Below are 54,369 nucleotides of genomic sequence, written 5' to 3'. Positions count from 1 at the left end.
GGTCGAAGGTTTTCACATAGCGCTTGGCGTTTTTCGCTCCGTTGACCATCCGGTTCTTGCTGATCACCGCGCTCGCGAATTCGAGAAAGGTTTTGCGAAACACTCCCTGTGCCCGGTCCGCCCGCAACACCGCCGGATTTTGGCGTGCGCCCGCGAGGAACGCATCGGCCTGCTGCGCGTTCAGTCCGGCCGTCTGCAGATCGCTACGAATCCCGGACAGGAAACCGGACCAGCTCCCGCCGCACGCGGCTTGGGCCAATCCGGGAGAGAGCATGGGTGAACAAGCGAGGATCAGGGTGAGCAGAGCTTTACGCATGAGAGCCTCCGGGTTGCGCGGTCACCCTCGACGCTATCTTGCGCGGCCCAAGGCGACAACCCGATGCGGCGACCCTGCAAGCCGTTGCAATTTCAGCACTCTTTGCAGCTGCAGAATCGGATCGTCTGAATGGGTAACTTGCTTTTTACATTGAGGTGATCAGCATGGATCACGGGGAAGCTGTTGGAGGATGTCATGGAATTCCTGCCCAAGGAGGTCCTTGAAGGACTGCGCGCCGCGCAGAAACGCGATGCGGCGAAAAAGGCACGCCTGCGTGTTCTCGCGGGCGGTCAGATCTGGCCGGTGCTGCGCCGGGTGCCGGGTGGCTTCGCGTTGGATGCCGACGAGGTCTCGCATCTGCGCGGCCATGTCGATCTCTATGACGGCCCCAAGCACGTCGCGACCTGCCTGATCGTGGCCTCGGAAATTCAAGGAAACGAGCTGATCTGCACGGTGAAGCGCGAAACGCCCGTCAGCGATCGCGCGGCGCTCGATTTCGCACAGGAAGGGCCGACGCTGTCGGGCTACCTGACGAAGATCTGAGCGCGACCGAGATTTCAAAGGAAAGGGCCGGAAAACCGGCCCTTTTTCATTGTAGATCAGAGAAAGCGGCCTGCAGGCGATCGACCGCTTCGCGCACCCGCGCCCGCGGCGTGGCGAGGTTAAATCGCAGGAAGGTCTCGCCGCCTACCCCGAACGTCGCCCCGAAATTCACCGCGATCTTCGCGTCCTTCAGAACACGCGACTTGTATTCCTCAGCCTCCATTCCGGTGCCGGAGAAATCGACCCAAGCGAGATAGGTCGCTTCGAGCGGCATCGACTTCAGACCCGGAATCTCGGCGACTCCCTGATCGAAAATCCGGCGGTTCTCGTCGAGATAGGCGTTCAGCTCATCGACCCACGCCGCCCCCTCGGGGCTGTAAGCCGCCGTCGCCATCGCGATGCCGAAACTGTTGGGCGAGATCCCCAAAGCGGCCATCCGCAACGCGAATCGGGCGCGCAGATCCGGGTCCGAGATGATCACGTTGCCCGTATGCGTGCCCGCGATGTTGAAGGTCTTCGTGGTGGCCGTCATCATCACCAGCGGCAGATCGGGCGCGGCCTTCGCCATCGGGATATGGGTTTCGCCCGGCATCACGATGTCATGGTGAATCTCGTCCGAGACCAACACCAGCCCGTGGCGCTTCGCAAATGCCGCCGTGGCTTCGAGTTCGGCGCGGGTCCAGACGCGGCCGCCGGGATTGTGCGGCGAGCAGAGGACGAGCATCTTCTCAGCCCCCGTCATCAACCCGTCCCAGGCGTCGAAATCCATCTCGTAGCGGCCATCGACCAGTTTCAGCGGGCATTCGCGCACCTCGCGCCCGGCCGCACGGATGACCCGCGCGAAGGCGTGGTAGACCGGCGTCATCAGAACGACCGCATCGCCCGGGTCGGTATAGGCGTCGACGCAGAGCGCCGTGCCGTTGACCAGACCGTGGGTCGTGAAAATCCAGTCCGGCTCGATCTCCCAGCCGTGGCGCTCACGCATCCACCACTGGATCGCGGCGCGGTACTCGTCATCGCCGCCCCAGTAACCGTAGATACCCTGCGCGACCATATCCTCGAGCGCGCGCTGCACGCAGGTGGGCGGGCGGAAATCCATATCCGCGACCCACATCGCGATCCCGTCTTCCGGCGAAACCCCGTAATACTTTTCCATCCCGTCCCATTTCTGCGAATGGGTGCCTACGCGGTCGATGATTTCGTCGAAGTCGGGTTTGCTCATCTGGGCCTCTCATTGGTCGGATCGGGCGCATCTGAGCAAAAGCAAAGCCGGGTTACAAACGGCGTTTTGTCACTGGCACAATCACCGCTGCCATTGCACAGACGCATTGCTTCGCCTAAATCCCTGCCCATGACGCTACGACCGATCCTGATCCATCCCGATCCGCGCCTGAAAAAGGTCTGCGAGCCGGTGCCCGAAGTTAACGACGAGATCCGCAAGCTCGCCGATGACATGCTCGCGACCATGTATGACGCGCCCGGCATCGGCTTGGCCGGGCCACAGGTCGGCGTGATGAAGCGGATCTTCGTGATGGATTGCGTGAAGGACAAGGAAGCGGCCCCCGAGCCGATGGTCCTGATCAATCCCGAGATCAGCTGGACCTCGGAAGAGACCAATGTCTACGAGGAAGGTTGCCTGTCGATCCCGGATCAATATGCCGAGGTGACGCGCCCCTCCGAGGTGCGGATGAAGTGGCTCGGCCTCGACGGGCAGAGCCATGAGGAACAGTTCGACGCGCTCTGGGCGACCTGCGCGCAGCACGAGTTCGACCACCTCAACGGCAAGCTGTTCATCGACTATCTCGGTCCGATGAAGCGCAAGATGATCACCCGCAAGATGGAGAAGCTCAAGCGCGAGCGCGCCCGTGCGGGCGCGGCCAAGGATCCGATCCTCTGATGGCTTCGCGCGCCTTCATCCCCTATGACGACCGCCGCCTGCATCGCCCCGCCGAGCCGGTCGAGACGATCACCGAGACCGTTCGGATGATCTGGGACGACATGATCGAGACGATGGATGCGATGCCCGGTGTCGGGCTTGCAGCGCCCCAGATCGGGATCATGATGCGCCTCGCCGTGGTCGATGCATCCGACAAGCGCGGTCAGGCCGTGCGGATGGCGAATCCGGAAGTGCTTCATGCGTCGGTGCAGATGCGCAAGCATGAAGAGGCCTCGCCGAACCTGCCGGGCATCTCCGCCCCGATCGAGCGGCCCCGCGCGGTCACGGTGCGCTTCCTCAATGAGAACGGCGAGATGGAAGACCGTGATTTCGTGGGCCTCTGGGCGACGAGCGTCCAGCACCAGATCGATCATCTCAACGGCAAGATGTATGTCGATCATCTCTCGCCCCTGCGCCGCAAGATGCTGGTGCAGAAGTCGAAGAAACTCGCGAAAGGCTAAGCGATGCGCGTCATCTTCATGGGAACGCCGGAGTTCTCCGTCCCCGTTCTGGAGGCGCTGGCCGGCGCGCATGAGGTTGTCGCCGTCTATAGCCAGCCGCCCCGCCCCGCCGGACGCGGCAAGAAAGAGCGCCCCTCGCCGGTCCATGCCAAGGCTGAGGAGCTGGGGATCGAGGTGCGCACCCCGCGGAACTTCAAAGCCCCTGAGGACCGCGACGCCTTCGCCGCGCTGAACGCCGACATCGCGGTCGTGGTGGCCTACGGGCTGATCCTGCCGCAGGCGATCTTGGATGCGCCCGCGAAGGGCTGCCTGAATATCCACGCCTCGCTTTTGCCGCGCTGGCGCGGGGCGGCCCCGATCCACCGCGCGATCATGGCGGGCGACAGCCAGACCGGCATCTGCATCATGCAGATGGAGGCCGGGCTCGATACCGGGCCGGTTCTGCTGCGCGAAGCGACCGAGATCGGCGCGACCGAGACCACCGGCGAGCTGCATGACCGGCTGAGCGCGATGGGCGCGCGGCTGATCCTCGATGCGCTGTCCGAGATCGACTCGCTGATCCTTCAGCCGCAGCCCGAGGATGGCGTGACCTATGCCGCGAAGATCGACAAGGCGGAGGCGCAGGTCGATTGGACGCGCCCGGCCGACGAGGTGATCCGCCATATCAACGGTCTCTCCCCCTTCCCCGGCGCCTGGACCGAGATCGCAGGTGAACGGATCAAGCTGCTGCGCGCCGCCCCGGCAGAGGGAAGCGGCGCGCCGGGCGAGATCCTCGACGGCTTTACCATCGCCTGCGGTACGGGCGCGCTGGAAATCCTCGAAGCCCAACGCCCGGGCAAGCGCCCGATGTCGGGCGCCGACGTATTGCGCGGCCTGCGCCTGCCTGCACGCTTAGGCTGAGCGCAACAGCCTTCCCAAATCGCGGAAGTTGCGGCAAACTTGTGGAAAAATCACAAGGAGCAGTCGATGACCCCCTATTTGATGGAATTCGCCTGATGGGCGTGCTGTTCGGCTTTCTCGCGACGGCGAGCAGTCGTATCGTCGGGATAAGCTTCGCGCTCGCGGTCTGGCTCATTTCACGGCCCGGAGGCTGGGCCGTGCTCGTGGTGCTGACATTGCTCGCCTTGCGCGTGTTTCCCGGTAACCAAGTTTAAGTTCAGAAGGTCGAGGCCCAAATGCTTTTCCCGAATTCCCTAACCGGCAGCGATATCGTGATGATCGCCGTCGCGGTGCTGCTGATCCTGTCGGTCTTCCTCGGCGTGCGGATCGTGCCGCAATCCGAGAAGCACGTCGTGGAGCGCTTCGGGCGGCTGCGCGCGGTGCTCGGCCCCGGCATCAACTTCATCGTGCCGTTCCTCGACCGGGTGCCGCACAAGATCTCGATCCTCGAGCGCCAGCTGCCCAACGCGATGCAGGACGCGATCACCGCCGACAACGTGCTGGTGAAAGTCGAAACCTCGGTCTTCTACCGGATCACCGAACCGGAAAAGACCGTCTACCGCATCCGCGATGTTGATGCCGCGATCGCGACGACGGTAGCGGGGATCGTGCGCTCCGAGATCGGGGTGATCGAGCTCGACGAGGTACAGTCGAACCGCGCCCGCCTGATCGAGAAGGTCCGCGAACAGGTCGCCGTGATGGTGGACGATTGGGGGATCGAGGTGACCCGCGCCGAGATTCTCGACGTCAATCTCGACGAGGCGACCCGCGCCGCGATGCTGCAACAGCTCAATGCAGAACGCGCGCGCCGGGCGCAGGTGACCGAGGCCGAGGGTAAGAAGCGCGCGGTCGAACTCGCCGCCGAAGCCCAGCTGTTCCAGGCGCAGAAAGAGGCCGAGGCGCGCCGCGTCTCAGCCGATGCCGAAGCCTATGCCACGGAGGTCGTTGCCGAAGCCATCGCGAAGAACGGCTTGGAGGCCGCGCAATATCAGGTCGCGCTGAAACAGGTCGATGCGTTGGCTCAAGTTGCCAAGGGCGAAGGCAAGCAGACCGTGATCCTGCCTGCCGCAGCCCTCGAGGCCTTCACCGACGCCTTCCAGCTTCTGAGGAAAGCGTGATGGACCTCTGGCAACTTCCGTGGGTCTGGGTTCTGGCCGGTCTGGTGCTGGGCGGGGCCGAGATGATCATCCCCGGCTTCATCTTCCTTGGCTTCTCGATCGGGGCGGTAATCACCGGCGGGCTGATCTGGATCGGCATCGTCGGAAAGTCGGTGCCGATCACGCTGATCACCTTCGCGGTTCTGTCGATCATCGCATGGCTCGCGCTGCGCAAACTGATGGGCGTGCGGCGCGGTCAGGTGAAACAATGGCATGACGATATTAACGAGAACTGAAGACATGTGACGAAACCGCTGCCGGCGGGTTCTCGCGCATCGCGGGAACTGGACGCGGGCCATCGATGTTCTCTCGCCAATACAGAGAGATGAACATCGACAGGAGATCATCATGTCTGACACGCATAATCACGAACGCTCGGGTCTGGGCGGCATCTATTTCGTTCTGGGCGCGGTCGTCGTCGCCCTCGGCATCGTTCTTTGGCTCATGATGTCGCCCGGGGACGAAAGCGCCAGCACCGCGCCCACGGAGAGCGATGCGAGCGCCACCTCGGTCACGATCGAGAACAACGACAACGCAGCCCCGGCGGACTCGTCGAGCGCCGACGCCTCGGGCGATGCGGCGGCCAGCGGCAGCAGCACCGACACGAGCGGCGCCTCGGCTGAGGCCACCACGCAGAGCGGCGGTTCTAACTGATTCCGGCCCTCGTAGATCACGTGCAAGTGAAGCGGCGTCCTGCGGGGCGCCGTTTCATTTTGCGCCATGCTCCGCCTATCTGATGACGGGAGGAGGAACGCAGGTCAGAGCCTCGCGTTTCCTTTACCGAGGGATCAAAGCGAAGAGGCAAGCAAGAATGGCCAAGGATTCGAACCGACAGAGCAGTCTCGGCGGCGTGATACTCACCCTCGTCGCTCTGGCTGCAGCGCTGGGTGTCGTGGTCTGGCTCGTTGCCGATACGCCGATCGACGGGGGGGACGACGTCGCCACCGATCCGCCGAGCGAGCAGCAGATATCCGACCCGAATGCCGCACAGGTCAACGTGGCGCCCGACTCGAAGACGAGCGGCCCGGCGACAGGTGGCGACGGTCAGTAAGAGACGCTAATCAGCCCTGCAGTTCTTTGAGGATCGCTTCCGCCGCAGCCCGCGGATCGGGCGCGCGGTGGATCGGACGGCCGACGACGATATGGTCGGCACCTGCGCCCACGGCAGCCGCCGGGGTCGCGATCCGCTTCTGATCGCCAAGATCGGCCCCGGTCGGACGCACACCCGGCGTCACGATCAGACGGCCCTCCGCCTCGGGCAGCGCGCGGATCATCGCGGCTTCCTGCGGCGAGGCGATCACGCCATCCGCACCAGCCTCGAACGCGCGCCCCGCACGTTCCGCCACGAGATCGCTGATGGCGCCGTCCTTGATCAGCGCACCGTTCAGGTCCTCGCGGTCGAGCGAGGTCAGGATCGTCACGGCGAGAATTTTCAAATCGGTGCCCGCGGCGCCTTCCTTGGCGGCCTTCACCACATAGGGGTCGCCATGCACGGTCAGGAAATCGAGGTCGAACTGCGCCAGCCCGCGCACGGCATTCTCGACAGTCGCGCCGATGTCGAACAGCTTCATATCGAGGAAGATGCGCTTGCCCTGATCCTGCTTTAGCTCGCTGGCCAGCGCGAGGCCGCCGCCGGTGAGCATCCCCAGACCGATCTTGTAGAAGGACACCGAGTCGCCCAGCTGGTTCGCCAGCACGAGGCCTTCATAGGCGCTCGGCACGTCGAGGGCGACGATGAGACGGTCGTCGGCGGGCAGGGTCATGTCGGTCATCGCGGGGCGCTCCTTTTCAAGATCGCCCCCTGATGCGGATCAATCACCGCTACGTCAAGCCGTTCGCGGGATCACAGCCCGCCGATGCCACGACGCTGCGCTTCGCGGGTCAGCGCGCGGGCAAGCTGGCGATGCGGAATATTCGGGCTGGCTTCGACGCGAACAGGCACCCGCAGCGGCTGCGCGATTCCGGGGGTGAAGAATTCGACGACCGCCTCGAAACGGCGCTGCGCGGCGTTGTAAATCAGGCGCGCGATGCGCGTGGCGCTGGCATGATGCATCCTCGGAGCCTCCTGTGTGGGTGTCCCTGCGTAAACGCTAAACCTTGCGTTTTGGTTTCCTTCTGCGGCGAAATGGTCGCCGAAAAGCTCTTGAACCGGGATGCGCCACATCCCATTTTTCATAACGAGACCCGGTCAGGACGGCGCCTATTCAGGGCCAGACACATCCCGGGGGCTTTAAAAAAGGAGAATGCCGATGAACATGGAGAAGTTCACGGAGCGGTCTCGCGGTTTCCTTCAGGCCGCGCAGACGATCGCGATGCGCGAGGGTCATCAACGTGTGGTGCCCGAGCATCTTCTGAAGGCTTTGATGGATGACGATCAGGGGCTGTCGGCCAACCTGATCAAGCGCGCCGGCGGCGAACCTGCCCGCGTGCTCGAAGCCGTCGATCTGGCAGTGTCGAAACTGCCGAAAGTGTCGGGCGGCGACGGGCAGGTCTATGTCGAGCAGAGCCTCGTGCGCGTGCTCGACGAGGCTGAGAAGATCGCCAAGAAAGCAGGCGACAGCTTCGTCCCGGTGGAGCGGGTTCTGATGGCTCTGGCCATGGTGAACACGCGCGCCAAGGATGCGCTCGATGCGGGCGCTGTGACGGCGCAAAAGCTCAACGCCGCGATCAACGATCTGCGCAAGGGCCGCACTGCGGATTCGGCCTCGGCCGAAGAAGGCTATGAAGCGCTCAAGAAATACGCGCGCGATCTGACCGAGGCCGCCGAGCAAGGCAAGATCGACCCGATCATCGGTCGTGATGACGAGATTCGGCGCACCATGCAGGTGCTGAGCCGTCGGACGAAGAACAACCCGGTTCTCATCGGCGAACCCGGCGTGGGTAAGACCGCGATCGCGGAGGGCCTCGCGCTGCGCATCATCGACGGTGACGTGCCGGAGAGCTTGCGCGACAAGCGGCTGCTCGCGCTCGACATGGGCGCGCTGATCGCCGGTGCGAAATATCGCGGCGAGTTCGAAGAGCGTCTGAAAGCGATCCTCAAGGAAATCGAGGCCGCTGCGGGCGAGATCATCCTCTTCATCGACGAGATGCACACGCTCGTCGGCGCCGGGAAATCCGACGGCGCGATGGATGCGGCGAACCTGATCAAGCCGGCGCTGGCCCGTGGTGAGCTGCACTGCGTGGGCGCCACGACGCTCGACGAGTATCGCAAATATGTCGAGAAGGACGCGGCTTTGGCCCGGCGTTTCCAGCCCGTGATGGTGGAAGAGCCGACGGTCGAGGACACGATCTCGATCCTGCGCGGCATCAAGGAGAAATACGAACTCCACCACGGGGTGAAAATCTCCGACTCGGCGCTGGTCTCGGCGGCGACGCTCTCGCATCGCTATATCACCGACCGCTTCCTGCCCGACAAGGCGATCGACCTCGTGGACGAGGCCGCCTCGCGTCTGCGCATGGAAGTGGACAGCAAGCCCGAGGAGCTCGATGCGCTCGACCGTCAGATCCTGCAGATGCAGATCGAAGCGGAAGCGCTGAAGAAAGAGGACGACACCGCGTCGAAGGACCGTCTCGAGAAGCTCGAGAAGGAACTGGCCGATCTGCAGGATCGCGCTTCGGAAATGACTGCCAAGTGGCAGGCCGAGCGGGACAAGCTGGAATCGGGCCGGAGCCTGAAAGAGCAACTCGACAAGGCCCGGGCCGAGCTCGATCAAGCCAAGCGCGAAGGCAATCTCGCCCGCGCCGGTGAGCTCAGCTACGGCATCATCCCGAGCCTCGAGAAGCAACTCGCCGCAGCCGATGAGGCCGAAGGCGAGGAGCTGATGGTCGAGGAATCGGTGCGTCCCGAGCAGATCGCCGAAGTGGTCGAACGCTGGACCGGTATCCCGACCTCGAAGATGCTGGAGGGCGAGCGCGAGAAGCTGCTGAAGATGGAAGACGAGCTGCACAAGCGCGTCGTCGGTCAGGATGCAGCGATCACCGCCGTGTCGAACGCCGTGCGCCGTGCGCGGGCTGGGCTGAATGACGAGAACCGTCCGCTGGGTTCGTTCCTCTTCCTCGGCCCGACCGGCGTGGGTAAGACCGAGCTGACCAAGGCCGTCGCGAATTACCTGTTCGACGACGATCAGGCGATGGTGCGGATCGACATGTCCGAGTTCATGGAGAAACACTCCGTAGCCCGGCTGATCGGTGCCCCTCCGGGCTATGTCGGCTATGACGAGGGTGGCGTTCTGACCGAAGCGGTCCGGCGGCGTCCCTATCAGGTCGTGCTGTTCGACGAGGTCGAGAAGGCGCACCCGGACGTGTTCAACGTGCTGCTGCAGGTGCTCGACGATGGTGTGCTGACCGATGGGCAGGGCCGCACGGTCGATTTCAAGCAGACGCTGATCGTGCTGACCTCGAACCTCGGCTCGCAGGCGCTCAGCCAGCTGCCGGAAGGCACGGATGCGGGCGAGGCCAAGCGTCAGGTGATGGATGCGGTGCGGGCGCATTTCCGCCCCGAATTCCTGAACCGTCTCGACGAGATGGTGATCTTCGATCGCCTGAACCGCGAGAACATGGACGGGATCGTGGAAATCCAGCTCAAGCGGCTGGAGACGCGTCTGGCGCAGCGCAAGATCACGCTGGATCTGGACGAGTCGGCCCACAAGTGGCTCGCCGATGCAGGCTACGACCCGGTCTATGGCGCACGTCCGCTGAAGCGGGTGATCCAACGCGCGTTGCAGGACCCGCTGGCCGAGGCGATCCTTGGCGGCGAGATCATGGATGGTGCGACGGTCGAAGTCACGGCGGGCCCGAACGGCCTGATCGTCGGCGGCCATGCGGCGCCTCTGGGTGGCACGAAGCCTGCCGATGGCGTGCCGCTGCACTAAGGCCAGCTGAATACCGATTGAGAGGGGCGGAGCGATCCGCCCCTTTTTCGTCAGCGTCAGGGGCGCTGCCCCTCTTGGCTACGCCAATTCACCCCGGGATATTTCCGCCAAGAGGAAGAGAGAGTATCTAAGGGGTGTTTCCCGGATCGAGTCCCCATGCCTGCCCTTTGCCGCGATTGCCTGAAGAGTTTTGACGAGGCGCCGAAGCGTTGCCCCGCCTGCGGCAAGGCGCGGATCGTGGCGCATCCGGAGCTGTTCGACCTGCCCATCGCGCATATCGATTGCGACAGCTTCTATGCCTCGGTCGAGAAGCGCGACAATCCCGAACTGTCTTCGCAGGCGGTGATCGTGGGCGGTGGCACGCGCGGGGTGGTGACGACCTGCTGCTACATCGCGCGAATCTCGGGCGTGCGCTCGGCCATGCCGATGTTTCAGGCCCGCAAACTGTGCCCGGACGCAGTGATCATCAAACCGCGGATGGAGCATTACGCCAATGTCTCGCGCGAGATCCGGGCGAAGATGGTCGAGCTGACGCCGCTGATCGAGCCGCTCTCGCTCGACGAGGCGTTCCTCGATCTGGGCGGGACGGAGCGGCTGCATCATGCGCCCCCGGCCCTCCTGATGGCGCGGCTCGCGCGCGAGATCGAGACGGAGATCGGGGTCACGGCCTCGGTCGGTCTCTCGCATAACAAGTTTCTCGCCAAGATCGCCTCGGACCTCGACAAGCCGCGCGGATTTTCGGTGATCGGGCGCGGCGATACGGAAGAGTTTCTCCGCGACAAGCCGGTGTCGATCCTCTGGGGCGTGGGGGCGGCGACGCGCTCGGCCCTTGGGCGCGCGGGCATCCGCACGCTCGCCGATATCCGCCGCGCGGGGCTGTCGCGGATGGAGGACCGTTTCGGCGCATCGGGGCGGCGGCTCTTTGAGTTGGCCAGCGGTCTCGATGCGCGGCGGGTCTCTCCAGACTCGCCGATGAAATCGGTCTCGAACGAGACCACCTTCAACACCGACATCGCCGATCGCGAGGCGCTGATGGGCAAGCTATGGCATCTGGCCGAGAAGGTCTCGGCCCGGATGAAGGCGCGCGATCTGGCGGGGCGGACGGTGACGCTGAAGCTGAAGAAGGCCGATTTCGCGACCGTGACCCGGCAGACCCGGCTGGAGGAGCCGAGCCAATTGGCCGACACGCTTTATCGCGCGGGCGAGACACTGTTCGACAAGCTGCCGAAGGGCCAAGCCTACCGCTTGATCGGCATCGGGTTTTCGGATCTCACGGCAGCCGATGGGCGCGACCCGGCGGGCGATCTGCTCGACCCCAATGCGGGCAAGCGCGCAAGCGCGGAGCGGGCCAAAGATGCGATCCGGGCGCGATTCGGGGCGGATGCGATCCGCAACGGGCGCGGCTGGGACGGGGAGTGAGTCACTCCGCCGCGTGGCGCAGCGGATGCGCCCCGAGATCGGCGATCTGACGCGCCGCCCGGCTCATCAGCGCCGCGAACGCATTGAAATTCTCGTTCGGTGCGATGCGGTGCTGATCCATGTAGAGGGCGCGGTCGATCTCGATCTGGATCGCGTGATACCCCTCGCGCGGATGCCCGTAGCGCTGCGTGATATAGGCCCCGGCAAAGGGGCTGTTGCGCGCCACGTTCAGCCCTTCGCCTTCGAAGATCAGTTCGATCTCGCGCACGATCTCGCGGTCGGCGCTGGTGCCGTAGCGATCGCCGAGCACGATCTCCGCGCGGCGCGGCCCGCTCGCGGCCAAGGCCTCGGACGGCATCGAATGCATATCGAGCAGGATCGCCTGCCCGAAAGCCCCATGCGCCTCGGTCATCAGCGCCTCGAGCTGCGCGTGATAGGGCCGCCAGACATGGTTGATCCGCGCCTCGGCCTCGATCATCGGGATCTTGCCGCGATAGATCGCCCGCGCACCGGACACCACGCGGGGAATCACCCCGAGACCGGCAGCGACGCGCGGCCCCGGATGCGCCCGGTCGAGCCCGGCGATCAGCGCCGAATCAAGTTCGTCCTCCGCCCGGTTGAGATCGACCCAGGCCCTCGGATACTGCGCGCAGAGAAGCGGCGCGCCGAATCGCGGCACATCCGCCAGCAGCTCATCGACGAAAGCGTCTTCGGAAGACCGCAGGCGCAGCATGTCCAGAACGGCCCGTTCCTGCAGGCTAAGCGGGTATTGCGCACCGGAATGGGGCGAGGCGAAGACCGCAGCCGTCCGCAACGCCTTGGGGCGATCCAGCCGGAACGGCGGCAAAAGGGCTGGGCTGTCGGACATGAAACCTCTTATGATCGCCTAATATCTTACACTGGAACGCTTTCGCGCCAAAACCCTCTTGAAAGCCGTTTCGACTCTTTATATAGACCCCCAGACCGACGCGACACCGCGCCTTTCGGTTCCCTTCGCGGCCTAGCCGCAAGCGCGAATCAAAGGTACCAAACGGGATCGCACGGGTGTGGGCGGTTAGCTCAGCGGTAGAGCACTACGTTGACATCGTAGTGGCCACTGGTTCGATCCCAGTACCGCCCACCATCTATTCACCGCCCCCGGCTTGCAAGCCCGGGGCATTCGTTTTTCAAGGCGCACCGCGCGCCGCGATACAGGAGAAGGCCGATGAAGGTCCGCAACTCGCTCCGCTCGCTCAAGCAGCGTCATCGCGATTGCCAGGTCGTGCGCCGCAAAGGCCGCGTCTACGTGATCAACAAGACGCAGAAGCGCTTCAAAGCCCGTCAGGGCTGAGGCAGCCGAGCCGAAACGAATAAAGGCCGCGCCAGGGATTTCCCGGCGCGGCCTTTTCCTTTGTTCAGCGCGTCGAAGCTGAGAGGGATCGACGCTTAACGCGCGCCGATCGCCCCGGCCAGAAGCTGCGCCACGGTGGCCTGATCGAGATAGCCGGTGGCTTCCAGCCCGCCTGCGGTCTGATAGCGGCGAATCGCGCGGCGGGTATCCTTGTCGAACACACCGTCGACCTTGCCGGGCTTCAGCCCCATCTGGGCAAGCCGTTGCTCCACCAGAGATTTCGCGACGCCGGGCAGACCGAGAGCGGCTTCTTTCGCGGCGGCTTCCTTCATCGCGTCGCTTTGCTGATTCTGTTGCTGCAGCTCGGCGATGCGCGCCTCGGCCTCGGCTTTGAAGGCCGGGTCGGAGCGGCTTGCCAGATAGTCGCGGTAGCTGGCGATGGTGTCGGCTTTGCGCGCGGCGTCCCAGTCCGCGCGGTCGGCAGCCTGAGCCTCGGAACGGCGGTCGGCTTCGATCTTGTCGAGACGCTCCTGCGCGAGTTCCGCAAACAGCCCGTCGGGATATTTCTTGAGATAGGCGCGCAGCCCGGCCTCATCGCCCGCCTTGCCGGTCTGCTCCCAATAAGCGCGGTCTTCTTGATCGATCTTGGCCTGACGTGCCTCGGCCTCGGCCTTCAGCTCGGCCGCGCGCTTCTCGCCCTGCGCCGAAAGTGCGGTGAGCTGGGCGCGGGTCAGATAACTCGTATCGTCGAAGCCGTTGGCTTTCTGCCAGCGCGAGATCGCCCCGCGCGAGCCCGGCCCGAAGATGCCGTCGACGCCTTTCGGGTCGAATTTCAGGATCGTCAGGTTCTGCTGCACCTCGCGCTTTTGATCGCGGCTGAGGTTCAGCGCCTCTTCCGTAGCCTTCGCTTGCCGCTGAGGCTCGTCTCGCAGCTGCTGGATACGCTGCTTCGCCTGAGCGGCATTGGTGCCATTCGGATAGCGGTCGAGATAGAGCTGATAGGCGGTAATCGTGTCCTCGGAGCGCGCCATGTCCCAATACGGGGCCGACGGGTCAGCCTCGGGGGTCTTCACCGGGGCAGGCTTCTTGCCCGACGGTTCGGTGACTAGGGTGAAATCCTGTGGCATGTAGCCGCTTGCGCGCAGGTCTTCGGATTGCGCCGATTGCATCAGCGAGGCGCCCGGCTCGGTCAGATCGCCCGACATCAGGCTGGCCACATCCTTAGGGCTGCCGCGCAGCACCGTCACGCCCTGCGGAATGTCGAGCGTGCCGATCCCCGGTTGGGTCAGGCCCTGACCGTTGCCCGCGTCATCCGCCGACCCAAGCAGCAGAACCGCGCGCCCCGGATGGGCCGCGAGCACGGTCATCACGGCCGACAACGGCAGCGCCTCGCTCACAGCTTCGGGCAGCGAGGTGTCGCGGGCGTCGACCGGCAGATACCACGTCTCGCCGTCGGAATGGACAAAACGGCCCGAGAGCGCCACGACCAGCCGCTCGGCCTCGGGCGCACGGGTCACGAAATCGCGGAAGCGGGACCGGATCTCGGCCGCGTCGGCGTCATCCTCGATCAGCACCGAGAAGCCCGCCGTCTGCAGCTTTGCCTCGCTATCGGTCAGCGCGGTGCCCGAGCGAAGATCGTCGATCCGCTGATAATCGGAATTGCCCAGCACCAGCGCCAGATCGGCGGCATGGGCGGGAAGGCCAAGCGCCGCGATCGCGGCACCTGTCAGAAGAAGTTTACGCATGGGGTCCTCCACTCTCTTTTCGGAGAAACCCCTCAGGTGCGCGCGCGGTTCCTCAGTCGTATTTGCGCTGGTCGTCGATGACCTTCCCATCATTGGGCAAAGAGCCGGGCGACACCAGTTCGATCACGCCCTTCATCTTCAGCGCCTCGCGGATGCCACCGTCGAAGCGGGCGGGATCGTCGGCCTCGGTCTCGATCTGCACGGTCATCACGTCCATCTCGCCGTCGCGGGTGGCGATGACGCGGGCCTTTTGCACCTCTGCATGGGCCGAGACGAAGCTGGCGACCTGCTCGGGGCGCACGAACATGCCCTTGATCTTGGTCGTCTGATCGGCGCGCCCCATCCAGCCCTTGATGCGCATATTGGTGCGCCCACAGGGGCTGACGCCTTCCATCACCGCCGAGAGATCGCCAGTGGCGAAGCGGATCAGCGGGTAGTCGGGGTTGAGCGTGGTCACGACGACTTCGCCGACCTCGCCGGGGGCCACCGGATCGCCGGTGCCGGGGCGGACGATCTCGACGATCACGCCCTCGTCCACGATCATTCCCTCCATCGCGGCGCTCTCATAGGCGATATTGCCCAGATCGGCGGTGGCGTAGCATTGCAGGCAGGCGATGCCGCGATCCGCATAATCCTGACGCAGGCTCGGGAAGAGCGCGCCGCCCGACACGGTAGCCTTGGTGATTTTCAGCGCCTCGCCCATCTCCTCGGCCTTCTCGAGAATGATGCGCAGGTAATCGGGCGTGCCCGCGTAAGTGGTGGTGCCGATATCGACGGCGGCACGCACCTGCAGTTCGGTCTGGCCGGTGCCTGCGGGCAGAACTGCGGCGCCCACCGCGCGCGCGGCATTCTCGAACATCATGCCCGCCGGGGTGAGGTGATAACCAAAGCAGTTCTGCACGATATCGCCGGGACCGACGCCTGCGGCATGGACGAAACGCCCCAACCGCCACCAGTTGTGGCTGGTATCGCCGGGCTCATAGATCGGGCCGGGCGACTGGAAGATATGCGCGAAGGCATGGGCGGGTTTCGTGACCAGCCCGCCGAAGGGCGGCGCGCCTTTCTGCGCAGCGCCAAGGTCGGATTTGCGCAGCACCGGCAGCTTCGCGAGCGCCTCGCGCGAGGTGATCGCGCTCGGATCGACGCCGTGCAGATGCGCCGCGATCCCCGGAGCCTTCATCGCCGCGCCGATCAGAGCCGGCAGGCACTCCGCCAGAGAGGCCTCACGCGCGTCGGCGCTGCGGGTTTCCAATTCGTCGAAATGTTCGCCCATCTCTCGACCCTTTCCGTTCAGCGGACAGACCGCTCCTGTGCCGCGGCAAAAATGCTGCGCAGCAATTCTATTGAATCAATAAGTTACCGTTACGCCAGCCAGCGCTTGCGGCGGCGATAGCTGCGCACGTCGCGGAAGCTCTTGCGGCCTTCGTCGGACATGCCGAGGTAGAATTCCTTCACGTCCGGGTTCTCGCGCAGCTCGGCTGCGGGACCGTCCATCACGATGCGCCCGCTCTCCAGAATGTAGCCGTAATGGGCGTAGCGCAGCGCGACATTGGTGTTCTGCTCGGCCAGAAGGAAGGTCACGCCCTCGTTCTCGTTGACCGATTTCACGATCTCGAAGATCTGCTCCACCAACTGCGGCGCGAGACCCATCGAAGGTTCGTCCAGCAGGATCGTCTCGGGGCGGCTCATCAGCGCGCGGCCCATCGCGACCATCTGCTGCTCCCCGCCCGAGGTATAGCCCGCCTGCGATTTGCGGCGTTCCTTGAGGCGCGGGAAATAGGTATAGACCATCTCCAGGTCGTCCTGGATCGCGGCGCGCCCGTCCTTGCGGGTATAGGCGCCGGTCAGCAGGTTTTCCTCGACGGTCAGGTGTTCGAAGCAATGGCGCCCCTCCATCACCTGGATCACGCCCTTGCGGACCAGATCGGCGGGGGAGCCGTCCTGCACCCGTTCGCCGCGATAGGTGATCGAGCCTTTCGTCACCTCGCCGCGCTCGGATTTGAGCAGGTTGGAGATCGCCTTGAGCGTCGTCGTCTTGCCCGCGCCGTTGCCGCCCAGAAGCGCGGTGATCCCGCCCTTGGGCACGCTCAGGCTCACCCCTTTCAGCACGAGGATGACGTGATTGTAGATCACCTCGATATTGTTGACCTCGAGAAGGGTGTTATCGGTTTTCGAAGCGTCGAGCATGGTTCTCTCCGGGACGTTGGGGTGGCCCCCGGCGGCGCGCGCCGGAGGCCGTTTTCGATCAGTTACACTGGTCGGTGATGTTGTTTTCCGAAGCGAAGGCTGCGGAATCTTCTTCGATCAGCGGGTTCAGCACGTCCTTGTCGGATTCGATCCAGTCAGAGGCTTCGTTCCACTTCTTCGCACCGGCATCCCACTGGAAGACCTTCGCGGAGCCGGGGCCCCCGTGGTTCTCGCAGCTCGCCTTGATCGGCTGGGCGAAGTTCGGCAGGCCGAGCTCTTCCAGACGGGCTTCGGTGAGGTCGAGATTCTCGAAACCGTCGCGCACTTCAGCGGCGTTGACGTTCGACTTGCCGGCCATCTCCTGCGCCTTGCGGATCGCTTCCGAGATGATCATCGCCGCGTACATGCCGCGCGAATAGAGCATCGTGCCGACCTGATCTCCTGCACCCGACGCCTTGCCGGCATCGACGACATATTGCTTGAGGTCCGCATAGACCGGGTAGTCCATGCCGGTGCCGTGGAACGACAGCGCCTTGTAGCCCGAGGCCTTGTCGCCTGCCGGAGCCACGTCGTTCTCCGAACCCGACCACCAGACGCCGATGAAGTGATCCATCGGGAAGCGGATGTTCACGGCTTCCTGGATGGCGACCTGGTTCATGACGCCCCAGCCCCACATCAGGACATAGTCGGGCTTGTCACGACGGATTTGCAGCCATTGCGACTTCTGCTCCTGACCGGGGTGGTCGACGGGCAGGGTCGAAAGCTCGAAACCGTGCTTCTTGGCCAGCTCTTCGAGCGTGCGGATCGGCTCCTTGCCATAGGCGGAGTTGTGATAGACCAGCGCGATTTTCTTACCGCTGATGTCGCCACCTTCCTGATCAATGATATGTTTGATCGCGACCGAGGCGCCGTCCCAGTAGTTGGCCGGGAAGTTGAAGACCCACTTGAACACCTTGCCGTTCGCAGCCGAGGTGCGGCCGTAGCCCGGGGTGTAGAGCGTGATGCCGTCAGCGGTGACCTTCGGGATCAGCTGATAGGTGATGCCGGTCGAGAGCGGGTTATAGGCCAGCGCGCCTTCGCCCTTGGTCGACTCGTAGCATTCCACGCCCTTCTCGGTGTTATAGGCGGTTTCGCATTCGGGGGTCGCAACCATCTCGCCGCCGATGCCCCCGTCACGCTCGTTGAGCAGGGTGAAATAGTCGTTGAAGCCATCGGCGTAGGGAATGCCGTTCGCGGCATAGGGCCCGGTGCGATAGCTGAGGTTCGGCACCACCAGTTCGGCGAAAGCCGGGGCCGTGGTCAGCGTCATCGCCGCCGCGACCAGTGCGGTTAGGGTCTTCTTCATTCGGTTCTCCTCCCAGAATGTTCGAGTGTTGCGCCGGGCGTGTCCCGGTTCTTTGTGTTGGGCGGCCCGGCCGTCAGTGCGGGAAGGGCCAAAGCCGGAGTTTTTCTTTCGCGACGCGCCAGAGCTGCGCGAGGCCATGCGGTTCCGCGATCAGGAAGGCCACGATCAGGCCGCCCACGATCATCAGTTCGATATGCGCGGCGAGGTCCGTGGGCCAACCGAGCGTGCCGACGAGCACGTTCTTCAGGAAGACCGGCAGCAGCACGAGGAAGGCAGCGCCCGCAAAGGAGCCGAAGATCGAGCCCAGACCGCCGATGATCACCATGAAGAGGATCAGGAAGGACTTCTGGATGCCGAAGGCTTCGCCCACTTCTGCCGCGCCCAGATAGACCGCGAAGAACAGAGCGCCGGCGATGCCGATGAAGAACGAGCTGACCGCGAAGGCCGACAGTTTCGTCGTCAGCGGGTTCACCCCGATGATCTCGGCGGCGATATCCATGTCGCGGATCGCCATCCATTTGCGCCCGACCGTGCCGCGCGTCAGGTTCCGCGCGACCAGCGCCACCAGCGTCAGCATCACAAGGCAAAACATGTATTTCGCCATGGCCGAGGTCTGCGCGCCGGTCACGAAGACGCCGAAGACGGTACGCTCGGGCGCGTTGATCTGACCCGAGGCCGAGTAGTTGTAGAACCACGGCACCTTGTTGAAGAGCCAGACGAGGAAGAATTGCGCCGCCAGCGTCGCCACCGCGAGGTAGAAGCCCTTGATGCGCAGGCTCGGCAGGCCGAACAGCACCCCAACCGCCGCCGTGATGAAGCCTGCAAGGATCACATGGATGAAGATCGATACGTCCGGGAAGGCCGTCATCAGCTTGTAGACGGCATAAGCGCCCACCGCCATGAAGCCCCCGGTGCCAAGGCTGACCTGCCCGGCATAGCCCACGAGGATATTCAGCCCGATCGCCGCGATGGCGTAGATCAGGAAGGGCACCGCGACCGCGTTCGCCCAATAGTCGTTGATGAACAGCGGCACGATCCCGAAGGCGACCGCCAGCACCGCATAATAGCGCAGCCGGTCGAATTTGATCGGAAAGGTCTGACTGTCCTCCCGGTAGGATGTCTTGAAATCACCTGCTTCGCGGTAAAACATCAGCCTCTCCCTTTCGTCAGGGAGAGCGCGTCGTCTCCCGTCAGCAGTTGCCGCGCCGGATCCTCACCCAGGCCCAGAGCCCGGCTCCCGCCCCCAAGGCGGCCAGCACGATATTCAGTGTTTGCAAGGTGGTCGGTTCTTCCGGCGGCGCGGCCAGCGCGATCCATCCGAATGCGAGCGCGGCTCCCCAGCCAATCGTGAACACGGTTGCGCAGGTCTTCATCGGTAACGGTCCTCCCAATGATCGTCACATCAGCGCGACGACACTGGGCTCCCCTCCCCTTGACGCCACGACATGTGGCAGCTTGTCGCACCCCTGCGGCTCGATCAAGGAATTTTTCACCGTGACGTGAAAGCGTCGTGATCATCGGTCAGACCCTCTCGATGATCTTCTCGCCGAACAGACCTTGCGGCCGGAAGACGAGGAAGACGAGCGCGAGGACATAGGCGAACCAGTTCTCGGTCGCGCCACCCAGGAAGGGGGCACCGATCAGAAGTTCGAACAGTTTCTCGCCCACACCGATGATCAGACCGCCGACGATGGCGCCCGGGATCGAGGTGAAGCCGCCCAGCATCAGCACCGGAAGCGCCTTGAGCGCGATCAGCGACAGCGAGAACTGCACGCCCGATTTCGAGCCCCACATGATGCCTGCGACCAGCGCCACGAAGCCCGCGATGGACCAGACAAGGATCCAGATGAAGCGCAGCGAGATCCCGACCGACAGCGCGGCCTGGTGATCGTCGGCCACCGCGCGCAGCGCCCGGCCCTGCTTGGAGTATTGCGAGAACACGGTCAGCGCCGACACCAGCAGCACCGCGACGATCGCCGCCACGATATCGAGATTGTCGATGAAGAAGCCGTAGCCGAACATGTTGTAGGTGACGGTGTCGATGGTCTCGTTGATGCCCTGCGGCAGGCCCACATCGAGCGTCTTGATGTCAGAACCCCACATCACGTCCCCGAAACCTTCGAGGAAATAGGCCATCCCGATCGTCGCCATGAAGAGGATGATCGGCGCCTGGTTCACCAGATGCTTGAGCACCACTTTCTCGATGATGATTGCGAGCACGACCATCACGGCCGCCGCGAGCAGGATCGCGACGATTGCCGGAACCTCCCACGGGAAATTCGTGTAGTGATTGCCCGTCATCGCGTTGATGAGATGGGCGAAGGGCACTTGCCCCTTCTGGATGCCGACCAGCGTGAGCGCGGCAAAGAGCGCGAGAACGCCCTGCGCGTAGTTGAAGATGCCAGAGGCTTTGAAGATCAGCACGAAGCCCAGCGCCACGAGCGCATAGAGCACCCCTGCCATCAGGCCGTTCAGCGTCACCTCGGCGGCATAGAGAACGATATCAGGCATGACGCGCCTCCGATGTCTGAATTGCGATGCGGATGGTCTCAGTCATGGGCCACCCCCAGATAGGCGTCGATCACGTCTTGATTGCTGCGCACCTCGTCGGGCGTGCCGTCACCGATCTTCTTGCCGTAATCCATCACGACGACCCGGTCGGAGAGGTCCATCACGACGCCCATATCGTGTTCGATCAGGACGATGGTGGTGCCGAACTCGTCGTTCACGTCGAGGATGAAGCGGCTCATGTCCTCTTTCTCTTCGACGTTCATTCCCGCCATCGGCTCGTCGAGCAGAAGGATCTTCGGCTCGGCGGCCAATGCGCGCGCCAGCTCCACCCGCTTCTTCAGGCCGTAAGGCAGACGCCCCACCGGCGTTTTCCGGATATTCTGGATCTCGAGAAAGTCGATGATCTTCTCGACCTTCTCGCGGTTCTCGTGCTCCTCGGCGGCGGCACCCGTCCACCACCAGCCGGCCTGCGACATGAGCCCCTTCTTCATGTGGGTCAGCCGGCCGGTCATGATGTTGTCGAGCACCGACATGCCGTCGAACAGCGCGATGTTCTGGAAGGTGCGCGCGATACCGAGGCGCGCGACCTGATAGGGTTTCATCGGCCCGCGCTTGACGCCCTTGTAGAACACCTCGCCCTCGGTCGGGATATAGAAACCCGAGATGACGTTCAGCATCGAGGATTTCCCCGCGCCGTTCGGACCGATGATCGCGCGGATCTCGCCCTCGCGGATGTCGAAGGAGATATCCTTGATCGCCACCACCCCGCCGAAGCGCAGCGTGATGTTCTTCATCTCCATGATGACCCCGCCGATCTGGCGGCCGTCGGCGGTGACGTAACCTTCGTTCATGTCTTTCATTCCGCCGCCTCCGCCATCTGTTTCGGGGCCACGACCTTCGCGTCGGCGATCTTCAGCGTCGCCTTGATCGAGCCTTTGCGCCCGTCCTCGTAGGTCACTTCCGTTTCGGTGTAGATCTCGTCACGCCCGTCATAGAGCGCCTCGATCAGGTCGTTGAACTTCTCGGCGATCACGTTGCGGCGCACCTTGCGGGTGCGGGTCATCTCGCCGTCATCGGCGTCGAGTTCCTTGTGCAGGATCAGGAAGCGATGGACCTGACAGCCCGAGAGCATCGGGTCTTCGGCGATACTTTCATTCACCTCTTCGACATGCTCGCGGATCATCTCGTAGACGCGCGGATGGCCCGCAAGCTCCTGATAGGAGGCGTAGGAGATGTTGTTGCGCTCGGCCCAGTTGCCGACCGCGGTGAGGTCGATATTGATGAAGGCCGTGCACCGGTCCTTGCCCGCACCGAACACCACCGCCTCGAGGATCGAGGGGTAGAACTTCAGCTTGTTCTCGACATATTTCGGCGCGAACAGGCGACCGTCGGCCATCTTGCCCACGTCCTTGGCGCGATCGATGATCCGCAGATGCCCGGTATCTTCCTCGAAGAAGCCCGCATCGCCGGTGGCGACCCAGCCTTCCGGGTCCTTCGTCGAGGCGGTGCTCTCAGCGTTCTTGTAATACTCCACGAAGGTGCCGGGGCTGCGATAGAAGACTTCGCCATTGTCGGCGATCTTCACCTCGACGCCCGGGGACGGCACGCCCACCGTGTCGGCGCGCACTTCGCCATCGGGCTGCTGGGTGATGAAGACCGACGCCTCGGTCTGACCGTAGAGCTGCTTCAGGTTGATCCCGAGCGAGCGGTAGAACGAGAAGATCTCCGGCCCGATCGCCTCGCCCGCCGTGTAGCCCACGCGGATGCGCGAGAAGCCCAGCGTGTTCTTGAGCGGGCCATAGACGAAGAAATTGCCCAGCGCATAGGACATGCGCTTGCCGAAGCTGACGGGCTTGCCGTCGAGAATGTCGGGACCGACGTCGCGCGCGACCTTCATGTAATGGTCGAACAGCTTCTTCTTCAGCTTTCCCGCATCTTCCATGCGGATCATCACCGAGGTCAGCTGGTTCTCGAAGACCCGCGGCGGTGCGAAGAAATAGGTCGGCCCGATCTCGCGCAGGTCGATCATCATCGTCTCGGGGCTTTCCGGGCAATTCACGGTGAAGCCCGACCAATAGGCCTGCCCGATCGAGAAGATGAAATCGCCCACCCATGCCATCGGCAGGTAGGCCAGAACCTCGTCGTTATGGTTCAGGTGATCGAATTCCGAGGACGCCTTGGCGGTCTCGATGATGTTGCGGTTCGACAGGACCACGCCCTTCGGCTTGCCCGTCGTGCCCGAGGTGTAGAGCATCACGCAGGTGCTGTCATAGGTCAGCTCGGCGATGCGCTTGTCCAGCTCGGCCTCGTAGCGCGAATGGCCCGCGCGGCCCTCGGCCTGCACGTCCTCCAGCGCGTTCATGCGCGAATGGTCGTATTTCCGCATGCCGCGCTTGTCGGTGTAGGTAACATGGGTGATCGCGTGGATGCGGTCCTCGATCTCGACGATCTTGTCGACCTGCTCCTGATCGCCGCAGACGACGAAGCGCGCGCCGCAATGCTCCATCACATAGGCCATCTCGTCGGCCGCTGCGTCCTGATAGAGCGGCACCGGAATCGCGCCGCACATCTGCGCCGCGACCATCGACCAGTAATGCATGGGGCGATTGCGCCCGATGATGGCGATATAATCGCCCCGTTCCACGCCGAGGCTCAGGAAGCCCAGCGCCATCGCGCGGATTTCCTCGGCCGCTTCGGCCCAGCTCCAGCTCTGCCAGATCCCGAATTCCTTCTCGCGATAGGCGGGGTAACCACCATATCGGGCCACGTTCCGCGCCAAAAGCGCAGGAATCGATTGGGCAGGCTCCTGCCCCTTCGCGACTGCGTCAGCCAAATTTTCCTCCCTCGCGCCGGTATGTCCGGCGTCCCTCGACCGCCCCGGGCGCTCCTCCGCGCACAGTTCGGCATGGCTCGACAGTCTATGTCAAAGTTTTCGTGATCTTTTCGTGATTGTAACGAATTCTTACGACTTCGCTGCGCAGCGAAACATGCTTTGCCGTGCCGCCTGCCGGTGGTAGCAAAAGCCAAGGAGCGGGAGGGGCGAGGTGAGCGAAACAAGCCGCGAACGGCTGACACAGGCCGGGCTGAACCTGATCGGACAGGCGCTGTCGATCTTCGATAGCGATCTGCGGCTGGCCGTGTCGAACCGGCAATATCAGCTGATGTTCGACCTGCCCGACACGCTGGCCCAGCCGGGCACCACCTTCGAGGATACGATTCGCTTCCTCGTGACGCGGGGCGAATATGGCGAGGTCGACGATATCGAGGCTGCCGTCCGCGAGCGCGTCGAGACCGCCCGCGCCTTCGAGGCCCATTACATGGAGCGTCAGCGGGCGAACGGGCGCACGATCTCGGTCGAAGGCGCGCCGCTGCCCGAGGGTGGCTGGGTCACGGTCTATACCGATATCACGCCGGTGAAGCGGCACGAGGCGCTGTTGCGCGCGCGTTCCGAGGAACTCTCGGGCCAACTGCTCGACCATGCCGAGGCGCTGGCGGCGGCGAACCGGGAACTGGCGGCGACGAACATGGCGCTGGAGGAAACCTCGCGCCAGCTAGCCATCACCGAGGCCCGCACGCGGCAGGTGACCGAGATGATGCCCGCCCATATCGCGCGGGTCGATCGCAACCTGATCTACACCTTTTCCAACCGGCGCCTGTCGACCGTGATGCCCGGATCGCTCGCCAATGCGGTCGGGCACCACGCGAGCGAGGCGCTCGGCCCCGAGACCTATCGCAAGATCACCCCCGGGTTCCGGCGCGCGCTGGCGGGCGAGGCGAGCGTCGTCGAGATCACGCATGACCCGTCGGGCCGGCGCATCCGCGTCGCGCTGACACCCGATCTTGCCAGCAAGAACGAGGTGAGCGGGGTCTATATCCTCTCCACCGACGTTACGCATGAGGCGCAGGCCCGCGCAGCGCTCGCGCAATCGGCGAAGCGCGAATTGGCCGCACAGCTCTCCTCGGGGCTCGCGCATGACTTCGCCAATCTGCTGACGATCATCCTAGGCCTGCAGGGGCGGCTCGAACGGATGGAGGGGCTGCCCGCCGACGCGCAGGACGCGATCCGGGCGACCCTTGGCGCGGCGCGGCGCGGCGGCACGCTTCTCGACCGGATCGCCGCGATCTCCGGCCCGCGCGAGCTGCGCCCGCAGGCGGTGGTGCTGGACGATCTCTTCGACGATCTCGCCGCGATGGCGGGGCCGACGCTGCATGATCCGGTGACGCTCGATTTCGACAATAGCGATCTGAAAGACGCGATCCTGCTCGATCCCGGCCCGTTGCAGGACAGCTTGCTGAACCTGATCCTGAACGCCAATCACGCGATGCGCGCAGAGGGCGGCACGATCCGGATCGAGGCCCGCGCGGTGCGCGATACATGGGTCGAGATCGCCGTGACCGATCAGGGCGGCGGGTTCTCGGAGGAGGCGCTCGAACATGCGCTCGATCCGTTCTTCACGACCAAGGGAAATGAAGGCTCCGGGCTCGGCCTGTCGATGGTCTATGACCAGACCAAGCTCGCGGGCGGCACGATCCGGCTGGCCAATACCGAGGACGGCGCGCGCGTCACGATGCGCCTGCCGCTGAAACCCGCCGCCCGGCAAGCCGAGCCGATGATGGTGCTCTTGGTCGAGGATGACGAGGACATTCGCGCCAGCACCCGCGACATGCTGCGCGCGATGGATCACACGGTCGTCGAGGCGGGCACGATCGCCGAGGCCGAAGCCCTGCTGAACCTGCCCGACATCGCGCTGGTCCTGTCGGATATCCAGCTGCCGGGACCGCGCAGCGGGGTGGATCTTGCCCGCGAAATCCGCAATCAGGTTCCCATGATCCTGATGACCTCGCTGCCGCCGGGCGATGCGCTGCGTGCGCAGGCCCCCTGCCCGGTCCTTCAGAAACCCTTTACCGCCGCGCAGCTTGCGGCGCTGCTTGCGGGAGTGCCTCGATGAGTGCCGACCATCCCCTTGTCGCGATCCTCGACGACGAGCCCGAAATCCGCCGGATGCTCTCCGACGCGCTCGAAGAGGCCGGGTTTCGTACGACCTGCTACGGCCGCGCGACCGAGTTCGAAGCCGGGCTGAAGCGCTCCTCGCCCGATGTCTGCCTCGTCGATCTGGGCCTGCCCGATCGCGACGGGCTGGCGTTGGTGCATCGGCTGGCGCTGGAATCGGGCGCTGCGATCATCATCATCTCGGGCCGCGCGCAGGTGCAGGACCGGGTGACGGGGCTGGAGCTTGGCGCGGATGATTACATCATCAAACCCTTCGATCCGGCCGAGGTCGTGGCCCGCATCCGCGCGCGCCTGCGCAAGGGGCGCAGCGAAGGCCCGGCGCAAGCGCAGACCGCCCATTTTGCAGGCTGGACCGCCCATTTCGACCGTTACCTGCTGGTAGCGGAGGACGGGGCCGAGACCTCGTTCTCCCATGCCGAAGGCGAAGTGCTGCGGCTGTTTCTCGAAAGCCCGAACCGGCTGATCACCCGCGCGCAGATGCAGGAAAGCTTGGGCGGCGCGGCAGGCGAGAGCTTCGACCGGGCGATGGATGTGCGGATCTCGCGGTTGCGCACGAAGCTTGGCGAAGACCCGAAAAATCCGCGCCTTATCAAGACGATCTACGGCGCAGGCTATATCTTTCTGGGCGAGGTCCGCTGGAGCTGAAGTCACGGCAAGGTGACCCCGCCGTCGCTTGCGCGCACGCCGCATCCGACGCTTGAATTCCGAGTTGCGAACAAGACCAACCGGGAGACAGATATGACCTTCAAGCCTTTGCTTGCGCTTAGTGCGGCGGCCCTCGCGCTCAGCACCGTCGCTGCCAGCGCGGACGGCGCGCAAGCCACCAAGCAGAACGACCTGCTCAACGCGACGCTCTGGATGCAGCAATCGGTCGAGCATGCCGCCGTGTCGCGCGGGCTTTTCGATCTCGCCAAGCTGCGTCTCGATCAGGCGCTGGCCGACAAGGGCTGGACCGCGACGCCCGACAAGGAAGGCAAGGGCTATCAAGACAAGCCGGTCGCGATCATCACCGACCTCGATGAAACCGTCCTCGACAACTCCAATTACGAGGCCTCGCTGATTGCGCGCGGCACCTCGTTCTCGTCGAAGGAATGGACGGATTACGTCAAATCCGAAACCACCAAGGCGATGCCCGGCGCGCTCGATTTCCTGAAATATGCCGACAGCAAGGGCGTGAAAATCTTCTACATCTCGAACCGGACGAAAGACGAAGAGCCCGCCACCCGCGAGAACATGAAGAAGCTCGGCTTCCCGATGGGCGGCAATGTCGACACGGTTCTGACGAAGAAGGAAAAGCCCGACTGGGGCTCGGCCAAGGAGAACCGGATCGCGAGCGTCGCGAAGGATTACCGCGTCGTGCTGCTGATGGGCGACAATCTGGGCGATTTCTCGGATAGCGCGAAGGGCTCGGTCGACGCGCGCCATGCTTTCCTCGAGAAAACGAAAGGCAATTGGGGCAAGGACTGGATCATGTTCCCGAACCCCGAATATGGCAGCTGGGAATCCGCCGCTTTCGGCGGAGACTGGTCGAAATCCTCCGATCAACGCCGCAAGGAAAAGATCGGCGGGCTCAAAACGTGGTCGGCTGCCCCGTCGAATTGATCCATGTGAAACATAGGCTTAGGGCCGTCCTTCGGGGGCGGCCCTTTTCCGTCCGCGGCAGCGTTAACCTCTTTTCGCTGGCCAAAACCGCCCCGCTCTGATTCACTTCACGAAATCGGGATACAGGGGCACTGCCATGCTCAATCTCCTTCTTCACACGCCGACGTCGCGACGGTTCTATCGCGTGGAAGTCTCCGACAACCTGTTCGGGGAGTATACCGTGCTGCGCGAATGGGGCCTTCAGGGCCAGACCGGCGCATCCTGTCTGCGGTGGTTTTCCAACCTGCGCGAAGCGGTCCATGCGGCCGAGCGGTTTCGTCGCCGGGCGCAACGGCGCGGCTATGCGCTGAGCGAGGCGGGCGCGGGCGAAGCGCAAAGCTGACGCCAGCGGCTGCGGCTCAGTCTTCGGGAGTCTCGGACTTCCCCGCCGCCGCGCGTTCCTCGCGCTTGATCTTCGCCCGCATCTTCTCCAGCCGCGCCTTCAGCTTGCTGCGGCGCCGGTTCTGATAGGCGGTAATGATCGGCAGCGACACGTAGTAGCAGATCGTGGCCGCGATCACGCCCGGACCGATCCCGCCGATCAGATAGGGCAGCCAGACATCGGTGAAGAACCGCTCCAGCCCGCCCCATTCCGCATGCTCGGGGGTGAACATCGCCCAGAAGTTATGCAGCAGATCGTGGCTCGCGGCCTGAAAGGTCTGCAACAGGCTTTCCGGTTCCCCGCCATGATCGAGCCGGTCGCCGAGGATTTTGTGGCCCAGCTTCGTCGAGAAGACCGCGATGATCGGGAAGGTAACCGGGTTGCCGAAGAACGTGGCGAGGATCGCCGCGAGGATATTGCCGCGCATGATCCAGGCCACGGCCGCGGCACTGACGAAGTGAAATCCGAAGAGCGGCGTGAACGAGACTAGGACCCCGGCCCAGACGCCACGCGCGATCCGGTGCGGGCGGTCGGGCAACCGGTTGACGCGGTGCTTGACGTATTGAAAAGCCCGGGACCAGCCCGAACGCGGCCAGATCGCCTCGCGCAGGTTGGCCCAAACCCCCCGTTTTTCGCGCCGTCTGAAGACCACGCTGCCGTCCTTTCTACACCCTGCGCCGTGTGCGTCAGGGTTTGCGCGACAGGTTTCTGATCCGCTCCACCTGCGCCACGTCGCTCTCCGCCTCCAAGGCGGTAAGCAGGCGATGCATATGTTCTGCATCGCACAGTTCGACCTCGACGAGAACCGAATAGAAGTCCGGCTTGCGCTCCACGAAGTTGAGGTCCGAAATATTTGCCTTCTGCTGGCCGATCAATGTGCAGATATGTCCCAGCACGCCCGCGTCGTTCGAGATCGTGACCTTCAGGGTCGCGGTATAGGCGGGCGGGTGTTGCCCGGTCTTCCAATGCAGATCGACCCAGCGTTCAGGCTGATCCTCGAACTCTTCGAGCGCGGGACAGTCGATGGCGTGGATCACCACGCCCTTGCCGCGATAGGTAATGCCGACGATGCGCTCGCCCGGCAGCGGCTGGCAGCAATCGGCGCGGCGGAAGCTTTGATCGGCGGCGAGGCCCAGCACGGCGCGGGTCGGCTCGATCTCGGCGCCTTCGCGGCGTTGCGCGAGTTCCGGATAAAGCGCGTCCAGCACGTCCGAGGCCGCGAGCTCGGCGGAGCCGAGCCGGGCGAGAACCTCGTCCTGATCGCCGATCCCCAGCGCCTTGCCGGCGGTGCGCAGCGCCTTTTCGGTCACGCGGCGGCCGACATGCTCGAAGGCCACCCGCGCCAGTTCCTGCCCCAGCTTGATGAAGCGGTCGCGATCTTCCTCGCGCAGCGATTTGCGGATCGCGGCCTTGGCGCGCCCGGTCGCCACTATATCGAGCCAGGTCAGCTGCGGACGCTGGCCCGAGGCGGTGATCACCTCGACCGACTGGCCGTTCTTCAACCGGGTCCAAAGTGGCACGCGGATCCCGTCGACCTTCGCGCCGACGCAGCTATTGCCGATCCGCGTGTGGATCGCATAGGCGAAATCGATCGGAGTCGCGCCCTTGGGCAGCTTCACCACATCGCCTTTCGGGGTGAAGCAGAAGACCTGATCGGAATACATCTCAAGCTTGACGTTCTCGAGAAACTCCTCGTGATCGCCATCGCCGTCGGGGTCCGAGAACCGCTCGCTGAGCGAGGCGAGCCATTTCGCCGGATCGACCGCGAAGGGGTTCTGCGCCCGCTCGCCATCGCGATAGGACCAGTGTGCCGCGACGCCCGCCTCGGCCACTTCGTGCATCTGCCGGGTGCGGATCTGCACCTCGACGCGCTTGCCGTCGCGCCCCGAAACGGTGGTGTGGATCGAGCGGTAGCCGTTCGTCTTCGGCTGGCTGATGTAATCCTTGAACCGGGTCGGCACCGCGCGCCAGCGGTGATGGATCAGGCCCAGCACCCGGTAGCAGTCCATCTCGGTGCGGGTAATGACGCGGAAGCCATAGATATCCGACAGGCGCGAGAAGGTGAGCTGCTTCTCCTCCATCTTGCGCCAGATCGAATAGGGCCGCTTCGCGCGCCCGAACACGTCCGCGTCGATATCCTCGTCTTCGAGCAGCGCGCGGATGTCGGCGGTGATCTTCGGGATCACATCGCCGGTTTCCTTCTGCAGGCTGACGAAGCGGCGGATGATCGAGGTGCGCGCCTCGGGATTGAGCACCTTGAAGGCGAGGTCTTCGAGCTCCTCGCGCATCCATTGCATACCCATCCGGCCTGCGAGCGGCGCGTAGATCTCCATCGTCTCGCGCGCTTTCTGCGCCTGTTTCTCGGCCCGCATCGAGCGGATCGTGCGCATGTTGTGCAGGCGGTCGGCGAGTTTCACGAGGATCACCCGCAGGTCTTTCGACATCGCCATGAACAGCTTGCGGAAGTTCTCCGCCTGTTTCGAGGCCGCGTTCGAAAGTTGCAGGTTGGTCAGCTTGGTGACGCCATCGACCAGCTCGGCAATCTGCTCGCCGAACATCTCGGACACTTCGCCATAGGTCGAGCGCGTGTCTTCGATCGTGTCGTGCAGAAGGGCGGTGACGATGGTCGCATCGTCCAGACGCTGCTCGGTCAGGATCGCCGCCACCGCGACGGGATGCGAAAAATAGGGCTCGCCCGAATGCCGGAACTGCCCTTCATGCATGTCTTTTCCGTAGGCATAGGCCTTCCGGATCAGATCCGCATCGGTCTTGGGATTATAATTGCGGACGAGCGCGATCAGGTCTTCGACGTCGATCATTCGCGCTCGTTCCGGCCAATCAGTAGATTACTCGCGCCCCTGCGCGTCCATCAGCGCGCGCAGCATACGCTCTTCGCTCATGTCGTCTTCGACGGCACGATCGGGGGTCTCACCACCCATGAGCATCGCCATTGAGTCCTCTTCGGGCTCGTCGACCTCGATCTGGGTCTGGTTGCTCTCGATGAGACGCTCACGCAGATCCTCGGCCGATTGGGTCTCCTCGGCGATTTCGCGCAGAGCGACGACGGGGTTTTTATCGTTGTCACGCTCGACCGTGAGGGGAGCGCCAGCAGCGATTTCGCGGGCACGATGCGAAGCGAGCATTACCAGCTCGAAGCGGTTCGGAACCTTGTCAACGCAATCTTCAACCGTCACGCGGGCCATGAATCTCTCCAGAAGAACTCGGATTGAGGGCCCTACTTAGGCTTTGCAGTGCAGAAACACAAGCGCCCATCCGGCCCGTCCGCAGGGTTTTGACCACGTTACAGAGGGGAAATCGGGGATTTTTCCGCCTCGGGAAGGGCGGCGAGCATTTCCATCACGCTGTCACCCGTGATCGGGTGGCGCCAGAGCGGTGCAATTTCGGCAAGGGGAATCAGCACGAAAGCCCTGTCCTGCAAGCGCGGATGCGGCAGGATCAGGTCGGTCGGGGCCTCGTGCTGCTGCGCCTCCGGCGGAAGGTTTTTCCAGCGCAGGAAGCCCTCGCGATCCGGCAGAACCCGATCCTCGCAGGCGATCAGATCGAGATCGACCACCCGTGCGCTCCAGCGCCCCTCTCGCACACGGCCAAATTCCTCTTCCACCGCATGAAGTTGCGCCAGCGCGTCAGGCGGTTGCAAACCGCTTCGCATTTTGCAACAAGCATTCACGAAATCGGGACCGGACCCTTCGGGAACGGCAGGTGTCGACCAGAAACGACTGGCGGCGATCAAGGAAAACCCCAATTGCTCAAGCCGCTCGATCGCGGCGCAGAGCGTGGCGCGAGGAGAACCGAATTGGCTAGGTAGATTCGCTCCGAAAGCGACCAAATAGTTAGTGTCCATAAAGACAGATTCCGTTTCCCTCGCGAAATGCGATATGTCCTAATTAAATCTGGTCGGCCCCGCGCCTGTGCAAGACAAATAGATGCGCGTTTTCTTTCCGTATCGGCACCTGCGCGAATTGGTCCACCCTACCTGTGCAAGAGGACTGTATGTTCTACAAGGACGAACGACTCGCCCTGTTCATAGACGGATCTAATCTTTATGCGGCCGCCAAGGCGCTCGGTTTTGATATTGATTACAAGCTGTTGAGACAAGAATTCGAACGTCGCGGCAAACTTGTACGCGCCTTTTATTACACCGCTCTCCTGGAGAGTGAAGAATATTCGCCGATCCGCCCGCTCGTTGACTGGTTGAACTACAACGGCTTCGCGATGGTCACCAAACCGGCGAAGGAATACACGGATTCCATGGGCCGCCGGAAGGTGAAGGGCAACATGGACATCGAGCTGGCCGTCGATGCGATGGAACTCGCACCGCGCCTCGATCATATCGTGCTGTTCTCCGGCGATGGCGATTTCCGGCCGCTGATCGAAAGCCTTCAGCGTCAGGGTTGCCGCGTCTCGGTCGTCTCGACGATCCGCTCGCAGCCGCCGATGATCGCCGACGAGCTGCGTCGTCAGGCCGACAATTTCATCGAACTCGACGCGCTGCGCGAAGTGATCGGGCGTCCGCCGCGCGAACCGCGCGAAGGCGAGAACGGCGACGAAAGCTGATCCGGGACCTGACGCGACCCGTAATTCGTGCTTGAAGGGGCGTGCAGATCACCTGCGCGCCCTTTGTCTTTCGCGGAAAGCTTGATGCTCGAAAACGTCTCCCTCCTCGGCCTCTTCGTCTCGGCGCTTCTGGCGGCGACGCCGATCCCGTTCCAGTCGGAGCTCCTATTCGTCGCGCTGCAGACGCTCGGCACCGAGAATATCTGGCTGATGATCCTCATCGCTGCCGTGGGCAACACGATCGGCTCGCTCGTCACCTACGGGATCGGGCTCGGCGTGACCCGCTGGAAGAACCGCAAATGGTTCCCCGCGACCGAGGCACAGCTCGCGCGGGGCCATCGCTGGTTCGAGCGCTGGGGGATCGGGCTGCTGCTGCTGAGCTGGGCGCCCGGCGGCGATCTGATCTGCCTGATTTCCGGTATCCTGCGAATGTCGCTGTGGCTTTTCATTCCGCTGGTCTTCGTGGCCAAGGCCGGACGCTACGCGGTGCTGGCATGGCTGACGGCGGAAGCGATCAAACTCGCAAGCTGATCGCCTCTGGACGCGAGGCGGACGGGGCTTTAGGTCTGAACCCGAACAAAGGAGCGCGCGATGAAACCCTCCCTGACCCTTTATCTGGCGGCCCCGCGCGGCTTTTGCGCGGGCGTCGACCGGGCGATCAAGATCGTCGAGATGGCGATCGAGAAATGGGGCGCACCGGTCTATGTGCGCCACGAGATCGTCCATAACAAATACGTCGTCGACAGCCTGCGCGACCAAGGCGCGGTCTTCGTGGAAGAGCTCGACGAATGCCCCGATGACCGGCCGGTGATCTTCTCGGCCCATGGCGTGCCGAAATCGGTGCCCGCCGAGGCGTCGCGGCGCGAGATGATCTATGTCGACGCGACCTGCCCGCTGGTGAGCAAGGTCCACAAGGAAGCCGAGCGGCACTCGAACGAGGGGCTGCAGATGGTCATGATCGGCCATGCGGGCCACCCGGAAGTGCTGGGCACGATGGGGCAGCTGCCCGATGGCGAGGTGCTGCTGGTCGAGACGGTCGAGGACGTGGCCAAGATCACGCCGCGCGATCCCGATCGGCTGGCCTTCATCACCCAGACCACGCTCTCGGTCGATGACACGGCGGCGATAGTGGCCGCGCTGCAGGACCGGTTCCCGAAGATCGTCGGCCCCGCCAAGGAAGACATCTGCTACGCCACCACCAACCGTCAGGCATCGGTGAAGGCGATGGCCGATCAGATCGACGCGCTGCTCGTGATCGGCGCGCCGAACTCGTCCAACTCGCGCCGTCTGGTCGAGGTCGGCAAAGCCTCGGGCTGCGCCTATTCGCAGCTGGTGCAGCGCGCCGCAGATATAGACTGGCGCGCGCTGGAGGGTGTGCAGACGGTCGGCGTGACCGCGGGCGCGAGCGCGCCGGAAGTGCTGATCGACGAGGTGATCGACGCCTTCCGCCAGCGCTATGACCTGACCGTCGACCAGATCGAAACCGCCCGCGAGGACATCGAATTCAAGGTGCCCCGCGTTCTGAGAGAGGCGTCGTGATGCGCGAAATCGGCCCGAAAATCCCCGGCGGCGCTTTGCTCCTTGGCCTTGCCGGGCTGATCCCGTTCCTCTGGGGCGTGCTAGTTGTGCAGACCGGCCAATTCGCCTTCATCGCGGACCCGCGTGTGGCGGTGCTCGCCTATGGTCTGATGATCTTCTGCTTCATGGCAGGCAGCCTCTGGGGCTTCGCCGCAAGCGCGGAATGGGAGACCGGTTATTTCCTCGCCGTCGCTCCGGTCATCTTCTTCATCGCCTTCGTGGCGCTCGGGATGCCGGTGAATTTCGTGCTGATCCTGGGCTTCCTCGCGCTCTTGCCGCTCGACTGGCTGTTCCAGAAATTCGGCCATACGCCGCGCTGGTGGCTCAAACTGCGCATCGGCCTGACCGTCGTCGTCGTCGCCTGCCTGATCGCGCTTGTGAGGACCTGAACGAGATGAAGCTCTATTCGATGCCCTCCTCGGGCAACAGCTACAAGGTGCGCCTGCTGATGGCGCTGCTCGGTCAGAGCTACGACCGGGTCGATGTGGAATACAACACCGACGCTTTGGCCGAGGCTCATGAGAGCGGTGCGCTGCCCTTCGGCAAAGCGCCCGCGCTGCATCTCGATGACGGGCGCGTGCTGGCGGAATCCAACGCGATCCTGACCTATCTCGGCGAGGGCTCGCGCTTTATCCCCGAGGACCGGTTCGCCCGCGCGCAGATGCTGTCGTGGATGTTCTGGGAGCAGAACCAGCACGAGGGCGTCATCGCCGTGCGCGCCGCGATTCTGTGCTATCCGCATCGCGCGCATGAGCGCACGCAGGAGACGCTCGACGCGCTGGAAGTGCGCGGCCACGTCCTGCTGGGCATCATGGAGCAGCGGCTGGAGCAGGCGGATTGGCTCGCGGGCGACACGATGAGCCTCGCCGATATCTGCCTTTACGCCTACACCCATACCGCCGACACGCGCGGCGGCTATGATCTCGAGCCCTTCCCGGCACTGCGCCGCTGGCTCGACCGGATCGCAGCACTCGACGGCTATGTGGGTCTCGATGCCTGAGCTTTACGCATGGACCGATGGCGCCTGCAGCGGCAATCCCGGCCCCGGCGGCTGGGGCGTCTTGATGCGCGCGATGGACGGCGACAGCGTCGTCAAGGAGCGCGAGCTGAAGGGCGGCGAAGCCGAGACCACCAATAACCGGATGGAGCTTCTGGCCGCGATCAACGCGCTGGAGACCCTGACCCGCGACACCGCGATCACGATCACCACCGACTCCGCTTACGTGAAGAACGGCGTGACCGGCTGGATCCACGGCTGGAAGCGCAACGGCTGGAAGACCGCCGCGAAGAAACCGGTGAAGAACGTCGATCTCTGGCAGCGGCTGGACGAAGCGCAGCGCCGCCACCGCGTGACGTGGGAATGGATCAAGGGCCATGCGGGCCACCCCGAGAACGAGCGCGCCGACGAGTTGGCCCGCGCCGGGATGGAGCCCTTCAAACCGGCCAAGCAAAAATGACCGCCCTGCCCGACTGGCTGGGGGAGTTTCCCTTGGGCGCGGCGCTGGATTATGCCTCGGTGCTGGTCTTCGCGCTGACCGGGGCGCTGGTCGCCTCGCGCCAGCAGCTCGATCTCGTGGGCTTCATCTTCATTGCCGCGCTGACCGCTATCGGCGGCGGCACGCTGCGCGATCTGCTTCTGGGCCGCGACCCGGTCTTCTGGGTTGGCGACCCGACCTATGTGCTGATCGCGGCGGGGGCGGCGGTGGTCGTTTTCTTCACCGCGCATCTTCTGGAAAGCCGCTACCGCGCGCTGCTGTGGCTCGACGCCTGCGCCTTGGCGGTCGCGGTGCCTGCGGGCGTCGCGATCACGATGCGGCTGGAGCATGGCCCGGTGATCGTGCTGATCATGGGCATCGCCACCGGCACATTCGGCGGGCTGATGCGCGACGTGGTCTGCAACGAGGTGCCGCTGGTTCTCAAACAGGGCGAGCTGTATCTCTCCTGCGCGTTTGCGGGGGCCATGAGCGCGGTAATCGCAACCGCGCTCGGGGCGGATACGCTGATCGCGCTGTTGATCTGCGGCGGCGTGACCTTTGCGCTGCGGGCCGGATCGCTGCGCTTCGGCTGGAAGCTTCCGGTCTACAAGGCGCGCCCGCCGCGCCAATACTGACGGAAGGCGATTAACCGAAGTAACTCAGCACCACCGGCGCGAGGAAGGCGGTCAGCACCGCGTTCAGCCCCATGCCGATGGATGCAAAGGCGCCCGCGGTCTCATGCACCTGAAAAGCCCGCGCCGTGCCGATGCCGTGGGCGGCCACACCCACCGCAAAACCCCGCGCCCTCCAGTCGCGAAAACCCAGCAGGTTGAGCATCGGCGTCACCGTGATCGCCCCGATCATGCCGGTAAGGATCACCAGCGCCGCCGTCAGCGAAGGCTCCCCGCCCAAGCTTTGCGAAATCCCGATAGCCACCGGGGCCGTCACCGATTTCGGCGCGAGCGAGGCGAGCAGTCCCGGCCCCGCGCCCATCGCCTTCGCAATCGCCAGAACCGAGACGATGGCCGTGACCGACCCCGCGATCAGCCCCGCCGCGATCGGCAGCAGGGCGCGTTTCACTTTCGGCAGGTTCGCATGCAGCGGCACGGCCAGACAGACCGTCGCCGGGCCCAGCATGAAGTGCACGAATTGCGCCCCGTCGAAATAGCGCTGATAGGGCGTGTCCGTCATCAGGAGCACCGCGCCGAGGATCACCACCGCGATCATCACCGGATTGGCGAAGGGGTTGCGGTTCACGCTTTTGAAGATCGTATCCCCGATCCAATAGGCGATCAGCGTCGCCCACAGCCACAGCAGCGGTTCGGAGGACAGGTAGGACCAGAGCTTGAACGGATCAGTCATCGACATTGCTCCGGGTCAGCTTCGCCACCGCGACGAAGACCGTCGCGCCGACCACGATCGCCAGCATGGTCGAGATCACCAGCGCCACCGCCAGCCCCACCCCATGCTCGCGCAGCGCGCCGAGGTGGGCGACGATCCCCACGCCCGCAGGCACGAAGAGAAGCGACAGGTGTTGCAAGACGAACTGGGCCGTAGGGCGCACGATCTGCTGCACCTTGCCCGAGACGCTCATGAGCAAAAGCAGGAAGATCATCCCCAGAACCGGGCCGGGAAGCGGCAATTGCATAGCGCGGGACAGGATCTCGCCGGCGAGTTGGCAGGCGAGGATCAGGGACAGGGCTGGGATCATCGGACGGCTCCTTGGGACGCTTTCGATGCTAAGCCTCCGCGCGCAAAAGGAAAAGACAGACGAGGTGCATACCAGGTGGTCTCAGCCGGCACGTCGCACCACCCGAAACCCTGCGCGAGAATGCGCCAATATATTGTGGATAACAGCCCCATCATAGCCAGATGCGGTGTCTTCCCATTGACTCGCAGGCCTGCTCTACGGACACTTCTCAGAACTCGGTCAGATTCGGAAAGTTCGGCAATTGCGCTTCTCTCGGCTTCGTCTCAACGGTTTCAAGAGCTTCGTGGACCCCACGGATCTCGTGATCCATGACGGGCTGACCGGCGTCGTCGGGCCCAATGGCTGCGGCAAGTCGAACCTCCTGGAAGCGCTGCGCTGGGTGATGGGCGAGAACCGCCCCTCGGCGATGCGTGGCGGCGGGATGGAAGACGTGATCTTCGCGGGCGCCTCGTCGCGGGGCGCACGCAATTTCGCGGAAGTCGCGCTGCAGATCGACAATACCGAGCGGCTCGCGCCCTCGGGGTTCAACGACAGCGACGGGCTGGAGATCGTGCGCCGGATCACCCGCGATGCGGGCTCGGCCTATAAGGTGAACTCCAAGGACGTGCGCGCCCGCGACGTGCAGATGCTGTTCGCCGACGCCTCGACCGGCGCGCATTCCCCCGCGCTGGTGCGGCAGGGCCAGATTTCCGAACTGATCAACGCCAAGCCGAAGAACCGCCGCCGCATCCTCGAGGAAGCGGCCGGGATTTCGGGCCTCTATCAGCGCCGCCACGAGGCGGAGCTGAAGCTGAACGGCGCCGAACAGAACCTGACCCGCGTCGATGACGTGATCGAGCAACTGGCTTCGCAGCTGGCCACCCTCGCCCGGCAGGCGCGCCAGGCCGCGCGCTACCGCACCATCGGCGAAGAGCTGCGCCGCGCCGAGGGGATGCTACTGTATCGCCGCTGGCGCGAAGCCGATCTGGCCCGCACCACCGCCGAAGAGGCGCATCGCGAGAAAGTCGCCGGGGCCGCGCAGGCCGAGAAAGCCTCCCGCGAGGCGGCGAAGGCCCGGCAGGGCAAGGAAGACGCGCTGCCGCCGCTGCGCGAGGAAGAGGCCATCGCGGGCGCGATCCTGCAACGCCTCACCGTGCAGCGCGACGCGCTCTCGGATCAGGAAGATCAGGCGATCGCGCGGATCGAAACGCTGAAGGCCCGGATCGAACAGCTCGTGCATGACATGGAGCGCGAAGCGGGGCTCAACCGCGATGCGGGCGAGACGATCGGGCGGCTCGAATGGGAGCAGGCGCAAATCGCGAAAGCCTCCGAAGGGCATGAAGACAAGCTGGCGGCGGCGGTCGATGCCGCCCATGAGGCAGCGCAGATTTTGCAGGAGCGCGAGGCGCAACTGTCGGAGCTGACCGAGGATGTCGCGCGGCTCGCGGCCCGTCACCAGTCGTCGCAGCGCCTCGTGACCGACAACCGCGCAACGGCGGAGAAATCCGAAGCCGCCGCCGCGCAGTCCAAGCAGGCCGCCGAGGCCGCCGCTGCGGCGCTTGCGAAGGCGAATACGGAATTCGAGGCGGCAGAAGGCGCACAGACACAGGCGCAGGCCGCCGCCGAAGCCGCCGAGGAAGCGCTTGGCCAAGCCGATGACGCGCGCGCCGAGGCGCAGGGCCGCGAAAGCGCGGCCCGCGCGGCACGCTCGGAAGCCGAGGGCGAAGCGGGGGCCTTGCGGGCCGAGGTGTCGGCGCTCGCGCGTCTGGTCGAGCGCGAAGCCTCCAACGGTCAGCAAATTCTCGATCGCGTCCGGGTAGATCGCGGCTACGAGGCGGCGCTGGGTGCCGCTCTCGCCGATGACCTGCGCGCGCCGGAAGTCGGCGAGGATGACGCGACCGGCTGGCAAGCTCTGCCCGACTATCCCGCGCCGCAGCCCTTGCCCGTCGGTGTCGAGCCGCTCTCGGCTCATGTCGATGTACCCGATGTGCTGGTCCGCCGGATCTCGCAAATCGGTCTGGTCGAGGATTACGACGAGGGCGTGCGGCTGCAGGATCAACTGGCCCCCGGTCAGCGCCTCGTCTCGACCGAGGGCGATCTGTGGCGCTGGGACGGCTATCGCGCCGGCGCCGAGGATGCGCCGACCGCCGCCGCGCTGCGCTTGCAACAGCTCAACCGTCTGGTGGAGTTGAAACGCGATCTGGAAGACGCCGAAGCCCGCGCTTCGGGCGCGAAATCCGCCCATGAAGCGCTGACCGCCGCGCTGGCCGACGCCACCCGCGCCGATGCCAGCGCCCGCGAGGCGCGCCGCGATGCGGATCGCCGTCTGGCCGAAGCAGGCCGCGCGCTCAGCCGGGCCGAGGCCGATCGTTCTATCGCCAGTTCCAAGTTGGAAAGCGCCCAGCTCGCCGTCGCCCGCCACGAGGAAGAGGCTGGCAGCGCGCGGATGGCACTGCGCGAAGCGGAGAATGCGCAATCCTCCCTGCCCGATCTGGACGCCGCGCGCGGCGACGTCGAGGCGGTGAAGATGACCGTCGAAGCGGCGCGCATGACGATGATGACCAAGCGCTCCGCCCATGACGAAATCCGCCGGGAAGGCGAGGCGCGGCTGAAGCGTCGGCAGGAGATTACCAAGGAAATCTCAGGCTGGCGGCACCGCTTGGAGACCGCCGAGAAACGCTCCGCCGAGCTGGAAACCCGCAAGATCGAGAGCGAGGCCGAGCTGAAGGACGCCTCCGCCGCGCCCGAGGAACTGGCCGCGAAACGCGCCGAGCTGTCGGAGGCCATCGCCACCGCCGAAGCGCGTCAGGCCGAGGCATCGGACAAGCTGTCGGGTGCGGAAAGCGCCCTGCGCGAGGCACAGCTGGCCGAGCGCGAGGCCGAGCGTCTCGCCGGTGAGGCACGCGAAGCGCGCGCCCGCGCCGAAGCGCGCGTCGATGCGGCCCGCGAAACCGTCGCCTATGCCGCCGAACGTATCCTCGAGGAGACCGAGAAGTCACCGCAGGATCTCCTGGAAAGCCTCGATGCCGACCCCGAGAAGATGCCCGACGCGGAGAAGCTCGACGCGGAAGTGAACCGCCTGAAACGCCTGCGCGAGAGCCTTGGTGCGGTGAACCTGCGCGCCGAGGAAGACGCCCGTGAGGTGCAGGAAGAGCATGACGCGCTGGTGCAGGAGAAATCCGATCTCGAAGAGGCGATCCGCAAGCTGCGCGCCGGGATTTCGGGCCTGAACCGCGAAGGACGCGAGCGTCTGCTGACCGCGTTCGAGCAGGTGAACGAGAATTTCCGCACGCTGTTCACCCACCTCTTCGGCGGCGGTTCGGCAAACCTGCAGCTTGTCGAAAGCGACGACCCGCTGGAGGCCGGTCTCGAGATCATGTGCCAGCCGCCGGGCAAGAAGCTGTCGACGCTGTCGCTGCTGTCGGGCGGCGAGCAGACGCTGACCGCGATGGCGCTGATCTTCGCGGTCTTCATGGCCAACCCCGCGCCGATCTGCGTGCTCGACGAGGTCGACGCGCCGCTCGATGACGCCAATGTGACGCGCTTCTGCGACCTGCTCGACGAGATGACGCGGCGCACCGATACGCGCTTCCTGATCATCACCCACCACGCGGTGACGATGGCGCGGATGGACCGGCTGTTCGGGGTGACGATGCAAGAACAAGGCGTGAGCCAGCTGGTCTCGGTCGACCTGAAGAAGGCCGAGGCGCTGGTGGCATAACGGTGAGGGGCTCCGCCCCGCGCTATCGCGCCCCCGGGATATTTCGATCAAGAAGAAGAGACGCGAATCCGCTTGCGGGGAAACAGGCGCGCGCCTAGCCTCGCCGCGAAATTTCATGGAGGGCGCAATGGCCAAGATCGAAGCACGTCTCGAAGAGCTGGGAATTCACCTTCCCGATGCCCCGGCACCGGCGGCGAATTACATGCCCTTCGTGCGCACCGGCAACCAGCTGTTCGTCTCGGGACAGATCTCGAACGGGCCCGAGGGGCTGATCCGCGGCAAGCTCGGCGACGGGATGGATGTCGAAGAGGGCGCGATGGCGGCGCGGTTCTGCGGCCTGGCGCTGATCGCGCAGGCGAAAGCGGCCATTGGCGATCTCGACAAGCTCCGCGTGGTGAAGCTTGTGGGTTTCGTGAATTCGACCCCTGACTTCACCGATCAGCCCAAGGTCGTGAACGGCTGTTCGGACCTGATGGTCGAGGTCTTCGGCGATGCGGGGCGTCACGCGCGTTCGGCGGTCTCGGCGGCTTCGCTGCCGATGGGCGTCGCGGTCGAAATCGAGGCGATTTTCGAGGTCGCGTGATGGCATTGCATCCTGATTTTCTCCGGCTTCCGATCGCGCATAGGGCGCTGCACGACTACACGCTCGGCCGTCCCGAAAACAGCCGTGGCGCAATCCGCGCGGCCATCGCGGCGGGCTACGGTATCGAAATCGACGTGCAACTCTCGGCCGATGGCGTGCCGATGGTGTTTCACGACTACGCGCTGGACCGGCTGACCGCAGAGCGCGGCCCGGTGCGCCAGCGCACGTCGGCAGAGCTTGGCGCGATCCATCTGAGCGGCACGCAGGAGGGCATTCCGACCCTCGCCGAAGTGCTCAAGATCGTGGACGGTCAGGTGCCGCTTCTGGTCGAGATCAAGGATCAGGACGGCGCGCTCGGCCAGCAGATCGGCCCGCTGGAAGAGGCGACGGCGCTGTTGCTGCGCGACTATGAAGGCCCGGTTGCGGTGATGTCCTTCAATCCGCATGCGGTGGCGGCATTCGGCGACCTGGCCCCGGGCGTTCCGGTCGGGCTGACGACCTCGGCCTATCAGCCCAATGACTGGGCGCTGCTGCCCGCAGCCCGCGGCGACGAGCTGCGTCATATCCCCGATTTCGAGCGTGTCGGCGCGGCCTTCATCTCGCATGAGGCGAAGGACCTGAATGCGCTGCGGGTGACCGAGCTGAAATCGCTCGGCGTGCCGGTTCTGTGCTGGACGATCCGCTCGGTCGACGAGGAGGCGCTGGCGCGTCGGGTGGCCGATAACGTGACCTTCGAGGGCTACCTCTCGGCGCTTCCGACTTGACGCCGCGCGCTCAGGGCACAGATTCAGGCAAAGGATGGCCTAACCACCCGGGATCAAATGGATCAAAGCGTTGAAATCACGCTTTATTCGGATATTTCCGAAATAAGTGAAGAAGACTGGAACGCCTGCGCCTGCCCCGAAATCGGGGATGGGGAGCGGGCGTTCGACCCGTTCACCACGCATCGGTTTCTGTACGCCTTGGAGGCCTCCGGCTCGGTCGGGCCGGGGACGGGATGGGATGCGCGACATCTGGTGGCGCGGATGGGCGATCGGGTGATCGGGGTCGCGCCGCTCTACGTGAAATCGCACAGTCAGGGCGAATATGTCTTCGATCACGGCTGGGCCGATGCGTTCGAGCGCGCGGGCGGGCGCTATTACCCCAAGCTGCAATGCGCGGTGCCCTTCACCCCCGTGGCCGGGCGGCGTCTGCTGGTTCTGCCGGGGCTGGAAGAGGCCGGGGGTCGCGCGCTGCTGGCCGGGATGGCGCAGATCGCCGAAGGGGCCGGGGTATCTTCGGTCCATATGACATTCTGCACCGAGGACGAGGCGGCGCTTGCCGCCGAGGCGGGCTGGTTGCCGCGGCTCGGGCAGCAGTTCCATTGGTTCAACGACGATTACGAGAGCTTCGAGCAGTTCCTTGGCGATCTGAGTTCGCGCAAGCGCAAGACGCTGCGCAAGGAACGCCAGCGGGCGCAGGCTTTCGGTGGCGAGATCGTGCAGCTGACCGGCGACGCTATCCGGCCCGAGCATTGGGACGCGTTCTGGCAGTTCTATCAGGACACCGGCGCGCGAAAATGGGGCCACCCCTACCTGAGCCGTGCCTTCTTCGATCTTCTGCACGAGATGCGCGAGGACGTGCTTCTGGTGCTCGCGATGAATGGAGACCGCCCGATTGCGGGCGCGCTGAACCTGATCGGGCGCGATGCGCTCTTCGGGCGCTACTGGGGCTGTATCGAGGATCACCCCTTCCTGCATTTCGAGCTTTGCTACCATCAGGCGGTCGATTACGCGATCGCGCACAAGCTGAGCCGGGTTGAGGCCGGGGCGCAGGGCGAACACAAGCTGGCGCGCGGCTACCTGCCCGTGGCCACCCATTCGGCGCATTGGATCGGCCATGAGGGTCTGCGCGGCGCGGTCGCGGAGTATCTGGAAGCCGAACGCGCCGCCGTGGACCAAGATATCGAGGTTCTGACCGAAATGGGCCCGTTCCGAGCCCCCTCGGGTGGAAGCGACGAGCAGGAGTGATAAGTAACGATGTTAAAGGACATATGAGCGGGAGCGATGAATGAATTTGAATGACCTGACCGATGTCAGCGCGTGGCTGACGCAGGATCGGATCGATGCGGCCATCATGGTTGCGGTGAATGTGGTGGCTGCGCTGGTGATCCTGCTGGTCGCGATGGCGATCTCGGCCTGGGCCAAACGGCGCATCGTGGCGCTGTCGCAGCGCTACAAACGGCTGGACGACACGCTCTTCGGCTTCCTCGGCAATATGGTGAAATACCTGATCCTCGCGATCGGGGTGATCTTCATCCTCAACCGCTTCGGCATTCAGACGACCTCGCTGGCCGCCCTTGTCGGTGCCGCCGGTCTGGCTATCGGTCTTGCGCTGCAGGGCACGCTGTCGAACCTTGCCGCGGGCGTGATGATCATCCTGTTCCGCCCGTTCCGCCAAGGCGATTTCATCGCGGCAGGCTCGGAAAGCGGCACGGTGACCGAGATCCAGCTCTTCTACACGATGCTGACCACCTATGACGGCATCCAGATCATCGTGCCCAACAGCGACATCTGGTCGAGCGCGATCACCAATTTCTCCGCAAATCCGACGCGGATGATGGATCTGACCATCGGCGTCGCCTATGACGCGGACCTGAAGAAGACGCAGGAAGTGCTGGAGAATATCTCGCTCTCCGACCCGCGCGCCCTGCAAGAGCCCGCGCCCGTGATCCGGGTAAAGCAACTGGGTGACAGCTCGGTCGATTTCACCTTCCGGGTCTGGGCCAAGACGGAAGATTTCTGGGGACTTCAGGCGGAATATACCCGCAAGATCAAGGTGGAGTTCGACGCGAACGGCATCGGCATCCCCTTCCCCACGCGGACGCTCGAAGTGGTGCAGGTGCCGAAGATCGAGACCCGCAGCGTGACCCGCGAAAGCGGCGCCGCTTGAACTGGCGGCCCGCTGCTGCAAGGCTGCGGGCCAGCTTAACGCATCAGGGAGTAAGCGATGACATCGAAGCTCGAACCCGAGGAACGCAAGGCGCTGCTCAATGCGCTTGAAGATACCGGATGGCGCGCGGCCGATGGGCAGGATGCCCTGATCAAGCGGCTTCTGTTCAAAGATTTCTCCGCCGCTTGGGGGTTCATGAGCCAAGCCGCGCTTTGCGCCGAGAAGATGGATCACCATCCCGACTGGCGCAATGTCTACAACAAGCTCGAAATCACGCTGACGACCCATGATTGCGGCGGCATCAGCGTCCTCGATATCGAATTGGCCGGCGCGTTGGATTCGCTGGCCGAGGGCGTGGCCGAGGTCGACCGCGATATCGGGCGCCCGGTGATGCGTCTGACCGAACCGGTCGAAAAAGACGAAGACTAAACGAAAAACGCCCGGCTCCTTGGCCGGGCGTTTTCATGTTCCGGTAAGGGCTCGCGTCAGATTGCCGCGAGAAGCCCTTCGCCCGCCGAGGCTTCGCAGGTGCCGGGGCTATCCTCGACATGCAGCAGCTTGACCACGCCATCCTCGACCAGCATCGCATAGCGCTTCGAGCGGTTGATGAGGCCTGCGGGCGGCGCGGTGAAATCCATCTCGATCGCCTGCGTGAACGCGGCTTCCGGGTCGGCCAGCATGGTCAGCCCCGCCTCGTTCGCGCCGGTCTCTTCGCCCCAGGACTTCATCACGAAGGGGTCATTGACGGAGATGCAGACGATCTCGTCCACGCCCTTCTCGGCGAATTGGTCCTTGGTGCGGATGAAGCTGGGCACATGTGCGGTGGTGCAGACGCCGGTAAAAGCGCCCGGAACCGCGAAGATCACGATCTTGCGGCCCTTCATTTTGTCACCAAGACTAACGGGTTGCGGCCCCTCGTCGCCCATCGCGAGGAAAGTCGCGCCAGGAAGAACGTCGCCGGTCGTTAAGGTCATAGAAAGCTCCGATTTGTTCGCGTTGCACTTGTTCCGCCCGTCGATATAGGGTCAAGCGCGAGCCGGGCCAGTGGAGAAAGTCATGGGTGGAATAGTGATCGTCGGCGCGGGACAGGCCGCAGCCTCGATGGCCGCGAAACTGCGGGCGCTGAAATATGACGGTGCGATCACCGTGATCGGCGCGGAGCCCATTCAGCCCTACCAGCGCCCGCCCCTGTCGAAGGCCTATCTGCTGGGCGAGATGGAGCTGGAGCGGCTGACGCTGCGCGCCCCCGACTGGTGGCAGGAGAACGACATCACGCTGCGGCTCGGCACCTCCGTCACCGCGATCGATACCGAAGCGCAGACGGTCACCCTGTCGGATGGCGAGACGCTCGATTATGTCGAACTGGCGCTGTGCACCGGGGCCACGCCGCGTCGGCTGCCTGCGGCGATCGGCGGCGATCTGGGCAATGTCTTCACCGTGCGCAACCTCGCGGATGTCGACCGGATGCAGCCCCATTTCACCCCCGGCAAACGGCTCGTGGTGGTCGGCGGCGGCTATATCGGGCTGGAGGCGGCAGCGGTCGCGCGCAAGCTCGGCCTCGAGGTCACGCTCGTCGAGGCCGCCCCGCGCATCCTCGGCCGCGTCGCCTGCAAGGAAACCGCAGACGCGATCCGCACGCTGCATCGCGAGCGCGGCGTCGAAATCCTCGAAGGCGTCGGTCTGACGCGATTGACCGGCGAGGAGACCGTCACCGGCGCAATCCTCGAGGACGGGCACGAATTGCCCGCCGATTTCGCGATCGTCGGCATCGGCATCACCCCCGACGAAGAGGTCGCCCGCGAAGCCGGCATCCATTGCGAAAACGGCATCGCCGCCGACGCGCAGGGCCGCACCTCCGCGCCCCATATCTGGGCGGCGGGCGATTGCGCCTCCTTCCCCGGTGCCGAGGGACGTATCCGCCTCGAATCCGTCGGCAACGCCATCGACATGGGCGAATTGGTCGCCGCGAACATGCTGGGCGCGGAGCGCGCCTATACGCCGAAACCGTGGTTCTGGTCCGATCAGTTCGACGCGAAGCTGCAAATCGCCGGGCTCAATGCGGGCTACGACCAAGTCGTCAGCCGCCGCGATGACGGCAGCAGCTTCTGGTATTTCCGCGCAGGCCGTCTGATCGCGGTGGACGCGATCAACGACGCGCGCGCCTATATGGTCGGCAAGCGCCTGATCGAAGCGGGCAAGCCCGTGACGCCCGAAACGGTCGAGACCACGGCAGAGCTGAAAGCCCTGATGAAATGAGAATTATCGGTGGGGCGAAACGCGGGCTGAAACTGGCGGATGTGGGTGCGGGCGAGATGGACGCGCATCTGCGCCCCACGACCGACCGCGTGCGCGAGTCGATCTTCAACCTGCTGACCAATGGCGGGCATGGCAATCCGGTGCCCGAGGCGCGGGTGCTCGATCTCTTCGCAGGCACCGGCGCGCTGGGGCTGGAGGCGCTGTCGCGCGGCGCGGCCCGCGTGGCTTTCGTCGATGACGGCACTGCCGCCCGCGCGCTTCTGCGCCGCAATATCGAGGCGATGCGCGCGATGGGCGTGACCGATGTCTGGCGGCGCGATGCGACCAATATGGGTCCAAATCGCGGCCCCGGCTATGATCTGATCTTCCTCGATCCGCCCTATGGGATGGGGCTGGGCGAACGCGCCCTCGCCTCCTGTCTCGAGAATGGATGGATCGCTCCGGGCGCGATGATCGTTTGGGAAGAGAACACCCCGCCGATCCTTCCCGCGCGCCTCGAACAGCTCGACCAGCGCCGCTATGGCGACACGCTCGTAACCCTTGCCCGGATGTCTGAATGACGCACCACCCGAAGATCCCCCATGCCGTCCTGTTCGATTGCGACGGGGTGCTCGTCGACAGCGAGCCCGCGACCTTAGACCTGATCCAGGAAGAATTCGCCCGCTACGGCGTGCACAAGACGATCTCCGAACTGGAAGACGCCTTCATCGGCTCCACCATCGAGAATGTCTATCAATGGGGCCGCGCGCATGGGGCCGATCTGCCCGAGGGCTGGGTCGACAGCTATTACGAAGGGCTCTACGCCCGGCTGCGCGAGGGGACCGAGCTGATGCCCGGCATCCCGCGCCTTCTCGCCCGGCTCGATGCGGAGGGAATTCCCTTCGCGGTCGGCTCGAACGGACGCCAGGCGAAGATGGAGGCGACGCTCGGGCAGCACCCGGATATCCGCACGCGGCTGGAGGGGCTGCTGTTCTCAGGGCAGGACATGGGACTGCCCAAGCCGAAGCCCGATCTCTACATCCATGCCGCGCGCCATTTGGGCGCCGATCCGACCGCCTGCGTGGTGATCGAGGATAGCGCCACGGGCGCGCGCGCGGCGAAAAACGCAGGCATGCGCTGCCTCGGCTATTCGCCGAAAGGCGCCAATCCGAAGCTCGCGGCGGAAGGGGCGGAATTGTTCACCGACATGGCCCAGGTGCCGCGACTCATCGGCCTCGATCCCTGACCTTCGGCTTGGCGAAAGTATCCCGGGGGGGCTGGCGCAGCCAGCGGGGGCAGAGCCCCCACCGACCCCTGAACCTCAGCGCCAGGTCGGGTGGAAGCGCCCAGCCGGTGAGGTGGTGAAGATCTCGCAGCCATCGGCGGTCACGCCGACCGAATGCTCGAACTGCGCCGACAGCGATTTGTCCCGCGTCACGGCGGTCCAATCATCGGCCAGAACCTTGGTCTCGGGGCGGCCCAGATTCACCATCGGTTCGATCGTGAAGATCATGCCCTCTTCCAGCATCGCGCCGGTGCCCGCGCGCCCGTAATGCAGCACGTTCGGCGGCGCGTGGAAGACCTTGCCCACACCGTGGCCGCAGAAGTCGCGCACCACCGACATGCGGTTGCTTTCGACGAATTTCTGGATCGCGTGGCCGATATCGCCAAAGGTGTTGCCGGGCTTCACCTGCTCGATGCCGACCATGAGCGAGTCATGGGTGACCTGAATCAGACGCTCGGCCTTGCGGCTCAGATTGCCCGCGACATACATGCGCGAGCTGTCCCCGAACCAGCCGTCGAGGATCACGGTCACGTCGATATTGATGATATCGCCGTCCTTCAGCTTCTTGTCGCCCGGGATGCCGTGGCAGACGACATGGTTCACCGAGATGCAGCTCGCGTGCTGATAGCCCCGATACCCGATGGTCGCCGAGGTGGCGCCCAGCTCCCCCACGCGGCGTTCGATGAAGGCGTCGAGTGCTGCGGTCGTGACCCCCGGCTCCACCAGATCGGCGACTTCGTCGAGAATTTGCGCCGTCACCTGCGAGGAGGCGCGCATTCCCGCAAAATCGCTCTGATCGTAGATCCGGATTCCGTCCTTCGTGGTGCGGCCCTGAGTATCGTCCAACGGTCTGCTCCTTAAGGGTTTCGGCCTTTAGATAGTCACAAAAGCGGGGCTTGGCCAGTGCCCGGGCTTTTCGCGCCCCGTTCCGCGCCCTATACCAAGTCGAAAGGAGCCTCACAGATGCCAAATCCCACCGCAGCGATCCTGATCATCGGCGATGAAATCCTCTCGGGGCGCACCCGCGAGGGAAACGCGCATTATCTGGCCGGACAGCTGGTCGAGCGCGGAATCACCTGCCGCGAAATCCGCGTGGTGCCGGACGACAATGACGTGATCGTGGCCGCGGTGCGGGAGCTCTCGGCAGCCCATGATCACCTTTTTACGAGCGGCGGAATCGGCCCGACCCATGACGACATCACCGCCGATGCGGTGGCGGAGGCGATGGGCGCGAAGCTCGACGTGCGCGAGGATGCCAAGGCGATCCTCGCCGCGCATTATGCCGCGCGCGACACCGAGTTCACCTCCGCGCGGCTGCGCATGGCGCGGATCCCCGACGGGGCGGTTTTGATCGAGAACCCGATCTCCGCCGCGCCGGGCTTCTCGCTAGGCAATGTCCATGTGATGGCGGGCGTGCCGAACATCTTTCAGGCGATGGTCGAAGGGCTTTTGCCGAAGCTCACCGGCGGCGCGCCGATGCTCTCGCGCAGCCTTCAGGTGCTGCGCGCGGAATCCTCGGTGGCCGACGATCTGCGCGCGCTGGCAGGCCGCTACCCAGACCTCTCGATCGGCTCCTACCCCTTCGTGCAGGAGGGCCGTTACGGCACCAATCTTGTGCTGCGCGGCACCGATCCCGTTCAGGTCGACGCGGGCTTCGCCGATCTGAAAACCGCCTTCCCGGAGGGCACATGATCGACGCTTACGCGATCATCGACGCGACCTGGCCCGCAGCCGAATATCGCCGCGCGGGCGGGTTTCTGATCCGCGACGGTCAGGGCGGCGGGTCGCGCGTCAGCTGCGCGACGCTCGAAGTGCCGCTCGAGCAGGCCGACATTCCGGCCGCCGAAGCTACGCATCGCGCCTTGGGCCAGGGTCCGCGCTTCATGATCCGCGCGGGCGACGAGGCGTTGGATGCGGTCCTGGAGGCGCGCGGCTACGAATCCTATGACCCGGTGCGGATCTGGTCGGCTCCGATCGCCGCGATGCAGGGCGAGGTGCCGCCCGTGACTGCTTTCGCCCACTGGCCGCCGCTGCAGATCGCCCGCGACCTCTGGACCGAGCTTGATGTCGGACCCGAGCGCCAAGCGATCATGGATCGCGCCGAGGTGCCGAAAACCTGCGTTCTCGGCCGCAAGGAAGACCGGGCCGCAGGCGTTGCCTATATCGGTCTCTACGAGGGGGCGGCGATGCTCCACGCGCTCGCCGTCGCGCCAAAATACCGCCGGATGAGCCTCGCGCGCGAGATGATCCATGAGGGCGCTCGCTGGGCCGCCGAGGCCGGGGCGGAGCGGTTCGAGATGATCACGACGCTCGCCAATGACGCCTCGAACACGCTCGCGGAAAGCTTCGGCATGGAAGTGCGCGCGCAATATCACTATCGCCGCGCGCCGGAGGTGGCATGACCCGCCGGGCGACCCTTCTTCTGGCCGCTCTGCTGGCCGTCCCCCTGTCCCACGCGGCGCTGGCCGCATCGGCGGATCTGCAACTGCCCGCTGGCGCCACCCAATCCGCGCAGGAAACAAGCCCCGCCACCAGCTACCAGTTGGCGGTCGGGCCGTGGCAGGACGGTCAGCTCGACACCCGCGATCTCGAGGGCGCGCGCTCCGACACCGCCTATCAGCTGCGGGCCAATCAGAACACGACGCTGCAAATCCTCGCACCCCTGCGCGATCAGCTCGAACAGGCGGGCTACGACATTCTCTATGAATGCGACACGCAAGCCTGCGGCGGGTTCGATTTCCGCTACGCGCTCGACCTGCTGTCGGAGCCCGCGATGCATGTCGATCTGGGCGACTTCCGCTATATCGCGGCGCGCAAGGGGGCCGATTATTTCGCGATCACCGTGTCGCGGTCCTCCGAGTCGGGCTTCATTCAGGTGACCGAGATGCGGGTGCAGGACGTCACGCCCGCCCAGCCCGACGATCCGCTCGCCCCGCCGCAAACCGCGCCGATTCTGCCGCGCGCCGATGCGCCCGCCGTCGCCCCCTCCGCGCTTGCGCAGACGCTGGAGGCGCAGGGGTCGGTCGCGCTCGACGATCTCGACTTTCCGTCCGGGGCCTCCGCGCTCGGTTCGGGCGATTTCGCCTCGCTGCAGGCGCTGGCCGAGTTCCTCAAGGCCAATCCCGATTTTCAGCTGATGCTGGTGGGCCATACCGATGCGGTGGGCTCGCTCGCGGCCAATATCGCGCTGTCGAAGAAACGCGCGCAATCGGCACGGCAGAAGCTGATCGGCGATTACGGGGTGGCGGCGTCGCAGGTCAGCGCCGAGGGGGCGGGCTTCCTCGCCCCGCGCGCGAGCAACCTGACCAAAGAGGGGCGCGAGAAAAACAGACGGGTCGAAGCGGTTCTCACCTCGACCCGGAGTTAGCGCCAGCCGGCGGAATGGCCCGGCGCTGGAGGGAGTTCGGTCTCACCAGTTGTCGGGGCCCTTCTCGGCGAAGGTCTTGGCGAGGAAATCTATGAAGGCGCGCACTTTCGGCTGGGTGAAACGGCCCGGCGGATAGATCGCGTAGATGCCCAGCGTCTCCATCGGCAGATCGGGCATCGCCTCTTCCACCAGACCTTCGCGCATCGCATCGGCGTAAAGGAATGAGGGCAGGTAAGCGATCCCCAGACCGGCCGTCGCGGCATGCAGCAGCGACTGGCCGTCATTGACCGTCAGCCAGCCCGCGGAGCGGACCTGACGCCGCTCGCCCGAAGGCGCGGTCAGCTTCCAGACATTGCCCGCCGACTGGTTGGAATAATGCAGCAGCTTGTGGTCGTTGAGATCGTCGATCCGCTCGGGGCGACCGAATTTCTCGAAGTAATCCGGCGAGGCGATCATCCGGCGCGAGGTCTCGGTCAGCTTGCGCGCGCGCAGGCTCGAATCCTCCAGCTCGCCGACGCGGATCGCCATGTCGAACCCTTCGGAGATGAGTTCCACGTAGCGGTTATTGAGCACCATATTCACGGTGATTTCGGGAAATTCCTGCAGGAATTCGCCCAGAACAGGCGAGAGAAGATTCACACCGAAATCGGTGGCGACCGAGATGCGCAGGAGCCCCGAGGGCGCCGTCTGCATCGACGTGACCAGCGCGTCGGCCTCGCCCGCATCGTTGAGAACACGGCGCGCGCGGTCGTAATAGGCCAGCCCGATTTCCGTCGGCGAAACGCGACGGGTGGTGCGATTCAGAAGGCGTGCGCCGAGGCGCGCCTCCAACGCCGAGACGTGTTTCGACACAGCCGATTTGGAGATGCCCATCTTCTTGGCTGCATCGGTGAAGCCCCCTTGATCCACGACGGTGGCAAAGGCTTCCATTTCAGTCAGGCGATCCATCCCAAACACCCTTCGGCTTGTAATTTCTGTTTCTTATTTCCCGCTTATCGGCACGAAATCGGGCGCAATTTAGACTTCGCGGCGACAATACGAGGGTAACAATGGGAGAAAATCCCGCAGGTTGGTGAACCCTGCGAAACGGTGGCGCTTTCGCTCTGACGCCGCGTTCGACGTGACAAGCTTGGCCTCGCGCCGCAGAGTGCGGGCCAAATCAGGGAGGGTTACATGAGCCAATATCCGCATATCTTCACGCCGCTAGATCTGGGCCATGTGACGCTGCCGAACCGCGTGCTGATGGGCTCGATGCACACCAATCTCGAAGAGCGCGGCGACTGGAATGCGGTGGCCGAGTTCTACGCCGAGCGCGCGCGCGGCGGTGTCGCGCTGATGGTGACCGGCGGCATGGCCCCCAATAATGAAGGCGGCGTCTTCCCCGGCGCGGCGGGGCTGTTCACCCCCGAGGACATCGCGCATCACAAGATCATCACCGACCGCGTCCATGAAGCGGGCGGCCGGATCGCGATGCAAATCCTGCACGCCGGGCGCTACGCCTATGGCCCCGATTGCGTGGCCCCGTCGACCATCAAATCCCCGATCTCGCCTTTCCCGCCGAAAGAGCTCGACGAAGCCGGGATCGAGAAGCAGATCACCGACATCGCCACCGCCGCCGCGCGCGCCCGCGAGGCGGGCTATGACGGCGTCGAGGTGATGGGCTCCGAGGGCTATTTCCTCAACCAGTTCCTCGTGCGCCACACCAACAAGCGCGAAGACGGTTGGGGCGGCTCGTTCGAGAACCGGATGCGCCTGCCCGTCGAAGTGGTCAAGCGCGTGCGCGAAGCGGTCGGCCCCGACTTCATCGTGATTTTCCGCATCTCGCTGATCGACCTGATCCCCGACGGCTCGACTTGGGAAGAGGTCGTCACCCTCGCGAAAGCCGTCGAGGCAGCGGGCGCCACGATGCTCAACACCGGCATCGGCTGGCACGAGGCGCGTGTGCCGACCATCGTGACGTCGGTACCGCGGGCGGCCTTCACCTGGCTCACCGGTCGGCTCAAGCCCGAGGTCTCGATCCCGGTCATCACGTCCAATCGGATCAACACGCCCGAGATCGCCGAAGAGGTGCTGGGCGACGGCTGCGCAGACATGGTCTCGATGGCGCGCCCCTTCCTCGCCGATGCGGATTTCGTGGTGAAGGCGAAAGAGGGCCGCGCCGCCGAGATCGCGCCCTGCATCGCCTGCAATCAGGCCTGTCTGGACCACACGTTCCAGGGCAAGGTCTCGAGCTGCCTCGTGAATCCGCGCGCCGCCCATGAGACCGAAATCGTCATCACCAAGACCGAAGCGCCGAAATCGATCGCCGTCGTCGGTGCGGGCCCGGCGGGCTTGTCTGCGGCGATCACCGCGGCCGAGCGTGGCCATGCCGTGACGCTGTTCGATCGGGCCTCTGAACTCGGCGGGCAGCTGACCATGGCGCGCGCGATACCCGGCAAAGAGGAATTCCACGGCCTCACCGACTGGTTCAAGACCATGGTCGAGAAAACCGGCGTGACGGTGAAGCTGGAGACCGACGCCACGCCCGAATTGCTCGCGCCGTTCGACGAGATCATCATCGCGACCGGCGTGCAGCCGCGCGACCCGGAAATCCCGACCGAGGGCGGGCAGGTCGTGAGTTACATCGACATCCTCAAGGGCCGCGTCACCGCCGGAAAGCGCGTCGCGGTGATTGGCGCGGGCGGCATCGGCTTCGACGTGGCCGAATTCCTGACCGTGACCGACAGCCCGACCCTCGATCTCGAGGAATGGAAGCGCGAATGGGGCGTCGGCGATCCGGCGCAGACGCCGGGCGGGTTGACCAAGCCCGAGCCGGAAGCCCCCGCCCGCGAGGTTACGCTGCTGCAGCGCAAGAAGGAGAAGCTCGGTCGCCGCCTCGGCAAGACGACCGGTTGGATTCACCGCGCGGCGCTGCAGATGAAAGACGTGAAGATGATCGGCGGGGTGAATTACGAAAAGATCACCGCCGAGGGGCTGCATGTCAGTTTCGGTGAGGCGCGCGAGAACCCGACGCTGATCGAGGCCGATACGGTCGTGCTCTGCGCGGGCCAACTCTCGGACCGCTCGCTGGCCGATGCGCTGATCGCGGCGGGCCGCAGCCCGCATGTGATCGGCGGCGCGGATGTGGCGGCGGAA

The 54,369-nt window shown here is 64.6% G+C and carries 59 protein-coding genes and 1 tRNA gene (2 of these 60 only partly in view); 37 read left to right on the top strand and 23 right to left on the bottom strand.

The window, feature by feature from the left end:
• Positions 1 to 316: the 5' portion of a lytic murein transglycosylase gene (locus AXZ77_RS01435; protein ID WP_098409752.1), read on the bottom strand. The gene continues 863 nt to the left of window position 1, outside the view; 316 of the gene's 1,179 nt are visible here — the first part of the coding sequence; it begins with the start codon at positions 314 to 316; its stop codon lies off the left edge, out of view.
• 195 nt (positions 317 to 511) lie between these two features.
• Here AXZ77_RS01435 and AXZ77_RS01430 point away from each other — a divergent pair, with 195 nt between their 5' ends.
• Positions 512 to 859 (top strand): hypothetical protein, encoded by a 348-nt coding sequence (locus tag AXZ77_RS01430; RefSeq protein WP_078570812.1) that lies wholly within the window; start codon positions 512 to 514, stop codon positions 857 to 859.
• Positions 860 to 905: 46 nt separating this feature from the next.
• On the opposite strand, the gene AXZ77_RS01425 is transcribed toward AXZ77_RS01430, so the two are convergent.
• Positions 906 to 2,081: a MalY/PatB family protein gene (locus tag AXZ77_RS01425; RefSeq protein ID WP_098409751.1), complete on the bottom strand. Its 1,176-nt coding sequence runs from the start codon at positions 2,079 to 2,081 to the stop codon at positions 906 to 908.
• A gap of 129 nt (positions 2,082 to 2,210) precedes the next feature.
• Between AXZ77_RS01425 and def (AXZ77_RS01420) the strand changes: the two genes are divergently transcribed.
• The 8 genes from def (AXZ77_RS01420) (at position 2,211) to AXZ77_RS01390 (ending at position 6,403) form a co-directional block, all read left to right on the top strand.
• The gene (gene def, locus AXZ77_RS01420; RefSeq protein WP_075775430.1) at positions 2,211 to 2,756 is read left to right on the top strand and encodes a peptide deformylase; all 546 of its coding nucleotides are present in this window, start codon (positions 2,211 to 2,213) and stop codon (positions 2,754 to 2,756) included.
• A complete protein-coding gene (gene def, locus AXZ77_RS01415) occupies positions 2,756 to 3,256 on the top strand; it encodes a peptide deformylase (protein ID WP_098409750.1) in 501 nt (166 codons plus the stop codon). Before def (AXZ77_RS01420) ends, def (AXZ77_RS01415) begins: the two co-directional genes overlap by 1 nt.
• Positions 3,257 to 3,259: 3 nt before the next feature.
• A complete protein-coding gene (fmt, locus tag AXZ77_RS01410; RefSeq protein ID WP_078570809.1) occupies positions 3,260 to 4,156 on the top strand; it encodes a methionyl-tRNA formyltransferase in 897 nt (298 codons plus the stop codon).
• A 95-nt stretch (positions 4,157 to 4,251) separates the two neighbouring features.
• Positions 4,252 to 4,410 carry a hypothetical protein gene (locus AXZ77_RS19445; protein WP_176535929.1) on the top strand — a complete coding sequence of 53 codons (159 nt, stop codon included), beginning with the start codon at positions 4,252 to 4,254 and terminating at the stop codon, positions 4,408 to 4,410.
• A 21-nt stretch (positions 4,411 to 4,431) separates the two neighbouring features.
• Positions 4,432 to 5,313, top strand: a complete 882-nt coding sequence (locus AXZ77_RS01405) for an SPFH domain-containing protein (protein ID WP_098409749.1) — start codon at positions 4,432 to 4,434, stop codon at positions 5,311 to 5,313.
• Complete coding sequence (locus AXZ77_RS01400; RefSeq protein ID WP_078522376.1) at positions 5,313 to 5,588, top strand: NfeD family protein; 276 nt, start codon at positions 5,313 to 5,315, stop codon at positions 5,586 to 5,588. The genes AXZ77_RS01405 and AXZ77_RS01400 overlap by 1 nt, the downstream gene beginning before the upstream one ends.
• A gap of 112 nt (positions 5,589 to 5,700) precedes the next feature.
• On the top strand, positions 5,701 to 6,006 hold the full coding sequence (locus tag AXZ77_RS01395) for a hypothetical protein (RefSeq protein WP_098409748.1): 306 nt from the start codon (positions 5,701 to 5,703) through the stop codon (positions 6,004 to 6,006).
• A 157-nt stretch (positions 6,007 to 6,163) separates the two neighbouring features.
• Positions 6,164 to 6,403, top strand: a complete 240-nt coding sequence (locus AXZ77_RS01390; RefSeq protein ID WP_098409747.1) for a hypothetical protein — start codon at positions 6,164 to 6,166, stop codon at positions 6,401 to 6,403.
• Between the two features lie 10 nt (positions 6,404 to 6,413).
• Here the strand turns inward: AXZ77_RS01390 and pyrF are convergent, their stop codons facing one another.
• Entirely contained in the window at positions 6,414 to 7,115 is a 702-nt protein-coding gene (gene pyrF / locus AXZ77_RS01385) for an orotidine-5'-phosphate decarboxylase (protein WP_078522415.1), read from the bottom strand.
• An 80-nt stretch (positions 7,116 to 7,195) separates the two neighbouring features.
• Entirely contained in the window at positions 7,196 to 7,405 is a 210-nt protein-coding gene (locus AXZ77_RS01380; RefSeq protein ID WP_098409746.1) for a hypothetical protein, read from the bottom strand.
• A 196-nt stretch (positions 7,406 to 7,601) separates the two neighbouring features.
• Between AXZ77_RS01380 and clpB the strand changes: the two genes are divergently transcribed.
• Together clpB and AXZ77_RS01370 are read left to right on the top strand one after the other, a co-directional pair.
• Positions 7,602 to 10,223, top strand: coding sequence for an ATP-dependent chaperone ClpB (gene clpB, locus AXZ77_RS01375; RefSeq protein ID WP_098409745.1), 2,622 nt, complete (start codon positions 7,602 to 7,604; stop codon positions 10,221 to 10,223).
• A gap of 156 nt (positions 10,224 to 10,379) precedes the next feature.
• A complete protein-coding gene (locus AXZ77_RS01370) occupies positions 10,380 to 11,642 on the top strand; it encodes a DNA polymerase IV (RefSeq protein WP_098409744.1) in 1,263 nt (420 codons plus the stop codon).
• A gap of 1 nt (position 11,643) precedes the next feature.
• Here the strand turns inward: AXZ77_RS01370 and AXZ77_RS01365 are convergent, their stop codons facing one another.
• A complete protein-coding gene (locus AXZ77_RS01365; protein WP_098409743.1) occupies positions 11,644 to 12,510 on the bottom strand; it encodes an N-formylglutamate amidohydrolase in 867 nt (288 codons plus the stop codon).
• 180 nt (positions 12,511 to 12,690) lie between these two features.
• Between AXZ77_RS01365 and AXZ77_RS01360 the strand changes: the two genes are divergently transcribed.
• Positions 12,691 to 12,765, top strand: a tRNA-Val gene (locus AXZ77_RS01360).
• Positions 12,766 to 12,846: 81 nt separating this feature from the next.
• Complete coding sequence (gene ykgO, locus AXZ77_RS01355) at positions 12,847 to 12,972, top strand: type B 50S ribosomal protein L36 (protein WP_038074920.1); 126 nt, start codon at positions 12,847 to 12,849, stop codon at positions 12,970 to 12,972.
• A 95-nt stretch (positions 12,973 to 13,067) separates the two neighbouring features.
• Here the strand turns inward: ykgO and AXZ77_RS01350 are convergent, their stop codons facing one another.
• The 9 genes from AXZ77_RS01350 to AXZ77_RS01310 form a co-directional block, all read right to left on the bottom strand.
• Positions 13,068 to 14,717 carry a peptidoglycan-binding protein gene (locus AXZ77_RS01350; protein WP_176535928.1) on the bottom strand — a complete coding sequence of 550 codons (1,650 nt, stop codon included), beginning with the start codon at positions 14,715 to 14,717 and terminating at the stop codon, positions 13,068 to 13,070.
• A gap of 52 nt (positions 14,718 to 14,769) precedes the next feature.
• Positions 14,770 to 15,990: a phenylacetate--CoA ligase family protein gene (locus AXZ77_RS01345; protein ID WP_098409741.1), complete on the bottom strand. Its 1,221-nt coding sequence runs from the start codon at positions 15,988 to 15,990 to the stop codon at positions 14,770 to 14,772.
• Positions 15,991 to 16,079: 89 nt separating this feature from the next.
• Positions 16,080 to 16,904 (bottom strand): ABC transporter ATP-binding protein, encoded by an 825-nt coding sequence (locus tag AXZ77_RS01340; protein ID WP_098409740.1) that lies wholly within the window; start codon positions 16,902 to 16,904, stop codon positions 16,080 to 16,082.
• A 58-nt stretch (positions 16,905 to 16,962) separates the two neighbouring features.
• The gene (locus AXZ77_RS01335; RefSeq protein WP_078522367.1) at positions 16,963 to 18,249 is read right to left on the bottom strand and encodes an ABC transporter substrate-binding protein; all 1,287 of its coding nucleotides are present in this window, start codon (positions 18,247 to 18,249) and stop codon (positions 16,963 to 16,965) included.
• A 73-nt stretch (positions 18,250 to 18,322) separates the two neighbouring features.
• Complete coding sequence (locus tag AXZ77_RS01330; RefSeq protein ID WP_098409739.1) at positions 18,323 to 19,399, bottom strand: branched-chain amino acid ABC transporter permease; 1,077 nt, start codon at positions 19,397 to 19,399, stop codon at positions 18,323 to 18,325.
• A gap of 40 nt (positions 19,400 to 19,439) precedes the next feature.
• Positions 19,440 to 19,622, bottom strand: a complete 183-nt coding sequence (locus AXZ77_RS01325) for a hypothetical protein (RefSeq protein ID WP_078541717.1) — start codon at positions 19,620 to 19,622, stop codon at positions 19,440 to 19,442.
• Between the two features lie 148 nt (positions 19,623 to 19,770).
• The gene (locus AXZ77_RS01320) at positions 19,771 to 20,760 is read right to left on the bottom strand and encodes a branched-chain amino acid ABC transporter permease (RefSeq protein ID WP_098409738.1); all 990 of its coding nucleotides are present in this window, start codon (positions 20,758 to 20,760) and stop codon (positions 19,771 to 19,773) included.
• 38 nt (positions 20,761 to 20,798) lie between these two features.
• Positions 20,799 to 21,620: an ABC transporter ATP-binding protein gene (locus AXZ77_RS01315; protein WP_098409737.1), complete on the bottom strand. Its 822-nt coding sequence runs from the start codon at positions 21,618 to 21,620 to the stop codon at positions 20,799 to 20,801.
• Positions 21,617 to 23,593 carry a long-chain fatty acid--CoA ligase gene (locus AXZ77_RS01310; protein WP_098409736.1) on the bottom strand — a complete coding sequence of 659 codons (1,977 nt, stop codon included), beginning with the start codon at positions 23,591 to 23,593 and terminating at the stop codon, positions 21,617 to 21,619. Before AXZ77_RS01310 ends, AXZ77_RS01315 begins: the two co-directional genes overlap by 4 nt.
• 211 nt (positions 23,594 to 23,804) lie before the next feature.
• Here AXZ77_RS01310 and AXZ77_RS01305 point away from each other — a divergent pair, with 211 nt between their 5' ends.
• From AXZ77_RS01305 to AXZ77_RS01290, 4 genes are all read left to right on the top strand, one after another.
• Positions 23,805 to 25,709, top strand: a complete 1,905-nt coding sequence (locus tag AXZ77_RS01305; RefSeq protein ID WP_098409735.1) for a PAS-domain containing protein — start codon at positions 23,805 to 23,807, stop codon at positions 25,707 to 25,709.
• The gene (locus AXZ77_RS01300) at positions 25,706 to 26,416 is read left to right on the top strand and encodes a response regulator transcription factor (protein ID WP_078541712.1); all 711 of its coding nucleotides are present in this window, start codon (positions 25,706 to 25,708) and stop codon (positions 26,414 to 26,416) included. Before AXZ77_RS01305 ends, AXZ77_RS01300 begins: the two co-directional genes overlap by 4 nt.
• 93 nt (positions 26,417 to 26,509) lie before the next feature.
• Positions 26,510 to 27,373 carry a 5'-nucleotidase, lipoprotein e(P4) family gene (locus AXZ77_RS01295; protein ID WP_098409734.1) on the top strand — a complete coding sequence of 288 codons (864 nt, stop codon included), beginning with the start codon at positions 26,510 to 26,512 and terminating at the stop codon, positions 27,371 to 27,373.
• 136 nt (positions 27,374 to 27,509) lie between these two features.
• Entirely contained in the window at positions 27,510 to 27,755 is a 246-nt protein-coding gene (locus AXZ77_RS01290; RefSeq protein WP_098409733.1) for a WGR domain-containing protein, read from the top strand.
• 16 nt (positions 27,756 to 27,771) lie between these two features.
• On the opposite strand, the gene AXZ77_RS01285 is transcribed toward AXZ77_RS01290, so the two are convergent.
• The 4 genes from AXZ77_RS01285 to folK form a co-directional block, all read right to left on the bottom strand.
• Positions 27,772 to 28,446 carry a DUF2062 domain-containing protein gene (locus AXZ77_RS01285; protein ID WP_098409732.1) on the bottom strand — a complete coding sequence of 225 codons (675 nt, stop codon included), beginning with the start codon at positions 28,444 to 28,446 and terminating at the stop codon, positions 27,772 to 27,774.
• Between the two features lie 34 nt (positions 28,447 to 28,480).
• Positions 28,481 to 30,613: a bifunctional (p)ppGpp synthetase/guanosine-3',5'-bis(diphosphate) 3'-pyrophosphohydrolase gene (locus AXZ77_RS01280; protein ID WP_098409731.1), complete on the bottom strand. Its 2,133-nt coding sequence runs from the start codon at positions 30,611 to 30,613 to the stop codon at positions 28,481 to 28,483.
• Between the two features lie 27 nt (positions 30,614 to 30,640).
• Positions 30,641 to 30,997, bottom strand: a complete 357-nt coding sequence (gene rpoZ / locus AXZ77_RS01275) for a DNA-directed RNA polymerase subunit omega (protein WP_098409730.1) — start codon at positions 30,995 to 30,997, stop codon at positions 30,641 to 30,643.
• Between the two features lie 98 nt (positions 30,998 to 31,095).
• The gene (folK, locus tag AXZ77_RS01270; protein WP_098409729.1) at positions 31,096 to 31,656 is read right to left on the bottom strand and encodes a 2-amino-4-hydroxy-6-hydroxymethyldihydropteridine diphosphokinase; all 561 of its coding nucleotides are present in this window, start codon (positions 31,654 to 31,656) and stop codon (positions 31,096 to 31,098) included.
• A 149-nt stretch (positions 31,657 to 31,805) separates the two neighbouring features.
• Between folK and AXZ77_RS01265 the strand changes: the two genes are divergently transcribed.
• From AXZ77_RS01265 to AXZ77_RS01235, 7 genes are all read left to right on the top strand, one after another.
• Positions 31,806 to 32,369, top strand: coding sequence for an NYN domain-containing protein (locus AXZ77_RS01265; RefSeq protein WP_098409728.1), 564 nt, complete (start codon positions 31,806 to 31,808; stop codon positions 32,367 to 32,369).
• Positions 32,370 to 32,453: 84 nt separating this feature from the next.
• Entirely contained in the window at positions 32,454 to 32,900 is a 447-nt protein-coding gene (locus AXZ77_RS01260; protein ID WP_098409727.1) for a YqaA family protein, read from the top strand.
• Between the two features lie 60 nt (positions 32,901 to 32,960).
• Complete coding sequence (ispH, locus tag AXZ77_RS01255) at positions 32,961 to 33,908, top strand: 4-hydroxy-3-methylbut-2-enyl diphosphate reductase (protein WP_078541705.1); 948 nt, start codon at positions 32,961 to 32,963, stop codon at positions 33,906 to 33,908.
• On the top strand, positions 33,908 to 34,336 hold the full coding sequence (locus AXZ77_RS01250) for a DUF3429 domain-containing protein (RefSeq protein ID WP_078570792.1): 429 nt from the start codon (positions 33,908 to 33,910) through the stop codon (positions 34,334 to 34,336). Before ispH ends, AXZ77_RS01250 begins: the two co-directional genes overlap by 1 nt.
• Positions 34,337 to 34,341: 5 nt before the next feature.
• Positions 34,342 to 34,947 (top strand): glutathione S-transferase family protein, encoded by a 606-nt coding sequence (locus AXZ77_RS01245; protein WP_098409726.1) that lies wholly within the window; start codon positions 34,342 to 34,344, stop codon positions 34,945 to 34,947.
• Entirely contained in the window at positions 34,940 to 35,404 is a 465-nt protein-coding gene (rnhA, locus tag AXZ77_RS01240; RefSeq protein ID WP_098412397.1) for a ribonuclease HI, read from the top strand. The genes AXZ77_RS01245 and rnhA overlap by 8 nt, the downstream gene beginning before the upstream one ends.
• Positions 35,401 to 36,057, top strand: coding sequence for a trimeric intracellular cation channel family protein (locus AXZ77_RS01235; protein ID WP_078522350.1), 657 nt, complete (start codon positions 35,401 to 35,403; stop codon positions 36,055 to 36,057). Before rnhA ends, AXZ77_RS01235 begins: the two co-directional genes overlap by 4 nt.
• Positions 36,058 to 36,067: 10 nt before the next feature.
• Here the strand turns inward: AXZ77_RS01235 and AXZ77_RS01230 are convergent, their stop codons facing one another.
• Both AXZ77_RS01230 and AXZ77_RS01225 read right to left on the bottom strand, forming a co-directional pair.
• Positions 36,068 to 36,784 carry an LrgB family protein gene (locus tag AXZ77_RS01230; RefSeq protein ID WP_098412396.1) on the bottom strand — a complete coding sequence of 239 codons (717 nt, stop codon included), beginning with the start codon at positions 36,782 to 36,784 and terminating at the stop codon, positions 36,068 to 36,070.
• Positions 36,777 to 37,133, bottom strand: coding sequence for a CidA/LrgA family protein (locus tag AXZ77_RS01225; protein WP_098409725.1), 357 nt, complete (start codon positions 37,131 to 37,133; stop codon positions 36,777 to 36,779). The genes AXZ77_RS01230 and AXZ77_RS01225 overlap by 8 nt, the downstream gene beginning before the upstream one ends.
• 241 nt (positions 37,134 to 37,374) lie before the next feature.
• Here AXZ77_RS01225 and smc point away from each other — a divergent pair, with 241 nt between their 5' ends.
• The 6 genes from smc to AXZ77_RS01195 all read left to right on the top strand — a co-directional run bounded on the left by smc (position 37,375) and on the right by AXZ77_RS01195 (position 44,776).
• Entirely contained in the window at positions 37,375 to 40,833 is a 3,459-nt protein-coding gene (gene smc, locus AXZ77_RS01220; RefSeq protein WP_098409724.1) for a chromosome segregation protein SMC, read from the top strand.
• A gap of 127 nt (positions 40,834 to 40,960) precedes the next feature.
• Complete coding sequence (locus AXZ77_RS01215) at positions 40,961 to 41,416, top strand: RidA family protein (RefSeq protein WP_098412395.1); 456 nt, start codon at positions 40,961 to 40,963, stop codon at positions 41,414 to 41,416.
• Complete coding sequence (locus tag AXZ77_RS01210; RefSeq protein WP_176535927.1) at positions 41,413 to 42,180, top strand: glycerophosphodiester phosphodiesterase family protein; 768 nt, start codon at positions 41,413 to 41,415, stop codon at positions 42,178 to 42,180. Before AXZ77_RS01215 ends, AXZ77_RS01210 begins: the two co-directional genes overlap by 4 nt.
• A 57-nt stretch (positions 42,181 to 42,237) precedes the next feature.
• Positions 42,238 to 43,425, top strand: coding sequence for a GNAT family N-acetyltransferase (locus AXZ77_RS01205; protein ID WP_098409722.1), 1,188 nt, complete (start codon positions 42,238 to 42,240; stop codon positions 43,423 to 43,425).
• Positions 43,426 to 43,465: 40 nt separating this feature from the next.
• Complete coding sequence (locus tag AXZ77_RS01200; protein WP_098409721.1) at positions 43,466 to 44,347, top strand: mechanosensitive ion channel family protein; 882 nt, start codon at positions 43,466 to 43,468, stop codon at positions 44,345 to 44,347.
• A gap of 57 nt (positions 44,348 to 44,404) precedes the next feature.
• Complete coding sequence (locus AXZ77_RS01195) at positions 44,405 to 44,776, top strand: 4a-hydroxytetrahydrobiopterin dehydratase (protein WP_078541694.1); 372 nt, start codon at positions 44,405 to 44,407, stop codon at positions 44,774 to 44,776.
• 56 nt (positions 44,777 to 44,832) lie between these two features.
• On the opposite strand, the gene AXZ77_RS01190 is transcribed toward AXZ77_RS01195, so the two are convergent.
• Positions 44,833 to 45,321, bottom strand: a complete 489-nt coding sequence (locus AXZ77_RS01190) for a peroxiredoxin (RefSeq protein WP_098409720.1) — start codon at positions 45,319 to 45,321, stop codon at positions 44,833 to 44,835.
• Between the two features lie 82 nt (positions 45,322 to 45,403).
• Between AXZ77_RS01190 and AXZ77_RS01185 the strand changes: the two genes are divergently transcribed.
• The 3 genes from AXZ77_RS01185 to AXZ77_RS01175 are packed head-to-tail and all read left to right on the top strand — an operon-like array spanning position 45,404 to position 47,828.
• A complete protein-coding gene (locus tag AXZ77_RS01185; protein WP_098409719.1) occupies positions 45,404 to 46,603 on the top strand; it encodes an NAD(P)/FAD-dependent oxidoreductase in 1,200 nt (399 codons plus the stop codon).
• On the top strand, positions 46,600 to 47,163 hold the full coding sequence (gene rsmD / locus AXZ77_RS01180; protein ID WP_098409718.1) for a 16S rRNA (guanine(966)-N(2))-methyltransferase RsmD: 564 nt from the start codon (positions 46,600 to 46,602) through the stop codon (positions 47,161 to 47,163). The genes AXZ77_RS01185 and rsmD overlap by 4 nt, the downstream gene beginning before the upstream one ends.
• Positions 47,160 to 47,828, top strand: a complete 669-nt coding sequence (locus AXZ77_RS01175) for an HAD family phosphatase (protein WP_255266383.1) — start codon at positions 47,160 to 47,162, stop codon at positions 47,826 to 47,828. Before rsmD ends, AXZ77_RS01175 begins: the two co-directional genes overlap by 4 nt.
• A 75-nt stretch (positions 47,829 to 47,903) precedes the next feature.
• On the opposite strand, the gene map is transcribed toward AXZ77_RS01175, so the two are convergent.
• Positions 47,904 to 48,713, bottom strand: a complete 810-nt coding sequence (map, locus tag AXZ77_RS01170; protein WP_078541690.1) for a type I methionyl aminopeptidase — start codon at positions 48,711 to 48,713, stop codon at positions 47,904 to 47,906.
• A 117-nt stretch (positions 48,714 to 48,830) separates the two neighbouring features.
• Between map and AXZ77_RS01165 the strand changes: the two genes are divergently transcribed.
• From AXZ77_RS01165 to AXZ77_RS01155, 3 genes are read left to right on the top strand one after another with little or no spacing between them, the layout of a single operon-like run.
• Complete coding sequence (locus tag AXZ77_RS01165) at positions 48,831 to 49,559, top strand: molybdopterin-binding protein (protein WP_098409717.1); 729 nt, start codon at positions 48,831 to 48,833, stop codon at positions 49,557 to 49,559.
• Positions 49,556 to 50,269 carry a GNAT family N-acetyltransferase gene (locus AXZ77_RS01160; protein WP_098409716.1) on the top strand — a complete coding sequence of 238 codons (714 nt, stop codon included), beginning with the start codon at positions 49,556 to 49,558 and terminating at the stop codon, positions 50,267 to 50,269. The genes AXZ77_RS01165 and AXZ77_RS01160 overlap by 4 nt, the downstream gene beginning before the upstream one ends.
• The gene (locus tag AXZ77_RS01155; RefSeq protein WP_098409715.1) at positions 50,266 to 51,234 is read left to right on the top strand and encodes an OmpA family protein; all 969 of its coding nucleotides are present in this window, start codon (positions 50,266 to 50,268) and stop codon (positions 51,232 to 51,234) included. The genes AXZ77_RS01160 and AXZ77_RS01155 overlap by 4 nt, the downstream gene beginning before the upstream one ends.
• A gap of 42 nt (positions 51,235 to 51,276) precedes the next feature.
• Here AXZ77_RS01155 and AXZ77_RS01150 read toward each other — a convergent pair whose 3' ends face one another.
• Positions 51,277 to 52,182, bottom strand: a complete 906-nt coding sequence (locus tag AXZ77_RS01150; protein WP_078522334.1) for a LysR family transcriptional regulator — start codon at positions 52,180 to 52,182, stop codon at positions 51,277 to 51,279.
• A 225-nt stretch (positions 52,183 to 52,407) separates the two neighbouring features.
• Between AXZ77_RS01150 and AXZ77_RS01145 the strand changes: the two genes are divergently transcribed.
• Positions 52,408 to 54,369, top strand: partial view of an NADPH-dependent 2,4-dienoyl-CoA reductase gene (locus AXZ77_RS01145; RefSeq protein WP_098409714.1) — the 5' portion only. 54 nt of this gene lie beyond the right edge of the window; the window shows 1,962 of its 2,016 coding nt (coding positions 1-1,962); its start codon is at positions 52,408 to 52,410; its stop codon lies beyond the right edge, outside the window.

The sequence above is a fragment of the Thioclava sp. ES.031 genome (genome assembly GCF_002563775.1).
Classification (GTDB): Bacteria; Pseudomonadota; Alphaproteobacteria; order Rhodobacterales; family Rhodobacteraceae; genus Thioclava.
Note: the sequence above shows the minus strand (reverse complement) of the source record. Positions and strands in the feature narration are given on the sequence as shown.

Bases quoted from the DNA above. Each gene is read 5' to 3' on its own strand.
- AXZ77_RS01430 (WP_078570812.1), top strand. From the start codon at position 512: ATGGAATTCCTGCCCAAGGAGGTCCTTGAAGGACTGCGCGCCGCGCAG.
- AXZ77_RS01425 (WP_098409751.1), bottom strand. From the start codon at position 2,081: ATGAGCAAACCCGACTTCGACGAAATCATCGACCGCGTAGGCACCCAT.
- def (WP_075775430.1), top strand. From the start codon at position 2,211: ATGACGCTACGACCGATCCTGATCCATCCCGATCCGCGCCTGAAAAAG.
- def (WP_098409750.1), top strand. From the start codon at position 2,756: ATGGCTTCGCGCGCCTTCATCCCCTATGACGACCGCCGCCTGCATCGC.
- fmt (WP_078570809.1), top strand. From the start codon at position 3,260: ATGCGCGTCATCTTCATGGGAACGCCGGAGTTCTCCGTCCCCGTTCTG.
- AXZ77_RS19445 (WP_176535929.1), top strand. From the start codon at position 4,252: ATGGGCGTGCTGTTCGGCTTTCTCGCGACGGCGAGCAGTCGTATCGTC.
- AXZ77_RS01405 (WP_098409749.1), top strand. From the start codon at position 4,432: ATGCTTTTCCCGAATTCCCTAACCGGCAGCGATATCGTGATGATCGCC.
- AXZ77_RS01400 (WP_078522376.1), top strand. From the start codon at position 5,313: ATGGACCTCTGGCAACTTCCGTGGGTCTGGGTTCTGGCCGGTCTGGTG.
- AXZ77_RS01395 (WP_098409748.1), top strand. From the start codon at position 5,701: ATGTCTGACACGCATAATCACGAACGCTCGGGTCTGGGCGGCATCTAT.
- AXZ77_RS01390 (WP_098409747.1), top strand. From the start codon at position 6,164: ATGGCCAAGGATTCGAACCGACAGAGCAGTCTCGGCGGCGTGATACTC.
- pyrF (WP_078522415.1), bottom strand. From the start codon at position 7,115: ATGACCCTGCCCGCCGACGACCGTCTCATCGTCGCCCTCGACGTGCCG.
- AXZ77_RS01380 (WP_098409746.1), bottom strand. From the start codon at position 7,405: ATGCATCATGCCAGCGCCACGCGCATCGCGCGCCTGATTTACAACGCC.
- clpB (WP_098409745.1), top strand. From the start codon at position 7,602: ATGAACATGGAGAAGTTCACGGAGCGGTCTCGCGGTTTCCTTCAGGCC.
- AXZ77_RS01370 (WP_098409744.1), top strand. From the start codon at position 10,380: ATGCCTGCCCTTTGCCGCGATTGCCTGAAGAGTTTTGACGAGGCGCCG.
- AXZ77_RS01365 (WP_098409743.1), bottom strand. From the start codon at position 12,510: ATGTCCGACAGCCCAGCCCTTTTGCCGCCGTTCCGGCTGGATCGCCCC.
- ykgO (WP_038074920.1), top strand. From the start codon at position 12,847: ATGAAGGTCCGCAACTCGCTCCGCTCGCTCAAGCAGCGTCATCGCGAT.
- AXZ77_RS01350 (WP_176535928.1), bottom strand. From the start codon at position 14,717: ATGCGTAAACTTCTTCTGACAGGTGCCGCGATCGCGGCGCTTGGCCTT.
- AXZ77_RS01345 (WP_098409741.1), bottom strand. From the start codon at position 15,990: ATGGGCGAACATTTCGACGAATTGGAAACCCGCAGCGCCGACGCGCGT.
- AXZ77_RS01340 (WP_098409740.1), bottom strand. From the start codon at position 16,904: ATGCTCGACGCTTCGAAAACCGATAACACCCTTCTCGAGGTCAACAAT.
- AXZ77_RS01335 (WP_078522367.1), bottom strand. From the start codon at position 18,249: ATGAAGAAGACCCTAACCGCACTGGTCGCGGCGGCGATGACGCTGACC.
- AXZ77_RS01330 (WP_098409739.1), bottom strand. From the start codon at position 19,399: ATGTTTTACCGCGAAGCAGGTGATTTCAAGACATCCTACCGGGAGGAC.
- AXZ77_RS01325 (WP_078541717.1), bottom strand. From the start codon at position 19,622: ATGAAGACCTGCGCAACCGTGTTCACGATTGGCTGGGGAGCCGCGCTC.
- AXZ77_RS01320 (WP_098409738.1), bottom strand. From the start codon at position 20,760: ATGCCTGATATCGTTCTCTATGCCGCCGAGGTGACGCTGAACGGCCTG.
- AXZ77_RS01315 (WP_098409737.1), bottom strand. From the start codon at position 21,620: ATGAAAGACATGAACGAAGGTTACGTCACCGCCGACGGCCGCCAGATC.
- AXZ77_RS01300 (WP_078541712.1), top strand. From the start codon at position 25,706: ATGAGTGCCGACCATCCCCTTGTCGCGATCCTCGACGACGAGCCCGAA.
- AXZ77_RS01295 (WP_098409734.1), top strand. From the start codon at position 26,510: ATGACCTTCAAGCCTTTGCTTGCGCTTAGTGCGGCGGCCCTCGCGCTC.
- AXZ77_RS01290 (WP_098409733.1), top strand. From the start codon at position 27,510: ATGCTCAATCTCCTTCTTCACACGCCGACGTCGCGACGGTTCTATCGC.
- AXZ77_RS01280 (WP_098409731.1), bottom strand. From the start codon at position 30,613: ATGATCGACGTCGAAGACCTGATCGCGCTCGTCCGCAATTATAATCCC.
- rpoZ (WP_098409730.1), bottom strand. From the start codon at position 30,997: ATGGCCCGCGTGACGGTTGAAGATTGCGTTGACAAGGTTCCGAACCGC.
- folK (WP_098409729.1), bottom strand. From the start codon at position 31,656: ATGGACACTAACTATTTGGTCGCTTTCGGAGCGAATCTACCTAGCCAA.
- AXZ77_RS01265 (WP_098409728.1), top strand. From the start codon at position 31,806: ATGTTCTACAAGGACGAACGACTCGCCCTGTTCATAGACGGATCTAAT.
- AXZ77_RS01260 (WP_098409727.1), top strand. From the start codon at position 32,454: ATGCTCGAAAACGTCTCCCTCCTCGGCCTCTTCGTCTCGGCGCTTCTG.
- ispH (WP_078541705.1), top strand. From the start codon at position 32,961: ATGAAACCCTCCCTGACCCTTTATCTGGCGGCCCCGCGCGGCTTTTGC.
- AXZ77_RS01250 (WP_078570792.1), top strand. From the start codon at position 33,908: ATGCGCGAAATCGGCCCGAAAATCCCCGGCGGCGCTTTGCTCCTTGGC.
- AXZ77_RS01245 (WP_098409726.1), top strand. From the start codon at position 34,342: ATGAAGCTCTATTCGATGCCCTCCTCGGGCAACAGCTACAAGGTGCGC.
- rnhA (WP_098412397.1), top strand. From the start codon at position 34,940: ATGCCTGAGCTTTACGCATGGACCGATGGCGCCTGCAGCGGCAATCCC.
- AXZ77_RS01235 (WP_078522350.1), top strand. From the start codon at position 35,401: ATGACCGCCCTGCCCGACTGGCTGGGGGAGTTTCCCTTGGGCGCGGCG.
- AXZ77_RS01230 (WP_098412396.1), bottom strand. From the start codon at position 36,784: ATGACTGATCCGTTCAAGCTCTGGTCCTACCTGTCCTCCGAACCGCTG.
- AXZ77_RS01225 (WP_098409725.1), bottom strand. From the start codon at position 37,133: ATGATCCCAGCCCTGTCCCTGATCCTCGCCTGCCAACTCGCCGGCGAG.
- AXZ77_RS01215 (WP_098412395.1), top strand. From the start codon at position 40,961: ATGGCCAAGATCGAAGCACGTCTCGAAGAGCTGGGAATTCACCTTCCC.
- AXZ77_RS01205 (WP_098409722.1), top strand. From the start codon at position 42,238: ATGGATCAAAGCGTTGAAATCACGCTTTATTCGGATATTTCCGAAATA.
- AXZ77_RS01200 (WP_098409721.1), top strand. From the start codon at position 43,466: ATGAATTTGAATGACCTGACCGATGTCAGCGCGTGGCTGACGCAGGAT.
- AXZ77_RS01195 (WP_078541694.1), top strand. From the start codon at position 44,405: ATGACATCGAAGCTCGAACCCGAGGAACGCAAGGCGCTGCTCAATGCG.
- AXZ77_RS01190 (WP_098409720.1), bottom strand. From the start codon at position 45,321: ATGACCTTAACGACCGGCGACGTTCTTCCTGGCGCGACTTTCCTCGCG.
- AXZ77_RS01185 (WP_098409719.1), top strand. From the start codon at position 45,404: ATGGGTGGAATAGTGATCGTCGGCGCGGGACAGGCCGCAGCCTCGATG.
- rsmD (WP_098409718.1), top strand. From the start codon at position 46,600: ATGAGAATTATCGGTGGGGCGAAACGCGGGCTGAAACTGGCGGATGTG.
- AXZ77_RS01175 (WP_255266383.1), top strand. From the start codon at position 47,160: ATGACGCACCACCCGAAGATCCCCCATGCCGTCCTGTTCGATTGCGAC.
- AXZ77_RS01165 (WP_098409717.1), top strand. From the start codon at position 48,831: ATGCCAAATCCCACCGCAGCGATCCTGATCATCGGCGATGAAATCCTC.
- AXZ77_RS01160 (WP_098409716.1), top strand. From the start codon at position 49,556: ATGATCGACGCTTACGCGATCATCGACGCGACCTGGCCCGCAGCCGAA.
- AXZ77_RS01155 (WP_098409715.1), top strand. From the start codon at position 50,266: ATGACCCGCCGGGCGACCCTTCTTCTGGCCGCTCTGCTGGCCGTCCCC.
- AXZ77_RS01150 (WP_078522334.1), bottom strand. From the start codon at position 52,182: ATGGATCGCCTGACTGAAATGGAAGCCTTTGCCACCGTCGTGGATCAA.